The sequence below is a fragment of the Exobacillus caeni genome, assembly GCF_005747095.1.
Lineage (GTDB): Bacteria > Bacillota > Bacilli > Bacillales > Guptibacillaceae > Exobacillus > Exobacillus caeni.
This window is the reverse complement of the sequence record NZ_SWLG01000004.1, coordinates 285,604-343,274: the sequence shown is the minus strand read 5'-3', so window position 1 is coordinate 343,274 and position 57,671 is coordinate 285,604. Positions and strand designations below refer to the sequence as shown.

55 protein-coding genes and 2 riboswitches (2 of these 57 only partly in view) are annotated in these 57,671 nt (G+C 43.5%); of the genes, 12 read left to right on the top strand and 43 right to left on the bottom strand.

From position 1 onward, the window contains the following. The 3 genes from FCL54_RS07215 to FCL54_RS07205 all read right to left on the bottom strand — a co-directional run. Positions 1-364, bottom strand: partial view of a 2-hydroxy-3-keto-5-methylthiopentenyl-1-phosphate phosphatase gene (locus tag FCL54_RS07215; protein ID WP_138124803.1) — the 5' portion only. 305 nt of this gene lie to the left of the window's left edge; 364 of the gene's 669 nt are visible here — the first part of the coding sequence; its start codon is at positions 362-364; the stop codon falls past the left edge of the window. Further along, positions 361-1,605: a 2,3-diketo-5-methylthiopentyl-1-phosphate enolase gene (mtnW, locus tag FCL54_RS07210; protein ID WP_138124801.1), complete on the bottom strand. Its 1,245-nt coding sequence runs from the start codon at positions 1,603-1,605 to the stop codon at positions 361-363. The genes FCL54_RS07215 and mtnW overlap by 4 nt, the downstream gene beginning before the upstream one ends. 74 nt (positions 1,606-1,679) lie before the next feature. Beyond that, positions 1,680-1,790: riboswitch (SAM riboswitch) on the bottom strand. A 250-nt stretch (positions 1,791-2,040) separates the two neighbouring features. Beyond that, a complete protein-coding gene (locus FCL54_RS07205) occupies positions 2,041-3,228 on the bottom strand; it encodes a pyridoxal phosphate-dependent aminotransferase (protein ID WP_138124799.1) in 1,188 nt (395 codons plus the stop codon). A gap of 356 nt (positions 3,229-3,584) precedes the next feature. On the opposite strand from FCL54_RS07205, the gene FCL54_RS07200 reads away from it, so the two are divergent. The 6 genes from FCL54_RS07200 (at position 3,585) to FCL54_RS07175 (ending at position 10,763) form a co-directional block, all read left to right on the top strand. Continuing rightward, positions 3,585-4,367 carry a carbon-nitrogen family hydrolase gene (locus tag FCL54_RS07200; protein WP_138124797.1) on the top strand — a complete coding sequence of 261 codons (783 nt, stop codon included), beginning with the start codon at positions 3,585-3,587 and terminating at the stop codon, positions 4,365-4,367. Between the two features lie 130 nt (positions 4,368-4,497). Continuing rightward, a riboswitch (SAM riboswitch) is annotated at positions 4,498-4,644 on the top strand. An 83-nt stretch (positions 4,645-4,727) separates the two neighbouring features. Continuing rightward, the gene (gene mtnK, locus FCL54_RS07195; RefSeq protein WP_138124795.1) at positions 4,728-5,945 is read left to right on the top strand and encodes an S-methyl-5-thioribose kinase; all 1,218 of its coding nucleotides are present in this window, start codon (positions 4,728-4,730) and stop codon (positions 5,943-5,945) included. Continuing rightward, positions 5,942-6,988 (top strand): S-methyl-5-thioribose-1-phosphate isomerase, encoded by a 1,047-nt coding sequence (mtnA, locus tag FCL54_RS07190; RefSeq protein ID WP_138124793.1) that lies wholly within the window; start codon positions 5,942-5,944, stop codon positions 6,986-6,988. The genes mtnK and mtnA overlap by 4 nt, the downstream gene beginning before the upstream one ends. Positions 6,989-7,072: 84 nt before the next feature. After that, complete coding sequence (locus tag FCL54_RS07185; RefSeq protein ID WP_138124791.1) at positions 7,073-8,221, top strand: sugar ABC transporter substrate-binding protein; 1,149 nt, start codon at positions 7,073-7,075, stop codon at positions 8,219-8,221. A 2-nt stretch (positions 8,222-8,223) separates the two neighbouring features. Then, positions 8,224-9,720: a sugar ABC transporter ATP-binding protein gene (locus tag FCL54_RS07180; RefSeq protein WP_138124789.1), complete on the top strand. Its 1,497-nt coding sequence runs from the start codon at positions 8,224-8,226 to the stop codon at positions 9,718-9,720. 65 nt (positions 9,721-9,785) lie between these two features. After that, positions 9,786-10,763 carry an ABC transporter permease gene (locus FCL54_RS07175; protein WP_138124916.1) on the top strand — a complete coding sequence of 326 codons (978 nt, stop codon included), beginning with the start codon at positions 9,786-9,788 and terminating at the stop codon, positions 10,761-10,763. Between the two features lie 59 nt (positions 10,764-10,822). Here FCL54_RS07175 and FCL54_RS07170 read toward each other — a convergent pair whose 3' ends face one another. From FCL54_RS07170 to FCL54_RS07095, 16 genes are all read right to left on the bottom strand, one after another. Continuing rightward, positions 10,823-11,167 carry a YmaF family protein gene (locus FCL54_RS07170; protein WP_138124787.1) on the bottom strand — a complete coding sequence of 115 codons (345 nt, stop codon included), beginning with the start codon at positions 11,165-11,167 and terminating at the stop codon, positions 10,823-10,825. A gap of 514 nt (positions 11,168-11,681) precedes the next feature. Continuing rightward, on the bottom strand, positions 11,682-12,656 hold the full coding sequence (locus FCL54_RS07165; RefSeq protein WP_138124785.1) for a quinone oxidoreductase family protein: 975 nt from the start codon (positions 12,654-12,656) through the stop codon (positions 11,682-11,684). Between the two features lie 32 nt (positions 12,657-12,688). Beyond that, positions 12,689-14,419, bottom strand: coding sequence for an acyl-CoA dehydrogenase family protein (locus FCL54_RS07160; RefSeq protein ID WP_138124783.1), 1,731 nt, complete (start codon positions 14,417-14,419; stop codon positions 12,689-12,691). Beyond that, positions 14,416-15,174, bottom strand: coding sequence for a 2-phosphosulfolactate phosphatase (locus tag FCL54_RS07155; protein WP_138124781.1), 759 nt, complete (start codon positions 15,172-15,174; stop codon positions 14,416-14,418). The genes FCL54_RS07160 and FCL54_RS07155 overlap by 4 nt, the downstream gene beginning before the upstream one ends. Before the next feature lie 4 nt (positions 15,175-15,178). Beyond that, a complete protein-coding gene (locus FCL54_RS07150) occupies positions 15,179-16,231 on the bottom strand; it encodes a phosphotransferase family protein (RefSeq protein WP_138124914.1) in 1,053 nt (350 codons plus the stop codon). A gap of 20 nt (positions 16,232-16,251) precedes the next feature. Beyond that, positions 16,252-16,665 carry an acyl-CoA thioesterase gene (locus FCL54_RS07145; protein ID WP_138124779.1) on the bottom strand — a complete coding sequence of 138 codons (414 nt, stop codon included), beginning with the start codon at positions 16,663-16,665 and terminating at the stop codon, positions 16,252-16,254. An 11-nt stretch (positions 16,666-16,676) separates the two neighbouring features. Beyond that, positions 16,677-17,462 carry an enoyl-CoA hydratase/isomerase family protein gene (locus FCL54_RS07140; RefSeq protein ID WP_138124776.1) on the bottom strand — a complete coding sequence of 262 codons (786 nt, stop codon included), beginning with the start codon at positions 17,460-17,462 and terminating at the stop codon, positions 16,677-16,679. 12 nt (positions 17,463-17,474) lie between these two features. Further along, positions 17,475-18,251, bottom strand: coding sequence for an enoyl-CoA hydratase/isomerase family protein (locus FCL54_RS07135; RefSeq protein ID WP_138124774.1), 777 nt, complete (start codon positions 18,249-18,251; stop codon positions 17,475-17,477). After that, a complete protein-coding gene (locus tag FCL54_RS07130; protein ID WP_138124772.1) occupies positions 18,248-19,135 on the bottom strand; it encodes a 3-hydroxyacyl-CoA dehydrogenase family protein in 888 nt (295 codons plus the stop codon). Before FCL54_RS07130 ends, FCL54_RS07135 begins: the two co-directional genes overlap by 4 nt. A 23-nt stretch (positions 19,136-19,158) precedes the next feature. Continuing rightward, entirely contained in the window at positions 19,159-19,725 is a 567-nt protein-coding gene (locus tag FCL54_RS07125) for a TetR/AcrR family transcriptional regulator (RefSeq protein WP_138124770.1), read from the bottom strand. Between the two features lie 46 nt (positions 19,726-19,771). Further along, on the bottom strand, positions 19,772-20,545 hold the full coding sequence (locus FCL54_RS07120; protein WP_138124912.1) for an SDR family oxidoreductase: 774 nt from the start codon (positions 20,543-20,545) through the stop codon (positions 19,772-19,774). A gap of 18 nt (positions 20,546-20,563) precedes the next feature. Further along, positions 20,564-22,210 carry a long-chain-fatty-acid--CoA ligase gene (locus FCL54_RS07115; RefSeq protein ID WP_138124768.1) on the bottom strand — a complete coding sequence of 549 codons (1,647 nt, stop codon included), beginning with the start codon at positions 22,208-22,210 and terminating at the stop codon, positions 20,564-20,566. Between the two features lie 115 nt (positions 22,211-22,325). Continuing rightward, entirely contained in the window at positions 22,326-23,555 is a 1,230-nt protein-coding gene (locus FCL54_RS07110) for an acyl-CoA dehydrogenase family protein (RefSeq protein WP_138124766.1), read from the bottom strand. A 485-nt stretch (positions 23,556-24,040) separates the two neighbouring features. Next, positions 24,041-24,562, bottom strand: a complete 522-nt coding sequence (locus FCL54_RS07105; RefSeq protein WP_138124764.1) for a hypothetical protein — start codon at positions 24,560-24,562, stop codon at positions 24,041-24,043. A 94-nt stretch (positions 24,563-24,656) separates the two neighbouring features. After that, the gene (locus FCL54_RS07100; protein WP_138124762.1) at positions 24,657-26,822 is read right to left on the bottom strand and encodes an MMPL family transporter; all 2,166 of its coding nucleotides are present in this window, start codon (positions 26,820-26,822) and stop codon (positions 24,657-24,659) included. A gap of 51 nt (positions 26,823-26,873) precedes the next feature. Continuing rightward, positions 26,874-27,710, bottom strand: coding sequence for an STAS domain-containing protein (locus FCL54_RS07095; protein WP_138124760.1), 837 nt, complete (start codon positions 27,708-27,710; stop codon positions 26,874-26,876). Between the two features lie 166 nt (positions 27,711-27,876). On the opposite strand from FCL54_RS07095, the gene FCL54_RS07090 reads away from it, so the two are divergent. Together FCL54_RS07090 and FCL54_RS07085 are read left to right on the top strand one after the other, a co-directional pair. Continuing rightward, positions 27,877-28,617, top strand: coding sequence for a glycerophosphodiester phosphodiesterase (locus tag FCL54_RS07090; protein ID WP_138124757.1), 741 nt, complete (start codon positions 27,877-27,879; stop codon positions 28,615-28,617). A 101-nt stretch (positions 28,618-28,718) separates the two neighbouring features. Further along, a complete protein-coding gene (locus FCL54_RS07085; protein ID WP_138124754.1) occupies positions 28,719-29,549 on the top strand; it encodes an STAS domain-containing protein in 831 nt (276 codons plus the stop codon). 70 nt (positions 29,550-29,619) lie between these two features. Here the strand turns inward: FCL54_RS07085 and FCL54_RS23860 are convergent, their stop codons facing one another. The 4 genes from FCL54_RS23860 to FCL54_RS07065 form a co-directional block, all read right to left on the bottom strand. Beyond that, positions 29,620-29,796 carry a hypothetical protein gene (locus FCL54_RS23860; RefSeq protein WP_171016721.1) on the bottom strand — a complete coding sequence of 59 codons (177 nt, stop codon included), beginning with the start codon at positions 29,794-29,796 and terminating at the stop codon, positions 29,620-29,622. Between the two features lie 145 nt (positions 29,797-29,941). Further along, a complete protein-coding gene (locus FCL54_RS07075) occupies positions 29,942-30,592 on the bottom strand; it encodes a YtxH domain-containing protein (protein WP_181954881.1) in 651 nt (216 codons plus the stop codon). 109 nt (positions 30,593-30,701) lie between these two features. Continuing rightward, entirely contained in the window at positions 30,702-31,514 is an 813-nt protein-coding gene (locus tag FCL54_RS07070) for an AAC(3) family N-acetyltransferase (protein ID WP_138124749.1), read from the bottom strand. Positions 31,515-31,598: 84 nt separating this feature from the next. Then, positions 31,599-32,075, bottom strand: coding sequence for a VOC family protein (locus tag FCL54_RS07065; protein WP_138124746.1), 477 nt, complete (start codon positions 32,073-32,075; stop codon positions 31,599-31,601). 262 nt (positions 32,076-32,337) lie between these two features. Here FCL54_RS07065 and queF point away from each other — a divergent pair, with 262 nt between their 5' ends. Together queF and FCL54_RS07055 are read left to right on the top strand one after the other, a co-directional pair. After that, positions 32,338-32,757, top strand: coding sequence for a preQ(1) synthase (gene queF / locus FCL54_RS07060; protein WP_138124743.1), 420 nt, complete (start codon positions 32,338-32,340; stop codon positions 32,755-32,757). Continuing rightward, positions 32,750-33,403, top strand: coding sequence for a queuosine precursor transporter (locus FCL54_RS07055; protein ID WP_138124740.1), 654 nt, complete (start codon positions 32,750-32,752; stop codon positions 33,401-33,403). The genes queF and FCL54_RS07055 overlap by 8 nt, the downstream gene beginning before the upstream one ends. 652 nt (positions 33,404-34,055) lie before the next feature. Here the strand turns inward: FCL54_RS07055 and FCL54_RS07050 are convergent. Further along, complete coding sequence (locus FCL54_RS07050; RefSeq protein ID WP_138124737.1) at positions 34,056-35,237, bottom strand: S1C family serine protease; 1,182 nt, start codon at positions 35,235-35,237, stop codon at positions 34,056-34,058. 223 nt (positions 35,238-35,460) lie between these two features. Between FCL54_RS07050 and FCL54_RS07045 the strand changes: the two genes are divergently transcribed. Further along, positions 35,461-35,970 carry a hypothetical protein gene (locus FCL54_RS07045; protein WP_246055164.1) on the top strand — a complete coding sequence of 170 codons (510 nt, stop codon included), beginning with the start codon at positions 35,461-35,463 and terminating at the stop codon, positions 35,968-35,970. A gap of 32 nt (positions 35,971-36,002) precedes the next feature. On the opposite strand, the gene FCL54_RS07040 is transcribed toward FCL54_RS07045, so the two are convergent. From FCL54_RS07040 to FCL54_RS07035, 3 genes are all read right to left on the bottom strand, one after another. Beyond that, positions 36,003-36,488 carry a hypothetical protein gene (locus tag FCL54_RS07040; RefSeq protein WP_138124734.1) on the bottom strand — a complete coding sequence of 162 codons (486 nt, stop codon included), beginning with the start codon at positions 36,486-36,488 and terminating at the stop codon, positions 36,003-36,005. Positions 36,489-36,702: 214 nt separating this feature from the next. Then, positions 36,703-36,828: a hypothetical protein gene (locus tag FCL54_RS24570; protein WP_281281352.1), complete on the bottom strand. Its 126-nt coding sequence runs from the start codon at positions 36,826-36,828 to the stop codon at positions 36,703-36,705. Between the two features lie 195 nt (positions 36,829-37,023). Beyond that, positions 37,024-37,677 carry a toast rack family protein gene (locus FCL54_RS07035; RefSeq protein ID WP_138124731.1) on the bottom strand — a complete coding sequence of 218 codons (654 nt, stop codon included), beginning with the start codon at positions 37,675-37,677 and terminating at the stop codon, positions 37,024-37,026. A gap of 144 nt (positions 37,678-37,821) precedes the next feature. Here FCL54_RS07035 and FCL54_RS07030 point away from each other — a divergent pair, with 144 nt between their 5' ends. Continuing rightward, entirely contained in the window at positions 37,822-38,505 is a 684-nt protein-coding gene (locus FCL54_RS07030) for a class I SAM-dependent methyltransferase (protein WP_138124728.1), read from the top strand. A 25-nt stretch (positions 38,506-38,530) separates the two neighbouring features. Here FCL54_RS07030 and FCL54_RS07025 read toward each other — a convergent pair whose 3' ends face one another. The 16 genes from FCL54_RS07025 to FCL54_RS06950 form a co-directional block, all read right to left on the bottom strand. After that, positions 38,531-40,024 carry an acyl-CoA synthetase gene (locus tag FCL54_RS07025; protein ID WP_138124725.1) on the bottom strand — a complete coding sequence of 498 codons (1,494 nt, stop codon included), beginning with the start codon at positions 40,022-40,024 and terminating at the stop codon, positions 38,531-38,533. A gap of 191 nt (positions 40,025-40,215) precedes the next feature. Continuing rightward, positions 40,216-40,956, bottom strand: a complete 741-nt coding sequence (gene fabG, locus FCL54_RS07020; RefSeq protein WP_138124722.1) for a 3-oxoacyl-ACP reductase FabG — start codon at positions 40,954-40,956, stop codon at positions 40,216-40,218. A gap of 28 nt (positions 40,957-40,984) precedes the next feature. Then, positions 40,985-41,902: an intracellular short-chain-length polyhydroxyalkanoate depolymerase gene (phaZ, locus tag FCL54_RS07015; RefSeq protein WP_342773861.1), complete on the bottom strand. Its 918-nt coding sequence runs from the start codon at positions 41,900-41,902 to the stop codon at positions 40,985-40,987. 7 nt (positions 41,903-41,909) lie between these two features. Continuing rightward, positions 41,910-42,926 (bottom strand): 3-oxoacyl-ACP synthase, encoded by a 1,017-nt coding sequence (locus tag FCL54_RS07010; protein ID WP_138124719.1) that lies wholly within the window; start codon positions 42,924-42,926, stop codon positions 41,910-41,912. 7 nt (positions 42,927-42,933) lie between these two features. Further along, positions 42,934-43,113, bottom strand: a complete 180-nt coding sequence (locus FCL54_RS07005; RefSeq protein ID WP_138124716.1) for a hypothetical protein — start codon at positions 43,111-43,113, stop codon at positions 42,934-42,936. A gap of 23 nt (positions 43,114-43,136) precedes the next feature. Beyond that, on the bottom strand, positions 43,137-44,150 hold the full coding sequence (locus FCL54_RS07000; RefSeq protein ID WP_138124713.1) for a branched-chain amino acid ABC transporter permease: 1,014 nt from the start codon (positions 44,148-44,150) through the stop codon (positions 43,137-43,139). Further along, entirely contained in the window at positions 44,147-45,019 is an 873-nt protein-coding gene (locus tag FCL54_RS06995) for a branched-chain amino acid ABC transporter permease (RefSeq protein ID WP_138124710.1), read from the bottom strand. Before FCL54_RS06995 ends, FCL54_RS07000 begins: the two co-directional genes overlap by 4 nt. A 25-nt stretch (positions 45,020-45,044) precedes the next feature. Then, positions 45,045-45,749, bottom strand: coding sequence for an ABC transporter ATP-binding protein (locus FCL54_RS06990; protein WP_138124707.1), 705 nt, complete (start codon positions 45,747-45,749; stop codon positions 45,045-45,047). Further along, positions 45,736-46,500, bottom strand: a complete 765-nt coding sequence (locus FCL54_RS06985) for an ABC transporter ATP-binding protein (RefSeq protein ID WP_138124704.1) — start codon at positions 46,498-46,500, stop codon at positions 45,736-45,738. The genes FCL54_RS06990 and FCL54_RS06985 overlap by 14 nt, the downstream gene beginning before the upstream one ends. 85 nt (positions 46,501-46,585) lie before the next feature. Next, complete coding sequence (locus tag FCL54_RS06980; RefSeq protein WP_425467111.1) at positions 46,586-47,119, bottom strand: ABC transporter substrate-binding protein; 534 nt, start codon at positions 47,117-47,119, stop codon at positions 46,586-46,588. Positions 47,120-47,561: 442 nt separating this feature from the next. Continuing rightward, positions 47,562-50,819: a winged helix-turn-helix domain-containing protein gene (locus FCL54_RS06975; RefSeq protein WP_246055163.1), complete on the bottom strand. Its 3,258-nt coding sequence runs from the start codon at positions 50,817-50,819 to the stop codon at positions 47,562-47,564. Between the two features lie 155 nt (positions 50,820-50,974). After that, a complete protein-coding gene (locus FCL54_RS06970; RefSeq protein ID WP_138124701.1) occupies positions 50,975-52,162 on the bottom strand; it encodes a peptidase in 1,188 nt (395 codons plus the stop codon). 128 nt (positions 52,163-52,290) lie between these two features. Next, complete coding sequence (locus FCL54_RS06965; RefSeq protein ID WP_138124699.1) at positions 52,291-53,505, bottom strand: HD-GYP domain-containing protein; 1,215 nt, start codon at positions 53,503-53,505, stop codon at positions 52,291-52,293. Positions 53,506-53,958: 453 nt separating this feature from the next. Next, entirely contained in the window at positions 53,959-54,495 is a 537-nt protein-coding gene (locus FCL54_RS06960; protein ID WP_138124696.1) for a GNAT family N-acetyltransferase, read from the bottom strand. Positions 54,496-55,304: 809 nt separating this feature from the next. Further along, positions 55,305-56,909, bottom strand: a complete 1,605-nt coding sequence (locus FCL54_RS06955) for a Na+/H+ antiporter (protein ID WP_138124693.1) — start codon at positions 56,907-56,909, stop codon at positions 55,305-55,307. 253 nt (positions 56,910-57,162) lie between these two features. Continuing rightward, a protein-coding gene (locus tag FCL54_RS06950) for a M4 family metallopeptidase (protein WP_138124690.1) crosses the window boundary here: on the bottom strand, positions 57,163-57,671 show its 3' portion. 1,135 nt of this gene lie beyond the right edge of the window; the window shows 509 of its 1,644 coding nt (coding positions 1,136-1,644); the start codon falls outside the window, past its right edge; the stop codon is at positions 57,163-57,165.

Here is a 57,671-nt window from a genome sequence, read left to right as displayed (position 1 = left end):
TGCAAAAGATGTTCTCTTCCGGGATGTTATAAGGCTCGAGCAGGGGGTGAACGAAGAAATCGATTCCTCCGCTAACGATCAACAGCTTGATGTTATTGGCTGCCGTATAAGCGACAAACTCCTCAAAACCCGGCCGAATCTCAGCCTGGTCAAGCACGAACTCCGTAACCTCCTGCTTCTTTTCGGAAGGAAGCAGCGAGAACATTTTGCCAACCCCTTCTTTTATAGAAATCTCCTGGGCGAGCACCTGGTCCTTTAGCTGTTCCCAGCCGGGCGGGTTAAAGTTCTTCATGATCGCAATAATGTTGTCATTATTTGTTACCGTTCCGTCAAAGTCACAAAAGATAATCGGCTTTTTGCTCATGCTTTTACCTCCGGACGTCCCCAGAGGTTCAATGCCTTCTGAAGCGGGTCGCTCGTTTCCGCAGTCTCATCAAGGGATTTTCCATTCAATACACCATCGATCGCATCGCGGAATGCTTTGCCTCCGGCGACCGCTCCGTCAGGGTGCCCATGGATGCCTCCGCCTGCGTTGATGATGCTGTCATTTCCAAAATCGTTGATCAAGAGTTCTGTTAGGCCAGGATGGATTCCTGCAGAAGGAACCGGGAAAGCCTTGTTAAGCTGAGTGTCCTCTTTTGTTAACGCCTCGGCAATCGATAGTGTTTCCGCTTTATCTAGCGCTACGCTGCCATAAGGCGACGGGAACAATACGTAATCAGCTCCTGCAAGCCGAAGCAGTTTTCCGAGCAGCACTTTATTGGATACCCCGTAAAAAGAAGATGGTGTGATCGCACCGGAAAAGGCAGGATGCGCCATGATCGGAACAGAGATCTCAGGGTCTTCCGAAAGGGCCTGCAGAACATCCAACCCATAAGCGAAAACGTTAAACAATAAAGAGGTCGCGCCGAGTTCCACCGCTCTTCTCGCTTTGTCTCGAAGTTCATATGTACGGCCGGTTAAGTTCACGGCATAGAGTGTTCGATGCCCTGTTTCTTCGTATACCTCTCGAAGGGTTTGAAGGCCTGAAACGAGCCTCTTTTCAAACGGCGTTTTTTCATTTTCGAATAAAATCTCATCGTCTTTTACGATGTCTACCCCGCCGAGGGCTTGAGCACGCATCTGTTGGTCCAGGTCTCCAAGGTCTTTGCCGATCACCCCTTTAAAGATGCTCATTAAAAGCGGCCTATGAAATACGCCGAGCTTTTCGCGAATTCCTGAGATGCCGAACTGCGGTCCAGGGAACTGCGCTTTTAATTCCTCCGACAACTCGATGTCGATCAGCTTTATCTCCCCGTCCAGTGAAAGCTTTCCGAAAATGGTTGTTAAGATAGCTGGAATGTCACTGCTGAAATTTGCTGAAGGATAGGCAATTTTTACGATTCCTTTTATTCGCTTTTCCCCGAAATAAGCATTTGCCTTTTCATCTTCAGGCAGAGCCGACACTTCGACAACTCGGCCTTTATGTTTTTGCAGCTGTTTTTGTTCAAGTAAAGGAAGATTTGTCCAGGAACCTACTGTAAGGCCCAGGGCAATCGATTCTGCTTTTTTTACAAGATCTTCTTTTTTGTCATGCAGCAGGTAAGTCGCGATGATTTCACTCATGACAGCACATCCTTTCTAAAAATCAGACTAAAAAACCTCTCCCAAAGAGGAAGAGGTTGAAGTTATGGCTCTTCCTCTTATCTGTCAGCAATTATGCTGCGAGAATTAGCACCGTGTTTTTAACAGAGTTAAAAGTCGGTTGCCGGGCTTCATCGGGCTCGTCCCTCCGCCTCTCTTGATAAGAGTACTTGTCGTTTTCGTTTATTGGATTACAGGTTCATTGATTCGAATTATGCCACGGTTGATTTATTCTGTCAATTGTAAATTTTCAAATTGGCTATAACATTTTTGCTCTCCCGGCGATTCTTTTGTGCTAACAGTTTCTTACATGCGAGCATGACGAATCTGTTAGCACAACCTATCTTATCGCTTCGCTACTACAAAAAGATGTGGTCACCTTTTTGTGGGGAGAGCAAAGATACACAGCTTCTTGGCCTAATTAAGACCTTTTTTAAATAGATCTAGTTTCTTGATTCGTTCTACTGCTTCTTTTAGTCTTTCTTCGTTGGAGAGGAGGCCGACTCTTACGTATCCTTCTCCTGTTTCTCCGAAGCCGATGCCTGGTGCTACTGCAACGTGGGCTTTTTCGAGAAGTAAGTCTGCGAAGGATTCTGATGTGTATCCTTCTGGAACCGGGAGCCAGGAGAAGAAAGATCCTTTCGGCGCCTGTACGTTCCAGCCAATTTCTTTTAATCCGTTGATCAATACGTTTCTGCGAGATTCATAGGTTTTCACCAGTTCATCGACACAATCCTGCGGTCCGAGAAGAGCTTCTGCTGCCGCTTCCTGGATCGCTCCGAACAGGCTCACATAAAAGTGGTCCTGGATCAGGTTGATGCTTTCGATGACACTTGGATTTCCAAGGGCAAAACCTACGCGCCATCCCGCCATGTTGTATGTTTTTGACATCGTGTATATTTCGATTCCGTTCTCTTTTGCACCCGGAGTTTGAAGGTAACTGATCGGTTTTTTTCCGTCAAACCCGATTGCGCCATATGCAAAGTCGTGAATTACGCAGATGTCATTCTCCTCAGCGAGCTTTACGGTTTCTTCGAAAAACGATTTTGTTGCTACCCCTGCTGTCGGGTTGTTCGGATAGTTTAGAAACATCAGCTTTGCTTCCTTCAGCACTTTGTCAGGAATTGCTGTATAATCGGGCAAAAAGTCATTTTCACTCTCAAGCGGCATCATTTCCATTCTTGCCTGAACCATCGCGGTTCCAGATAAGTAATCCGGATACCCGGGATCTGGAACAAGCGCCACGTCCCCTTCGTTAAGCAGGCACTGGCTTATCTCAACAAGCCCGACTTTTCCGCCGAACAACACGGCTACTTCTGTTTTCGGATCTAGCTCAACATCATACTCACGCTTATAATATTCCGCGATCGCTTCTTTCAGGAAGTCATAACCCTGGAACGGGGAATACTTGTGATATTTCGGGTTTTCCACTGCTTTTTGCATTGTTTTCACGATATGCTCTGGGGTCGGCTGGTCAGGATTGCCCTGGCCAAGATTAATTATGTCATGCCCTTCTGCTTTAGCAGCGGCTACTCTTCCTGCTAACTTTGCAAAGAACTGGGTCGGCAGCCTTTTGAGCGCATCGGATTGCTCAAATTTTTTCACTATACATCACACCCTGTTAAAAATTTCGTGAAATTCTAGTAGATTATGTTATCTTGGAACTAATACGTTGTAAAGAAGTTTTTTAAAATTCTAACATGCCATGAATTTACACTATCAATCTTTAGCGGATTGTGAAAGGTAGTTTTTTTAAAAAGGTTTTTTCTGCAGGACTATTGTTGCACAGTAGAGATAAACTGCGAGGCAATTGCAGCATTGATTTCCACTCCGGGCAGTTCGCTTTCCGCAGCGGTCATCCATCCGTTATGTCGCAGTTCCCTCTCACCTGTGAAGTTTATACAGCAACAAAAGATGCCTAAGGAACCAAATGAACAGAAGATTTGATTGGAGGAAATGGAATGTCACTAAAGATCGCCCTTATCCAATACGATATAGTATTTGGAAACCCGGAGAAAAACTTCCGTAACATGGAATCAAAGATTGAAGAAACCCTGGAAAACAAGCCTGATATCATCGTCCTTCCCGAGCTCTGGACGACAGGCTATGATTTGACGAGGCTTGACGAGATCGCGGATAAGAACGGTGAAAAAACAAGAGGCTTTATTTCAGCGCTCGCAAAAAAACATAGGGTTAACATTGTCGCTGGCTCGATCGCTAAGCAAAAAGAAGATAAGGTAACGAACACGATGCTTGTCTTCAACCGGGACGGCGAGCTCGTACATGAATACAGCAAGGTTCACCTTTTCCGTTTGATGGATGAAGAAAAGTATTTGATTTCCGGAAATACCACTGGGGCGTTCACGCTCGAGGATGTTCCGTGTGCTGGTTTCATATGCTATGACATTCGCTTTCCGGAATGGATTCGCCTTCATGCAGTGGAAGGTGCTAAGGTCCTGTTTGTACCTGCCGAATGGCCGGAGCCGCGAACGGATCACTGGCGCTCACTTTTGATCAGCAGAGCGATCGAGAACCAATGCTATGTCGTTGCCTGCAACCGGGCTGGAAGAGACCTTGCCAATGAGTTCGCTGGCCACTCGATGATCATCGGCCCCTGGGGAGAGATTATCGCTGAATCCGGGCTGGAAGAGACGATTTTATATGGCGAAATAGAGCCGGAAGAAGTAGAAAAGATCCGTAAAAAAATTCCGGTCTTCGAGGATCGCCGAACAGATTTATACTAATTTCGCCCACTTCCGCCAATCGTCAAACTATCTTTTTTTTCAAAAAAGTTATTGACATGTGCCAGCCTTATTCTGTATGATTCACATCAAGCACTTTTTAACTTTTAAAAATTCAAAATTATATATCAATCTCTTATCAAGAGCAGGCTGAGGGAATTGGCCCTATGACGCCCAGCAACCGACCATCTTATCAAGACAATGCTGCATTGTTTTGAAGGCAACATGGATGGCACGGTGCTACTTCCAACAGAATGATTTTCATTCTGGAAGATAAGAGGTGCGAAGCTCAATTACGCCTTCAAGCCTCTTTCATTCGAAAGGGGCTTTTTATTTTGGATTTTTCAATCGGGAGGTTTAACAATGATTACAAAACAAACAGCTTATGAGCCATTCACTACAGACAGTGTGGTGGATTACTTGAAACAAAGAGAATTGATCAACCCGGAGAGTCCGGTTGTATGTGAAGAGATCGGGGACGGAAACCTCAACTATGTTTTCCGAGTAACAGCAACAGACAGCAATCGTTCACTGATTGTGAAGCAGGCTCTCCCGTACGCAAAGGTTGTCGGGGAATCCTGGCCGCTTACGCTTGACCGCGCAAGGATCGAAAGCGAATCGCTGCTGCAGGCAGCAAAAGTAGTGCCGGAGCTTGTCCCGGCGGTTTATGAAAATAATCCCGTACTTGCTTCAACTGTTATGGAAGACCTATCGTCCCACACGGTACTGCGAAAAGGATTGATCGAAGGCAAGCGTTATCCGGAGCTTGCGAAGCACATCGGTACATACCTGGCTTACACTCTTTTTTACAGCTCTGATTTCGGCCTTGAACCTGCAGCAAAAAAAGAACTGGCAACCAGATTCGTGAATCCTGACTTATGCAATATTACTGAAGACCTGGTGTTCACGGATCCATTTTTCGATCATGAAACAAATGATTTTCCGGAAGCGTTGCGGCCAGATGTGGAAGAAATCTGGGCTGATGATAATTTAAAGCTGGAAGCGGCGAAGCTGAAGCAGCTTTTCCTTACAAAAGGGGAAGCACTTATTCACGGAGACCTGCATACTGGAAGTGTTTTTGTTACGGAAGGATCAACAAAAGTGATCGATCCTGAATTTGCTTTCCTCGGGCCGATCGGCTTCGATGTTGGCGCCTTTATCGCAAACCTTATCCTGAATTATCTTTCGCAGGAAGCCAGGCTAACAGACACCTCTGAACGCAACGAATTCCAGGATTATTTATTAGCTGTGATCAAAGAAACATGGGAGGTATTCACTGAGACCTTCAGCGGGCTATGGAAACAGGATGGAAAAGGTGCATTCATTACAGTGCCGGGCTATCTTGATTATGTCCTTTCCCAGATCCTCCAGGAAACAGTGGGGTTTGCAGGATGCAAAATAATCAGAAGAACGATCGGCCTTTCCCACGTCGAGGACATCGACGGGATTGAAAACAGCGAAGCAAGGATCAATGTACAACGGGCTGCGCTTCAAGTTGGCAGAAAGTTAATTCTTAAAAGAGAGTCACAGGAGAAAATTGAAGATGTCATCGCACTTGTGAGAGGAGCAGGAAACGAATGATCACTACCGACTTCATCCAGTCAGTCAGATGGGAAAAGGATCATATCATTCTGTTAGACCAGCAAAAGCTTCCACACCAGACAGACTTTCTGAAGCTAACAACGATCGAGAGCGTCTGGGAAAGCATCCACTCTCTCCAAGTGAGAGGCGCACCGGCGATCGGCATCGCTGCAGCATTCGGGCTTGCATTATGGGCAACAAAGTTCCAGGGAGACTCTGTGGAGGACTTTAAAAAAGAATTAAAAAATCAAAAGGATTACCTTGCCACCTCCCGGCCGACAGCCGTTAATTTATTCTGGGCGATCGAGAGGGTCGAAAATGCTGCTGCTTCCGCTCAAACAGTGGAAGCAGCCAGGGACGCAGTTGTGAAAGAAGCGCTGCTGATCCAGAAGGAAGACGAAGAGGTTTGCAGGAGCATCGGAGAATACGGCCTGTCCCTCTTAAAAGACGGAGATACCGTCCTTACCCATTGCAATGCCGGCGGAATCGCAACGGCTCGCTACGGAACTGCTCTGGCTCCATTTTATATAGCAAAAGAAAAGGGCATGTCACTTTCCGCTTTCGCAACGGAAACGCGCCCTGTTTTACAGGGTTCCAGGCTTACTGCATGGGAGCTGGAACGAATTGGGATCGATGTAACTTTGATTACGGATAATATGGCAGCCCATGTTCTAAAAAATAAAAAAATCTCTGCGATCATCGTTGGAACAGACCGGATTGCCGCGAACGGCGACACGGCAAACAAGATTGGAACGCTTGGACTCGCAGTATTGGCGAAGACCTTTGATATTCCATTTTATGTGGCATCACCGCTTTCAACGATCGATCTAGCAGTGCCGACCGGAGACGATATCCCGATTGAAGAACGTTCACCTGATGAGGTTACACACTTGAACGGACAGCGTATCGCTGCTGAAAACATCAGCATATACAATCCCGCTTTTGATGTGACACCACATGAATATATAACAGGAATCATCACGGAAAAAGGAATCATTTCCGGTAATTTTGCCGAAGAGTTACAAAAGATCAAAACGAATTAAACAATCTCAGGCAGTGCATCATCGGCTGCCTCATCGCTTTAAACCGAGTAAGTTCATATTTTTACTAAATATTAGGAGGTAACCATGAAAAACTTTAAACTTTTAGCTATTTTACTTTTACTTTTATCCCTATTCTTAGGAGCATGCACGAATGAGCAGGATGCCGTTTCCCCCCAGCAGGACGGAAAAGCGTCTGATAAAACAACAGCTTCCAAAGAAGACAAAAACGAAGGCAAGAAAGGCGAGAATACAGCCTCTGCAGATATCCCGGAAGCCGTCCAGGAACCGCTAAAGATCGCAGCGATCATGCAGTTCTCTATCGGCACTTTCTCTTCTCAATACATACAGGGGGTCAAAGAGCAGGTCGAGGCCTTCGGAGGCGAAGTCCAGGTTTACAATGCCGACAATGACCTGGCTAAAATGGCTACTCACTTAGATACTGCCATCAACCAGAACGTTGATGGGATCCTGATCGACCATGGCCGTGCCGATGCGCTCGCGCCAGGTGTTAAAAAAGCACTTGAAAAAGGTATTCCCGTTGTTTCATTCGACAATGATTTGAACCTGCCAGGCGTTACAGTGATCGACCAGGATGACTACAGCCTTGCCTGGAACTCTCTAAAAACACTTGCTCAAGACTTAAACGGCGAAGGTGAAATCGTCTATGTATGGGTCGGAGGCTTCACTCCGATGGAAAGAAGAAACACGATCTATGAAGCGTTCAAAGAGCGTTATCCAAACATCAAGGAAGTGGCAAAGTTCGGAAATGCCAGTGCCAACACTGCTCTTGATACACAAACACAGATGGAAGCGATCCTGAAACAATACCCGAACAAAGGAGATATCGATGCTGTGTTCGCGCCGTGGGATGAATTCGCGAAAGGCGTAACCCGGGCGATCGAACAGGCTGGAAGAACGGAAATCAAGGTTTATGGAATCGATTTGAGTGATGAAGACCTTCAGTTAATTCAGAAGGAAAACAGCCCATGGGTCGCAACTGCGGCAACAGACCCTGCTGAAGTAGGGCGTGCACAGGTCCGTTTCCTTTACCAGAAAGTAGCCGGTGAAGAAACTCCTGCTATCTATTCGTTAGACCCGCATCTTGTAAAAAAATCAGATCTACCTGGGGAAACAATCTCCATGGATGAGATCGGCGACCATGTGAAAAGCTGGGGCACTTCTGATGCAGGTGTTTCCCCGTGGATGAATGCATTAACAGAAAAGGCTGAATAACGATGAGCAAACTTGAAATGAAGGATATTTGTAAAAGCTTTGATAAGACTGAGGTTCTAAAAAAGGTATCTTTGTCTGTAAATTCCGGCGAGGTTCATGCCCTTCTTGGCGTGAACGGCGCCGGTAAAAGTACACTGGTGAAAATTCTTGCGGGCGATTACGAAAAAAACAACGGAAAAATTTTACTATCCGGAAAAGAAATTTCTATCTCATCCCCTGCAGATGCGAAAAAGCATGGGATCGGCATCGTTGTCCAGGAAGTCGATACTGCCCTTTTCCCGACATTAACCGTAGCTGAAAACCTGGCGATCGACTCGTATACAAACGGATTTAAACTTTCCCGTTTATCCTGGAAACCGATAAAAAAGAGGGCAAAAGCACTTTTACAAGAAATGAACATTTCGATCGATGTTAATAAACCAGTTTCTGAATGCAGCCTTTCTGAAAAGCAAATGATCTTAATCGCACGCGCCGTAGCCGGCAATGTCCGTTATTTAATTCTTGATGAGCCGACAGCACCTTTAAGCAAAAAGGAAACACAAACATTATTCACGCTTATCCAGGATTTGAAAGACAAGGGTGTCGGCATTATTTACATTTCCCACAGAATGCCCGAGATCAAGTCGATCAGCGACCGTTTCACTGTCATGAGGGACGGAAATGTAATCGTAACCGAAGAAACGCAAAAAGCATCAACAGATCAAATCATCCAGCATATGTTGGGCCGCTCACTTAAAAATTCTGAACGAAAAACAAAAGATGTTTCATCAAAACCAGTCATGAAGGTTAGCGATCTAGCAGTCTCCGAAACTGGTAAAACGATCGATCTGACCGTACATGAAGGGGAGATCGTCGGAATCGCCGGATTGGTCGGAGCCGGAAAAAGTGAAACCGCGAGAGCCCTGTTTGGAGCCGATGAAGCAAAAGGAAAATGGTTCATCAATGGGAAAGAACAAAAGATCCGTTCCCCGCTTCACGCTATCCAGTCCGGCATCTGCCTGGTACCTGAAGAACGAAGAAAAGAGGGTGTTCTCGTGGACCGTAATGTAAGAGAAAACCTCTCCCTTCCTGCGATCCGTTCTTTTACCCGTTTAGGATGGCTGCTGGCTAAGAAGGAAGAACAATCTGCCAGAAAGGGAATTCAGCAACTCGGGGTTGTTACCTCCTCCCCTAACGCTTTAGTAAAACATTTGAGCGGAGGTAACCAGCAAAAAGTGGCGATCGGCAAATGGATATCACCTGATCGGCATGTGTACATGTTTGATGAACCAACAAAAGGAATCGATGTAAATGCAAAAAAAGAAGTTTTCCAGCTCATCCATTCACTTGCAGAACAGGGAAAAGGCGTCCTTTATTTTACAAGTGAAATAGATGAACTATTGGAAATTGCAGATCGTATTCTTGTGATGTACGACGGGGAAATCATAGCCACTTATTCGGCCAGGGAAGCAACACAGGAAAATATTATGCAAGCTGCAACCGGAGGGATTACAAAGTGAAACAAACTGCAGAAGTAAAACAAGCCTATTCTACTGGAACGAATTTCCCGCTGAAAGAAAAATTGATCAGCTTTTTGTTTAAATACGGAACGCTGCTAGTTATCGGGCTTCTCGTCCTATTTTTCAGCATCACAAACGAACAGTTCTTAACATACGGGAACTTCACAGATATCCTGCGTTCCATTTCCATTGTGACGCTTGTAGCAATCGGGGTAACTTTTACGCTTATCGTGGGAGGGTTCGATCTATCGGTCGGCTCTACAGTGAGCCTTGCTACAATCGGAAGTGCTGCTGCACTCGTCTGGTACCGGCAAGAACTTCTCGTCGCCTTATTGGTCCCTCTTGTGTTAGGGCTACTGGTTGGACTAGTTAATTCATTTATCGTCGTTAAAATTAAAATTCCTGACCTGCTCGGAACGCTTGCTGTGATGTATATCGTGAACGGCATCCAGTTATCATATACAAAGGGCTTTTCGATCTACAACAACATGCCGATGGCGGACGGAGGAACAGCTCCGGGTGCGTTCATTCCTTCTTTTCTTTTTATCGGCCAGGGGGAACTGTTCTCGATCCCTTTTCCGGCCATATTGATGATCTTTTTTGTCATTGTCGTTCATCTGTTCTTAACCTATACGAAAGCCGGAAGATTGTTGTATGTTACAGGGGCTAACCGTGAAGCAGCACGCCTTTCCGGTGTTCCGGTAGACCGCTATCGTATGTATGCCTACCTGTTGAGCGGCTTATTCGCCGCGATTGCCGGAATCGTCCTCGCATCACGAATAGGAACCGGCCAGGTTTCCGCAGGCGCTCCTCTTTTGATGGATGGCGTTGCTGCAGCACTGATCGGCTATTCTATTTTAGGAGCCGGCAAGCCGAATGTCATCGGGACCTTCGTAGGTTCGGTACTGATCGGGATTCTTCTTAACGGGCTTACGATGATGAACGTCCCGTATTATGCACAGGATATTGTGAAGGGAATCATCCTCATCGGTGCTCTGGCTTTCACGTTTTACCAGAAAAAAGCTGCTGATATTAAAATATGATCCTGGCGGGCTGAATCATTAGATGATTTTGCCCGCTTTTTTTCTTTACAGATTCCCTATTAAAACCCCTCCGGAAAATATCCCAGACCGTTACCTGTCCTACAATAAAAATAATGCCGGTGCTCGTCTTTTTCTCTGGTTTCACCGTAAAAGATGTGATAGTGGCCCCCAGTTGGGATAGGGATAGGTGGTCCTGTTCGTAGATTGAAAACATGCTGGTGATCCTTATCAATCGTAGTCAGTCCCTCGATTCGATGCGTGTGATCGTCGGTGTTGCTTCCGTTGTTTGGAAAGGAATACCCTTCAAGCACATGGATATGCCCATCGATCTCCTTTGCCCGCGTCCTGAAATAATGGGCATGGCTCGGCCTTTTCGACCAATCAACATCAGGTCTTTTCCGCATCTCGTCACTCTCCTTTTTCCCTTTATTGCTAGCATATGATTGTTAGAGAATGAGGAGAATTTTTATTTTTAGATAGTGGGATTCTCGTGAAATACCGGCTGAAAACAGAATAAAATTCGTTGAAGCTAGAATAAAATTCTCTGAAACTAGAATATTTTGCTCTGAAGCCAGAATAACTATCTACGAAACGAGATTAACCTCTGCTGAATCGCGAAAAATTGCCGATGAAGCTAGAATAAGTCATGCTGAAACAAGAATAATTATCCTGATCCCCGGCAGAATCGCTGAAACTCGATAAAGTTCACTGAAGTTTCTATAAACCTCTTCGAATCTCCTATAAATCTCCTCGAACCTCCTATAAACCTCTCCGAAACACCTCCACGAAACTCCAAATCTTCCCGCTGAACCCCTGAACCTCCCTCACGTCCCCCGAAACTCTCTCCCCTAAATTGCTGAAATATCCCACCCAAAAAGCTTCCCACACAACAAAAAGCCCCACAATCGGGGCTTTTCCTTACGGCTCCAGCACTAGCTTTCCTTTTGTAGCTCGTGATTGCAGGAGTTCATGTACTTTTGCAGCTTCTTCAAGCGGATAGGTTCCTCCGATGGTGAGCTTAACTCTGCCTTCCTGGATAAACTTGAGCAACTCACCAAGACTCCTGCTGTATAGGTCAGGCTTTCGCATGATTTGCGGCAGGAAAAAGCCTGTAACAGTATGGTTTTTACCCATCAGCATAACCGGGTTTAGGTTCGGTTGTTCATTCCCTGCTTTGCCATAGACTACGACTCTTCCAAACGGAGCCATCGCCGCAAGGGTCTTACTAAACACCTCGCCTCCTACCATTTCCAGCGCAACGTCGACGCCTTTACCGTCCGTTGCTTTGTCCAGTTCTTTCTCCCACCCTTCCTTCGTATAATCGATAACAACGTCGGCGCCCAGGTCTTTTGCAAATTGCCTTTTTTCTTCACTGCTGGCAGTTGCGATCACTTTTCCAGCACCAAAGATTTTAGCAAGCTGGATTGCGATTGAGCCAACGCCTCCAGCACCGGCATGGATAAGAACGGTTTCACCTTCTTGCAGCTGCCCGGAGGTTTTTAACACATGATAGGCTGTCAATCCCTGCAGGAGGATGGCTGCGCCATATGTAAAATCCACTTCTTCCGGCAGTGGTACAAGCGTCCGTTCATCAGCAAGGGCGTATTCCGCATAGCCATTTGAACTGATAAGCGTTACAACCCTGTCGCATTCTTTAACACTTTTAACGCCAGGACCGATTTCTTTTACAATACCAGCTATTTCTGCTCCCGGTATAAAAGGAAGCGGCGTCGGAACAACATATTGTCCTTCTCTTCTAGCTGTATCCGCATAGTTAACGCCTACCGCTTTCACTTCGATTAGAACCTGCCTGCCCGCTGGCTCAGGCTTTTCTGTATCGATAGCCTTCAGGACCTCAGGGCCACCGTATTCCTCAAATTGTATAGCTTTCAAATTATCTCCTCCTTTAACGAATCGCGGGTTGATTATTTTTTATTCTTGATCAGCTCGTCTGCAATCTCCCTTTTTCTATTAAAATCTGCTTCTCCCACCAACCGTGAAAACTCATTGAAAAGCAGCTCCCTCATGTGCACCGCTTTTTCTCCGCCGATGCCGTCTATCAGCTTCCTCGCGGTCAGCTCAAACGCCAGTCTCTCATTGCCCACAAAGTTTTCAGCCATTTTCACAGCAATCGATGATCCGGATTTAAGGGCTCTTATTACCGCAGATTCTGCAGCATATAGGGAAATGGCAAGGTCTGCAAGCTTAAGCATCGTTTCCTGTTCTTCTTCAAGGTTGCTTCCGAACTGTTCTGTCGCATAACCTGCTGCGATCAAAAACACCCGGCGCATCGCTTCTATTGTGTTTTCGAGCCCTGGAGCCCCTGTGTTTGTTCCAGATTGGCTTTCATAGAATGCTTGCTTAACGGATTTCTCCACGTTCAATGATCCACTGGCAGCCTTCTTCATCAAGAAGCCAGGAATAATAAGACGGTTGATCTCGTTTGTTCCTTCAAAGATTCGATTGATCCTTGAGTCGCGGTACATTTGCTCGATTCGATAGTCTTTCATAAATCCGTATCCGCCGTGTAGCTGAAGAACCTCGTCAACTGCCTGGTCCAGCGTTTCTGAACCGAACACCTTGCAGATGGCACATTCGATTGCAAACTCACTAAGAGCTTTTGCGGTAACTTTCGAATCGTCTTCAACGTACAAATCACCGAGCGCTTCTTCAAGCAAACCGGCTGTCCGATACTGAACCGCCTCTGCCGCAAAAATTCTGGAAGCAAGATCTGCAAGCTTTTCTTTCGTGGCATTGAAAGAAGCGATCGAGCGTCCGAACTGCATTCTCTCATCGGTATAAGCGACTCCCAGCTGAAGTGCATCGCGAGAACTACCGACACAGGCGGACCCGAGGTTGAACCTTCCTAAGTTTAAAACATTGAACGCAATCTGATGCCCTTTTCCGACTTCGCCCAGCACGTTTTCCACAGGCACAAGGCAGTCCTCTAAAATAACCGTTCGTGTGGAGGAACCCTTGATCCCCATCTTGTTTTCTTCAGGTCCCAGAGAAAGACCTGGAAAGTCCTTTTCCACAATAAACGCTGTAAACTTTTTTCCGTCCACTTTCGCATAGACGATAAATGTCTGGGAAAATGCCGCATTCGTTATCCATTGCTTCGAACCGTTCAATTTATAATGGGTGCCATCCTCGTTTAAAACTGCCGTGGTTTTTGCGCTTAGTGCATCTGAACCCGAAGAAGGTTCTGTAAGGCAATAGGCACCGATGTATTCACCAGAAGCAAGCTTAGGCAAATATTTTTCTTTTTGTTCCTTTGTTCCGAAATACGTGATCGGCAATGTTGCGATACAGGTATGGTTGGAATGCGCAACCCCATATGACCCGGATCGTCCGACCATCTCCCCGACGATTCCCTTTGTTACTTTATCGAGACCAAGACCGCCGTAAGCTTCAGGCACACTGTGGGCAAGCAGGCCGAGTTCCCCTGCCTTTTTTAAAAGGTTCACTACTACATCAAAATCCTGGTTTTCGATTCTTTCATTGTTCGGAAGTACTTCCCGTTCTACGAATTCTCGTGCCGTCCGCTGAATCATCTTCTGCTCTTCTGATAAATCCTCAGGCGTAAACACATCATCAGCGGAGGCCTTCTTGATCAAAAATTCGCCGCCGACCGCTTTTTTTCTTGTTTCTGTCATCCTTTATCCTCCTTTAAAGCAGCCTTTTTTGCCCCTGACGTAAGAGCGTTTCCTCTTAGTTCCGGAATTTCATCCATCACTCCCTGTTGTGCAACGAAGATCACTTCTTCTTCTAACCCTTGTCCAGCCATCATTTTTCCAACTCGGGAGTTTAAGAGAATCTTTTCTGCATCGGTTTGATTTGCCTCGTAAAAGATTTTTGCCGTGAGAGCCGCATCCGTCAGCTCCCATTGGCTCCCTGAAATTTTATCTAACAGGCTCACCAGATATCCTGCTCCATAAAAATCTTCCATGCAAAAGGAATCGGAAGACCCCGAACAAATAAGGATGATCGTCTCATTTGGATGTTCTTCGAAAAGATGCTGGATAAGCGCTTCCCCATTAAGCAATGCACCTATATAGACATGGCGTGCGCCGAGGGCTTTTCGAATCGCTACCGTTCCATTCGTCGTCGAAAGGATAACCGTTCTCCCTTCTGCTCTTTGTTTCAAATAGGTGGGCAGCGGATCAAGAAACCCTTCGATCGTCCTTCCTTTAAACTCTCCTGTAACAATCGGCCCTTCTTCTGCCCGCCTTTTCATCTCGTCTCTAGCTTCCTGCTCATTTTTCACCGGGATGACCTGGCTTGCACCTGCATTCAAGCTGCTTATGATAGTCGATGTTGCGAGCAGCACATCGAGCACAACCGCGACCTTCCCTTCAAGCTTCCTTGGATCTATCATTTCTTTTTGCATCAATACATGAAGTTTAGCCATTCTCTTAAACTCTTTCCTGAGACTGATAGGATGCGAATGTAATAAGCCCTTTTACGAACTCGCCCATGCGTTCGAAGCGAGAATCGTTCGTTTGTCCCTTTTTATACCGATAGTATATTTGCTGGCAGATGACAGCGAGCTTGAAGTAAGCAAACGTTAAATAAAACGGCATGTCCGAAACATCCCTGCCGCTTTTTGCTGCATATGCTTCTATAAACTCCTGCCTCGTAAAGAATCCTTTATTTACGGTCAAAGAAGGTTTGCCCATACCATATTTTAGAAAGTCAGGATCGTCCTCCTGTGTCCAATAGCCCATCGCACAGCCAAGGTCTGCAAGGGGATCTCCTACCGTCGACATTTCCCAATCGAAAATGCCCACTATTTCCTCAAGTTCGTGGTCAAACATCATGTTGTTCAACTTGTAATCATAGTGGATCACGGCCGCCTCTCCCGATTGTGGAAGGTTGTTCTTCAACCAGTTCGTCAACTGTTCCACGCCCTCCACCTCATCGGTTTTAGCTTTCTCATACCTCTTGATCCATCCGTATACCTGGCGCTCAAGAAAGCCTTCCGGACGGGTCATTTCTTCAAGCCCAGCCTCTTTATAATCAACAGCATGGAGCGCCGCAAGTGTCTCTACCATTTTGGTACTGATCCTTTTTCCTAACTCTTCCGTTACAAGCATATCTTCAGGCAGCTCGGTGTCTAACACGACTCCTCTTCTACGTTCCATAATAAAAAAAGGGCTTCCGATAATGGACTCGTCCTTCGAGAACAGATAGGGCTTCGGTGCAAGCGGAAAGACCGGATGAAGCTTGTTCAAAAAGTTAGATTCTCTTTCCATATCATGCGCCTTTGCTGCTACAGGCCCGAGCGGGGGACGGCGCAATACAGCCTCCCAGTCTCCTTTTGTAAGAAGGTAAGTTAAATTTGAATGCCCGGAAGGAAACTGAGAGATCAATAGATCACCGTCTATTCCAAGCCGCTCGCCAATAAACTGTTCTAGCTTCTGTTCATTAAGCTCTTCTCCCTGCCGAACTGGAATTGTCTCTTTCATCGCCATCTCATCCACTCCTTTTAGGCATCTGCTTTCACCAACAGATATGCTTCCAGCTTATTTTTTAACTCATCAGGAATCGGTTTGCTTTTTTGCTCCTTAAAGTCAAAATAAATCATCGCCGAGTCTGACTTCGCTATGGGAGTCCTGGTATCTTTATCATAAATCGTGTGGGTCAAGCCGAAGCTTTTGTTTCCGATTCTGGATACAGAGGTCTCCGCACTTAAAATCTGATTGAAATAACCCTGATTCAGAAAGTCGCAGCTGATCGATGCGAGGATAAACTTCCATTCCTCCATGTTCATATTGCAGCCAAGGTGTTCGAGGAACTCAATCCTTGCCTGTTCAAAATAAATAAAATAACTGGAGTTGTTCACGTGTCCAAGTGCATCTGTTTCCGCAAACCGCACTTTAATTTCTGATGTAAAAACCATCTATCTCACCTCTATCTTCCTGTAAATGCTGGTTTTCTCCGTTCGAAAAACGCGCTTACACCTTCTCTGTGATCCTCTGTTTTTCCAAGCTCGCCCTGTCCGTCGGCTTCGGCTTCAAGCGATTCGGCAAGTGTGTGCTCAAAGCTCGCATTCATCGTCCTCTTCATCTTCCCAAATGCTTTTGTCGGAAGGCCCGCTACCCGCTTCGCAAACTGGTCCGTCTCCGTTTCCAGCTCTTCTTTTTTTACAACTCTGTTGATAAGCCCATACTGGCTGGCGGTCTCTACACCGATCGTGTCACCTAACGCCGCAAGCTCTAACGCCCTGCTTAACCCGATGATCCTCGGCAGGTAAAAATGGGTTCCGGCGTCTGGCATCAATCCTACTTTTATAAAAGCGAGGCAGAACGACGAATCCTCGGACGCGATCCTGAAGTCACAGGCAAGTGCGATTCCGAGTCCCGCCCCAAACGCTGCACCATGGATGCTTGCGATCACCGGCTTTTCGATTTCACTCATATAAAGGACCGTCCGATTATACGTTTTTCTTAAATACTCGCCGATGTCCAATGACTCTCCAGAAGCCTGGTGTACAACACTCAAATCTGCTCCGGCACTAAATCCTTTTCCATTCGCATTAATAATTATCGCTGTTATTTCTTCATCTTCGTTCGCTCGTACTAAACAGTTGTAAAAGTCTTCATGCATCTGCAAATCAAAGGAATTCATCACTTTTGGCCTGTTTAGCGTAAGCGTTGCGATTTTATCTGACACACTGTAAGTAACGGTAGTTTCCAATCTATTTTCCTCCTATCGATTGCTGTATTGGGGTTTTCTTTTTTCGATAAAGGCGGCAATTCCTTCTTTTACATCTTCTGTCTTAAAAATCTCTTCAAATAATAATGCTTCATACTGGATGCCTTCAATAAACGGCAGCTGCACTCCCCGGTTGACCGCACTCTTGATTCTGGATGTTGATTGCAGGGAATTGCCCGCGATTCTTTTCGCCAGTGCCAGACCTGCTTCCATCCCTTTTCCAGACTCAACAACATCATTCACCAGTCCGATTCGCTCTGCTTTTTCCGATCCGATCGGGTCGCCGGTAAACATCAGTTCTTTTGCTCTGGATGTTCCGATCAATCGCGGCAAACGCTGTGTTCCTCCTCCGCCTGGAAAAATGCCGAGTTTAACTTCCGGCAGTCCAATCTGCACATGCTCCTCGGCGATACGAATATCACACGTAAGCGCCAGCTCGCAGCCTCCGCCAAAGGCCATTCCGTTCAGGACGGCGATCGTCGGCTTTGGAAAGTCTTCTATCTGGTTAAGAACAGCATGGGTGTCCATGACGACTTTATTCATATCAGAATTACCGATCAATTGCGGGAACTCCTTAATATCAGCTCCTGCTACAAAAGCTTTTGACCCTTTACCTGTCAGGATAACAACCAGCACTTCCTCATCTTCAGCGAGGTTTTTAAATGCTTCTCCCAGCTCCTGAAAAACAAAACTGCCCAAAACGTTTAAAGGCGGGTTATCAATCGTGACAATTCCAATGTGATCCTGTTTCGTTACTTTGACTGCATTCATATCTGCACCTTCTTTTCAGTTTGATAGTCGTACCAGCCCTTACCCGTTTTTCTGCCCAGGTTTCCTTCCTTCACTTTTTCCTCCACACACTTCGGCGGCTTATCTTCTGGGTCGCCTGTTTCAGCATATCGCTGCTGCATGACATAATAAGCGACGTCGATACCGGAAAGATCCATCAATGCGAACGGGCCGATCGGATGTTTAAGGGCTTTTGTGACAACAAGGTCAATATCCTTGTAATCTGCGATCCCCTGCTCATACAGGTTCAATGCTTCTTTCGTGAGCGACCCAAGAATCCTGTTTGCAACAAACCCCGAAATCTCTTTTCGAAGCAAGATGCCTGTCCGATTAATTTTTTTGCATACTTCCATCGCCAGTTGTGCGGTTTCTTCAGATGTATGGTCACTCATCACGACTTCCACACAATCCATCACTAATGGCGGGAAAAAGAAATGCATGTTGCATACTTTGTCAGGCCTTGACGTTGCATCGGCGATCAAGGAATTTACGATCGTCGAACTGTTCGTTGCAAGTATGGCATGAAGAGGCGCTATCTGATCAAGCTGCTTGAACACGCTTCTCTTCACTTCAAGCTTTTCTACAACTGCTTCAACGATAAAGTCCGCATCGAAAGCAGCTTTCTCAAGGCTTGTTTCAAATGCAAGATGGCTAAAAGCGGTCTCCTTCCTCTCATGAGAAATCTTCTCTTTCGCCACCCATTTCTCCATGATCGCTTCTAGTTTGCTTTTCGCGTTTTCCAGTGATTCTTCACTTATATCCTGAATCGTCGTCTGGTAACCCGCCAGTGCAAACAGCATCCCGATCTGGTGTCCCATCGAACCGCTTCCGACTACACAAACTTTTTTAATATCTTCGGCTTTCATTTTTTATCACTCCTACTGACCAGTTAGTATGGTAAAAGTCCTTTTAAAGTCATCTCAACATACGTTAAGATGACATCTTCCTCCGATGCTGGACCTTCCGGGTTGAACCAGGAATAGCTCCAATTACACATTCCAAGTATTCCAAACGTGATGATATCAGGTTTCAGGTCCGAGCGAAGTTCACCCGAATCAATCCCGTCTTCTATAACTTTTTGCAAATTATATCGAACCTTATCACGTTTCTCGATAATTTCCGGGAGAGACTTTTCATCAAGGTGGCGAAGCTCCCTGAAAAAGACTCTTGCACTCGGGCCATGTGTACGGATGCTCTTGACCAAAATACTTACGATTCCCTTTATTTTCTCTTTTGCATCTTTTTCGCTATTATTCATTATCTCCGTTTGCATCTTCAGGAGTTCACTGATATACATCGTATGAATATCCATTAAAAGCTGCTTTTTAGACTTGAAATAGTAATAGAAGGTTCCTTTGGTTACACCCATTTCATCCACAATGTCCTGGATCGATGTTTCGCTGAACCCTTTTGTTTCGAACAGTTGCAAGCTCTTTTCAATGATTTTCCCTTTCATGATGACTCCTTTCGCCTCACAGCCGCTATCATTTTGGCTAGCAACGCTACATCGCAGACATCCCGCCGTCTACGGTCAGAATATGCCCTGTCACATAATCAGACGCTTTCGCGGCAAGAAACAACGCAGCCCCCTTCAATTCATGTTCAGCGCCAAACCTGTTAAGCGGTGTCCGTTTAAGAATCTGCTCCCCGTTATACTCGATTAATCCTTTTGACATTTTCGTTGGGAAGAACCCCGGTGCAATGGCATTAACGTTAATATTATAAGGAGCCAGCTTTACAGCGAGATCTTTAGTAAAGGTAATAACAGCCCCTTTGCTTGCAGAATAGCCGATCGCATCCATCACTTTCGGATCTGCTCCTCCAAGGCCGGCTACAGATGCGAGATTAATAATCTTTCCCGACCTTTGCTTCGCCATTACCTTTCCGACAGCCTGCGCCATCAAAAATGTTCCGGTTACATTAACATCGATCACTTTCTTCCAGGCTTCAAGCGGCATTTCAAGTGCAGGCGCTCCCCATGTGGCACCGCTGTTGTTAAAGAGAATATCGATTGTTCCAAATCGTTCTACTGTTTGGCGGACAACTGATTCTATATCTTCTTGTTTCGTAACATCACATGCTAACGGCAGCGTTTCCACACCGTATTCCTTTAGCTTTTCCGCTGTTTCTTCGCATGCTTCCACTTTTCTGGAACATATCACAATATTAGCTCCGGATTCGGCGAGGGCAAGGGAGATCTGCTCTCCCAGCCCCCTTCCGCCGCCTGTGACGATCGCCGTTTTTCCTTTCAGGTCAAAAAGTTCGTTTATATGCACCATTGTTCCCTCCGTTTGTTACTTGGACATTTTTGTCTTTTTCGCTACTTCTTCATCTCTTAACTTCCGTTTCAACAGCTTTCCGACTGCTGATTTCGGCAATACTTCTCGAAACTCGATCTCTGTTGGAACTTTATATGCAGCAAGATATTTCCTTGCAAATGTCATGAGTTCATCTTCTGTAACCTGTTCTCCCTCTTTTAACGTGATGTAGGCTTTGACCGTTTCCCCCCGGTACTCGTCTGGTATACCGAGGACAATCAGTTCCTGCACTGCAGGGTGTTGATATAGAACTTCTTCGATCTCACGAGGATAAATGTTATAGCCGCTCGCAATGATCATGTCTTTCTTGCGGTCGACAATCGAGAAGTACCCATCCTCATCCATGCGGGCGAGGTCACCTGTCAGGAGCCAGTCTCCTTTAAGTACTGCTTCTGTTTCTTCCGGCTTATCCCAGTATCCTTTCATCACCTGAGGCCCATTGATCGCAAGCTCCCCGACCTCTCCCTGCGGAACATCTTCAAGACTGCCGCCATCGGAAGGGATAACAACCCTTGCTACTGTCCCAGGCATCGGAATACCGATACTTCCGATTCTTCTTTCAGCAAACGGCGGATTAAAATGGGTGACAGGTGAGGCTTCTGAAAGTCCGTATCCTTCACAGAGCTTTTTCCCGGTCCTTTCTTCAAACTTTTTCAGCTGTTCGACCGGCATCGCTGCGCCGCCGCTGTTGTAGTGTTCGATTTGATCGAAGCCATACTCTTCAAGGTCCGGACGGCTGTTTAATGCAATGTACATTGTTGGAACCCCTGACATCTGGAACGGCTTTTCACGCTTAACCGTCTCAAGCACTTCCTGAAGTTCGAATCTAGGAAGAATGATCTGGTTGCCTCCGGTCCGGAATCCCTGGAAAGCATTACAGGTCAACCCATAAATATGGAACATCGGCAATACCGACATGACCTTAGGATTGTCAGGAACCTCCAGCGCTTTGAACATGAACTCATATACCTGTTCTACATTTGAAAGCAGGTTGTAATGGGTGAGCATAACCCCTTTCGATACTCCGGTCGTCCCTCCCGTATATTGAAGAACGGCTACGTCCTGCTTCGAATCTATTTCCACTTCAGGCGCTTTTTCAGCAGAAGTCTTCAGGAAATCCTCGAATAAAAGATCGCCATCCTGCAAATCTACTTGTTGCTGTCCAAGCGAAACAACAATCACTTTTTCAAGAGAGGTATTTTTCTGTACGCTCTTCACTTTCGGATAAAGCGCATCAAGCACCACCATGAACCTGGCGCCTGAGTCGTTCAGGGTGTATTCGATTTCTCTCTCTACATACATAGGATTAACCTGGACAGCAGCGCCGCCAAGCCTTACGGAAACAAACAATGAAAAGATATAATGGGGTGTATTCGGCAGCATGATCGCAAGCCTGTCTCCTTTTTGAAAACCGGCTTTGTGAAGGCATGCCGCAAATTGTTCTACGATGCCATAAACTTCTTTGAAGGTAAATGTCTTGTGGTAAAAGGTTAACGCGGTTTTGTCCCCGTATTTCTTAACGGAATCGGTGAGCAATGACGTGAGGGGACGTTCTTCTAATTGTAAATGTTCGCTTACGTCCTGATGATAATACTTTAGCCATGGTTTTTCGGAATATGCCATTTTACATTCCTCCAGTTAGGTGATATTTAAAACTTACTCAACTCTCAGGACAGGGTTCAGGTTATTTAATTGGCTCTGTAAAACAGAGCCAATTGGAAATCTTCGCTTAATAGTCTTAATGGCTTTGTTTCACCGGCACTTTTGTATACGCTTTCAATTCTTGCTTAGCTATAGCGTTACGGTGGACTTCATCTGGCCCGTCAGCAAGCCTCAGGGTCCTGGAATTCGCCCAGTGGGCAGCCAGCGGAAAATCTTCGCTCACCCCGGCTGCTCCCAGTGACTGAATAGCGCGGTCAAGTACGTTCAGGGCAACATTCGGAGCTACAACCTTAATCATTGCGATTTCTTTTTTCGCCACCTTATTACCGGCTGTATCCATCATATAAGCTGCATTTAAGGTCAAAAGCCTTGCCTGGTCTATTTCGATGCGGGAGTTTGCGATCCATTCGCGAATCACCCCCTGGTCGGAAAGCGGCTTATGAAAAGCAACTCTGTTCGTTACCCTGCTGCACATTGTTTCAAGCGCCCTTTCCGCAACACCGATAAGTCTCATGCAATGGTGTATCCTTCCTGGGCCAAGCCTTCCCTGTGCAATTTCAAATCCTCTTCCTTCCCCGAGAATCATGTTCTCCGCGGGTACCCTGACATCCGTAAAATCTATCTCCGCATGTCCATGCGGTGCATGGTCATAGCCAAAGACAGGGAGCATCCTTAATACCTTTACTCCAGGTGTATCGAGCGGAACAATGATCATGGAATGCTGCATATGCTTCGGAGCGTCCCTGTTAGATCTTCCCATCACGATCGCAAATCGGCATCTCGGATCGCCGGCACCTGAAGACCACCACTTTCTTCCGTTAATCACATACTCGTCTCCATCTCTTTCGATGGTTGTCTCCATGTTCGTTGCATCGGATGAAGCTACATCAGGTTCCGTCATGCTAAAACAAGAACGGATTTCCCCATCAAGAAGCGGCGTTAACCATCGCTCCTTCTGGCTTTCTGTTCCATACCGCTCAAGCACTTCCATATTGCCTGTATCTGGAGCAGCGCAGTTAAATACTTCAGGAGCAATCATTGATCGTCCCATCATCTCGCAAAGCGGGGCATATTCCAGATTGGACAGACCCGCTCCAAGCTCGCTATCAGGAAGGAACAGGTTCCAGAGCCCTGCTTGCTTTGCTTTTTGTTTCATCTCTTCCATCACAGGCGGAACAGTCCACCGGTCAGAAGCTTCCCTTAACTGATTTTCATATACTGTTTCATTCGGATAAACCACCTCATCCATAAAATCAGCCAGCTGTGACCTCAACTGTTTTACTTTATCTGTGTACTCAAAATTCATAGGACACCTCCCTGTAAAATACTAACCAGTTGGTATGTAATGATAAGTCTATTGTATTCTAACTTTTTAGAATATTCAACACTAAAGTGATCGCTTTTCGACCTTCTTGCGGGAGGAACAAGCACTGAATTAAATTATAGTAAGCAAACCGAATCTTAAAAGCTTCACATTTGAGATGAACTGCGACGTAATTGCGGCATTGATTTCCACTCCGGGCATTTCGCTTTCCGCGGGCCCGCGGAAAGCGTAGTGTATTTCCGTAGCGACCAGCGTTTGCTATGTCGCAGTTTATCGCTTTTGTGCAAAAACAACAATCTTTTAGAAAAGAGCTTTTATATAAAAGACCCTGGTTCCTTTATTTACTGCCAAAAAGCGCCACTTTGATACGATTTTGAGCAAATAGAGAAACATACGTCCGCTAAATTGCAAAAGCGCTGTAATTTAGCTTGTTGCCAACGTTTACCTGAGCCACAATCCACCTTTAGTTAACTCGCCCCACCGGCCGCACCGCCGCCTGATGCCGAGCGCTTTCTTTTTTGAATCGCGTTCACTCCCATTACAACAGCAACCAGTTCTTCCGTAGAAAGTTTCGTCGAACGATTGGTAAGTTTAAATGCAGGCGAGGCAAAAAAAACGCTGATTTTTTCAAACTTTGCAACCTGTTCTTTTCTTTCATCCAGTATAGTGTATTCCAGCGAAAATGCCGGTGATTCGATATAATAGACATCACCAGACTCTTTTTTGTATTCATAGGTTTTTTGAAAAAAGGAAATTGTTTCTTTAAGCAGTCCCAATTGCTCGCTGTTCTCGTTTGTAACTTCCCATTTACGTGATAAAAACGGGAATTTCCCTGCAACAACCATTTTGTTATTTTCATCAAGAACTTCTACCCCGGATGAAAACATGCTTTTCAAATCTAGCTCTCCCGTTTTGGCTTTATCCTCTGTATAGATTTCAGTCGTACCTGAAGAAAAAAAGTTATCATTAAAGTATACGATGTTATCCACTTAAATCGCCCTTTCCTTCATTCATTCGTCTATTACATTTACGAATCATAATAGAAAAAGTTTCATAGAAAAAGACGGAGCCTCTAACTCCGCCTTAATGGGAATACACATTCTTTTTCCTGGATTTCAGCCCTTTCGGCGCCCACCAGTTCCAGTCTCCAAGCAACTTCATTAAGGATGGAACAAGCACCATCCGGACGAGCGTCGCATCGATAAATATCGCGAGTGCAATCGATACTCCCATTTGTTTTACCGGTGTAACACCAGTAAATGCAAACGCTCCGGTCACAACGATCATGATAAGCGCCGCCGATGTGATAATTTTACTTGTGGAAATAAGGCCTTCCAGTGTAGCACTATCGTTATCCCCTGACTCAAGATACATTTCGTGCATACGTGAAATCAAGAACACTTCATAGTCCATACTCAAGCCAAATACAATACCGAATGTAAACACCGGAATCATAAGTCCGATACTGGATTCCGGAAGTCCTAAATGTCCTCCCTGGAAAAGCCATACGAGTATACCAAAGGTAGCGCTGAGGCTTATGACGTTCATAATAATCGCTTTAAGCGGGATCAACACAGAACGGAACGCAAGGAAAAGGATCACATAGGTGGACAACAGAATTAACGCCAATCCATATGGCATCTTTTCATATATCTCATCAAATATTTCTTGATTAAACTTCGGCTGTCCGCCAAGAAGAATCTCAAGTTCCGTATCTTTATCTTGCCACTCTCGAACCCAGTCCTTCGCTTTTTCTGAATTGCCGTCTGCATTTAATTTTACGGTGAGAAGCGTTTGATCATCACCGGTCAATCGCTCCAGTACCGGTTTCAGTTTTTCCTTCGTTTCTGGACTATCCATCATTTGGGCAAACTGTTCAGCATTCAAGTCCCCCGAAGCGGAAAAGATAGATTCTACGTTCTCCACGATCTTGTCTTTTTCCATCTTATCGATCATATCCGATAATTTTTCAAGTTCTCCCCGGTCAGAAACTCCTTCATTCAGTTGGACGACAACCGGGACTTCAGAGGTATCTTCTTCCCTGAAAGTATCCTGAAACGTTTCATAAGCCACTCTTGTTTCATAATGGGGCGGCAGAGAATCTGCTTCCGGAATAATTAAATTCATGTTAGGGATAGGAAGGATGCCGATGATCAGTACAACAAATGCGATGGTAGACATTACGATCGGATGCTTCATTACAAAGGTTGCAAAAACTCTCCAACCGCCCTGTCCTTCTTTTTTCTTCTTTAAAATCATCAGTTTATTTACTCCTGGTCCAAGAACGCCAAGCAGCGCAGGCAAGAAGGTGTTCGCTGCCAGTACTGAAAGGACAACGACTCCCATGCCACCGATTGCAACCGTTTGGAACAGATCGATCTGGATAAGGAGCATTCCTGCCATGCCGAGGATTACGCATAAGCCGGAGAAGATGATCGCTCTTCCTGATGTCGCAACTGTAGTTACCACCGCGTCCTTAACCGAGTTGTTTTCCAGTTCTTCCCTGAACCGATTAACAAACAACAATGCAAAATCTATGCCGAGCGCGATACCGATCATCGGGACCACATTCAATAGAAAGATCGACATTCCGAGATCTTTTCCAAAAATGTAAAGCAGCCCCATTGTGCTCAGTACACTGACAAAGCCGGTGATCAGCGGAATTGCGGCTGCGACCAGACCTCCAAAAGCAAACAATAAAATGACCAGGGCTATCGGAAGCCCTATCATTTCAGCACGCTTTAAGTCTTCCTGGCTTGCCTTGTTCATATCTTCAACAATGACAGGCACACCGGTAAGACCGACTATCATTTCATCACTGTCCTTCAGTTCCTTCCTCGCTTCATCGATCGTCCTCTTCATACCGTCTAAATCCCGGTCGAACGAAACAATCGCATAAGCTTTATCACCTTTTACCATCTCTTTGTTTTCGAGAGGGGAAGAAATGCTGGCCAGATTGTCCATGTCTTTAAATTCATTCAAAGTATCCCCGATAAAACTTGTAAATGTATTCTTGCTAACTTCCTCATTTCGTTTTTCAAATACGAGGATTAACGAAGACTCAGGAATATCAAAGTCCTCCTGGAGAATCTTTTCTACATCTGAAAAAGAACCTTCTGTTTCAAAACCGCTTCCGCTTAAAATACCTGGCAGTTTAAAAGCGGCGAACCCTAAGCCGACTACTATAAGTACCCATAGTACAAGAATATATTTTCGGTATCGGTATGTAAATTCACCAAAACTTCTCATAGCTTAACCCTCACTCTATGTCGTTTGCTTCCCTTACTTTCTGGTTTCATTTTATTCCTTCTCAAAGCTGCGGAGATATTCTATTGCTCTTCCTAATGAAGAAAAGGTTAAGACATCCAGCTGCTCATCGACGTTGTATTTCACCATTGTTTGGACAATTTCCGGGCGGAAGCCACAAACGATCGGTTGAACTCCGAGCAGCTTAAGCATACTGACCAACTGAAGAATACTGGTTGAAACCACCTCTTTTAAATTATAGAGCCCTGATAAATCAAGAATAAGGTAAGAAGAATTTAACTCTGTAACCTTCTGGATCAGTTTTTCTTGAATGATTTCTGCACGTTCTTCATCAATTTTTCCAATCAGGGGAACAATCGCCACCTGGTCGCTTAAGGGCATGACGGGTGAACTCAAATCATAGATTATCTTTCTCTGGTAATTAAGTTTTTGATCTGTAATTTGTTGAAAATGTTTAATAAACATACTGATTACTTCATCAAACTTTTGATGGAAGGATTGATGCCAGCTTAAGACCTTTTTTATCTCTATTTTATTATCGATCGCATATTCATCGACAAAAGAAATAAATATCCCTCTGAATCTCTTGAATTGTCCCAGAACGTTTTGCAGTGGTGTATTTTCTTTCACCCGGTGTCCTGCCACATTCTTTATCCACTCTCTTAGCGTATCGCTTTCAGCATCCAGCAGTGTTTCAGCCATCCCTTTAATAAAAGTTCCGTTTTGCTGACGCAATACTTTAACATCACAATCTTCTTGAGAGGAATAGATCGTATCATCGGTGTTATCTCTTGTGCAGATCCATTTTTCTGTAATATCATAGGCATTTTCCAGCAAATAGTCATATAACCCTTTATCCTTATGATTCATATGATCCTCCTCAATCTAGTAAATCCGTTCATTCTATTTTCAATTATAAACTAACCATTCAAACATCAAAAGAAAAAGCATATTCTCTAAGGTGATTTTACTTTCCGTAAGTTAGAAAATTCTGTCATAATAAAGTTAACTAATCTATTACTTATGGAGGTAGATGATGGGCAGTAATAAAACACTGATATTCGGACATCGAGGTGCAGCGGGAACTGCTCCTGAAAATACAATGGTTTCGTTCCAGGCTGCTCTTGGGTCGGGAGCTGAAGGTATTGAGCTTGACGTTCAATTAACAAAAGACGGGGTACCGGTTGTTGTTCACGATGAAAAATTAAATCGGACAACAGATGGACACGGCTGGGTAAAAGATTTCGCTCTTGCGGAAATCAAGACGCTTGATGCAGGCAGCTGGTTTTCTGAAGGGTTCAGTGGAGAAAGAATTCCAACACTAAAAGAAACGGTGCACTGGGCGAAAGCCACTAACCTTCTGCTAAACATAGAGTTTAAAACAGCTTACATTCCCTATAAAGGAATAGAAAAAGCGGTGATCGATTGCATAAAAGCCTTTGATATGGAGAATCGAGTTATTTTATCTTCGTTTAACCATTATTCACTCATAAGGGCACACGAATATGCCCCGAATATCGAGACAGCTGTGCTCTTCATGGAAAAGCTAGTTTCGCCTGGAAGCTACGCTTCAAAAATCAACGCCCGGTCACTTCATCCTTATTGGCCTATTGTTGATGAGGTTTTGTTAGATGAAACGAATAAACTCAAAATGGCTGTGAGACCGTTTACCGTTAATGAAGAAGCAGCGATCAAACAGTTGATAGAAAAAGGCTGTTCTGCAATTATCACGGACTTTCCCGCGAAAGCGGTTCAAATTAGAGAAAATATCGAATGATTTTAGTACAAAATCTTTATCTTCATTCTTTTTAATATCCTTCATTTGGGTACTTCGAGTATAATAGTATTTAAGTTATCGTTTGAAGAGAGGACAAACATATGGAGAAATATTTGGTTTCAATGGGAGAAAAAATTTCAGAATCGAGATTTGAGCTCTCAAAACGTATGTCAAAAATGCTTAACTTAGAATATCAACGTTCCGGTATAGATTCCATCATAGAAGAGGAATCCTTAGAGTTGCGCGCTTCCCTTATCAAATTAATCGGAGAGATGCTGCAAACGAACGACCCTGGGATCGAGGAACAAATTATCAACTGGTCAACAGATACTGCAAGAAAAGCTATCGATGTGTCGATCCCTCTTGAGAAAGCAACAAAAGCAGTTCCGATTTACCGTAAAGTAATCTGGGATGCTATCAAAGAAGAAGCGGTTAAAAATAGTTATCCTTTAGAGGCAGTCTTTGACTTCAACTGTGTCATCGATCCTCTTCTTGATCGAATTGTATATGCCTTCAGCCATGTCTATATTGAGGATTTCAAAGAAACGATCAATACGGCTAAGCAAGAACTGGACGAGCTTTCAATTCCTGTTGTTCCCCTCACAAAAGACATTGCTGTTCTTCCGGTGGTGGGAACAATCGATACCCACCGTGCCAGGTTAATGAACGATCGTGTATTAAAAAGATGTACAGAATTAAAGCTCTCAAACCTAATCATCGATCTCTCCGGTGTTCATATAATCGATACACTTGTAGCGCATCACTTGTTCAATGTCATAAAAGCTTTAAGTTTACTGGGGATTCGCACCATCATTTCCGGGCTGCGTCCGGAGCTTGCTCAAACCATCGTATCTTTAGGTATCGATTTTTCTGAAATATCAACATTTGCGAGTTTAAGACAGGCTTTAAACACAATGGATATAAACTATTAAAAGAATTGCCGATCAGGTATCTTTTGCAACATAAACAAGGAGCAGGTTGATCCCGCTCCTTGTTTTCTATTTATAAAATCACTCTATTTTCTCCATGCGCTCCTCTGATCGTCTCTTCTTCCCTGTCGAGCTTTTTGATAAAAGTTTCTACCGGATTAAAGTTCCTTCCATTTTTTATCATAGTTTTATCCAGACCGGCAAAGGATTTCCGTTCTTTCCAGGTCAACAGCTTCTCACTCGTGATCATGCTCTCATCCCCTTTGAAAGTATTGGTTTTTCCTACCCCTGCCCCAAAGCCATCAAACCATAATGAATGAATCTTAACCCGTTTGTAATTTAATGTAATTAGTGAAACATAAAAAAAGCCTGCCTGGTTGGGCAGACTTTTGATATTAAAGTTCATATTTTCGATAGTCGCGCTTAGGAAGTTCTGGGTCTTTTTCTGACATTTTATAAGCTTTATTTTCATTTTCCTCGTTATAAGCTCCTGCCATAGCATTTACCATACCTTCTGAATCATCTTTCTTATATTGATTGTTTTTGTTGCTGGTACCATTGCTGCTATTGCTGTTACTGTTACTGTTACTACTGTTATGTGGCTTTACTTCCTCTCCAGCTTCTTTTACTTTGTCGCCTACACCTTTTAGATCATCCTTAGCATCTTTGGCAGTAGAAAGAATGTCTTTTGATTCATCCTTCACTTCTGTTGCCTGGTCTTTCATTTCAGTAACCTGTTCCTTTACATCTTCAAACTGGTCCTTCATGTCTGTGCTTACTTTGTCATAGACATTTTGGGCGTCAGTCATTGCTTCCTTAAGTGTACTTTGAGCGGACTTCATACGGTCCATCAACTCATCCTTCGTACCTTTCGGATCTTCTTTTACTTGCTGGAACATATCTACTGACTTGTCCTTCGCGGTTCCTGCTCTGTTCATTATTTTCTGTCTTGTTGTTTTATCAAACATAGCAGCTGCTCCGCCAACGACTGCTCCAATTAGCATACCTGTCATAAACTTACTGTTCTTTTCTTTAGTCGCTTGCATATTCATCCTCCTTTAATTTTATCATCTAAGCTTAGTATTCTATTTCCCACATTTACTTTTTTAAAAACAAAAAACTGCCTTTTGACAGTTTTTGCATGAAACGAGACTATTAATTTTTTTGGATGTTTCGCTTTGTAAACCATGATTCGGAAAAATCTACAGCCTCTTTTTGAGAAAAAAATTTTGAGGGTGCAGACCCGATCATTCCCGTTAAAACACTATGCTGCCGCTCGAATTGCCTGCCCATTTCTTCAAATAACTCATCTTCGAATTGGATCTCACTGTATGTTACCCATTCTCTTTTGCCCTCTTTCATAACCGGGGCTCCTTTTTGAATCTTTTTGTGCCCCGGGGCCCTATATTCTCCTAAATGAAAAGAAGTATTTGTGCCATACCCGGTTCCGAGGAATAACACGTGTACTCCCATATCGTATAATCTCCTTAGAGGGGAATCCTCACCTAATCCGTTTTCAATGGGATGCGGAAAAAGAATTTCTTCTTTTTTAGGACCCCATGCTGCAAATGACACTGCGGGATGGTCACTGCGAACTACTCCGGGATAATTTCTAAAAAGCTCAGGAATTTTTCCCATCCCCATTGTTGGTGTAACTTCCGGGTTATAGGCAGGCATATGGTTTCGAATCGTACTCCACCATTCTTTTGGTACAGGGGGATTTTCCCACTCCGACGGATCTGATAGATCTGGGGACTGGGTAGGCATTACGATATTCCCCGTTTCTGTAACTGTATCCATCAGCGCTTCTATAACCGCAACCGCTCCGCCACAGACCCATCCGATCGATTGCATCGAAGAATGAACGATGACAGTCATTCCGGCTTTAACACCCAGCTTCCGAAGGTCTTCTGCCAGACTTTCCCTCGTTCTTGGCATGTCTGTTTTTTCAATAATACGTTTTCCCATTTTCTTCGCTCTCCTGACACTGAAATATTCTATTTCTACTATAGCATCTACCGAAAGAAATGGGATGATAAGAGCTAGAATTTTCTAACCTTTCAATACTTCTGTTGTTCCATTTGCCTTCAACGTTTTCCATTCGCTCAAATAAGGCACATAGTCCATATTTTCCGGTTCATCTTCCAGCACACTAATGAATTCTAATGAGTTTCCATCAGGGTCATTAAAATTAATAAAAGCTGCGGGCATCCAGGTATGGACGAGTGGTTCCAGCGGCTGGCGCCCGAATGACTCTCTCGGTGAAATCTCTCTATCCAGCAGCCACTCTATTGCCGTAAGGATCTCATCATATGTTACACCAAAAGCAAAATGGCGCCTTTCCCATTGTTTTTCTGATACTTCCCACAGCCCCAGCATCTGTTCCTTCTCCTCTTGAAACCAGAAAAAAGCGACTCTCCTTTTTTCAATCTTATGAGCAAACTTCAGTCCGAGCTTTTTATAAAATTCTATCGAATCTTCTAAATTTCGAACAAGTAAATGGGTTTCATACAATCTTCCAGGAAACATTGAATCCCTCCTTTGTATTTCCAAATCTATTGTATTCTTTTCAATGGAATAAATGCTTCAGTCTATAGGTGGAAAAATAAAGGGTTATTCTAAGACGATAGACCGAGCGGAAATTTTTTTATGCTCATACATCTGCTTTTAAAGAAGTATTGTATTTCAAGCCATTTTTGCTATAATAAAACAGTTGCCGGTCGCTCTGGCGGTCAGGCAATAAGCAGTTCGTAACCATCCTGCTTTATCAAAACTAGGGAGGAATTTAATTATGGAAAATACATCATGGTTGCCTTCATCAGGACCGATGCCCCGTCCGAAAAGTGTAAAAGAAGGTCGCGAAGTTTTAAAAAACGAAGCTTTTGACAGCCCGAATGTTCAAAAGGTTACTTTTAAAGCATTAGAATTTACAGCAGTTTGCCCTAAAACAGGCCAGCCAGACTTTGGCCAGGTAGAAATTTCATATGTACCAGACCAAAAGTGCATCGAGTCCAAAGCACTTAAGTTTTATCTCTGGTCCTATCGTGATGAGGGAAGCTTTTGTGAAACCCTCGCAGCCAATATTGCAGATGATGTTGTCTTTGCCATCGATCCAAAGAGTGTCGAAGTTACTGTTTACCAATCTGCCCGCGGAGGCATTGAACTAACAACCACTGCTGTGCGAGAAAAAGGCACTGATAGCAATGAATAACCAGGCGATAAATCGTGATCTTATCTGGTTCAATGTATTGTTTGCCGTTTCCATCGTGGTGGCGAACATCATGGCCGGGAAGATCATCATGATCGGGAGTTTCGTGCTTCCAGCCGCTGTAGTCATGTATGCATTTTCATTTTTGTTTACGGATGTCATCCATGAGCGATACGGTAAAAAAGAAGCGCAAAGAACGATCCTATTCGGGTTTGGAGCCCAGGTTTTTGCAAGTGCGATGATTTTTATCGGAATGCTGCTTCCGGTCGCTCCGTTTGCAGCAGACACCCAAACAGCCTACGAAACGCTTCTGGGACAAAATTATCGCTTCGTATTGGCGAGCTTAGCAGCTTATCTAGTATCCCAGAATGTCGATATATATGTTTTTTCGTTCTTTAAAAAACTGACCAACGAAAAGCATAAATGGCTGCGAAATAATTTGAGTACTTTTACATCACAGTTTCTCGATACTGCGATTTTTATCACGATCGCTTTCATCGGGACGGTCCCCAATATATGGGTGATGATACTATCGCAATATGTAGTAAAACTTGGTCTGGCTCTTATTGATACACCGCTTTTCTACTTATTCACAAAGAACAAAAAAAACAGCGAAGTTCCGGTCGGCAGCGAGGAACCTGCTGTATAAAAAGAGAGGCTGGGACAAAAGTATTTTAGCCAAAGGAAAATCCGAACTATGATTCAAAATTCTTTCATCAGAATTTAAATCAGTTCGGATTTTTCTTTTGGCCGTTTAAGTAATTTTTCCTGTTCATTATATATCGGCTACATATTATCTTTTAATACGATACTGGGGGTACCTCAACCCGCTACGAAAATACACTTCGCTTTCCACGGGCGGCTGGTGAGCCTCCTCATGCTAACGCACTCCGGGGTCTCACCGATGCCATTGCTCCCGTAGGAGTCTTCGTGTATTTTCTCCGCTAGAGGAGGAGTAAAAAAATTCTTTTAGTAGGAAACACTTCCAGCGTAGGCAGAATACGTAGACTCCTCGAAAATGAACTGCCCATTTTCTTCGTGCGATGTCTTGCTGCCGTAGCCTTCCTTATCCTGCGGGAACAGCACGAGTCCGAAGACCCCGCAGCGATGGTTTTTCCGCGAGGAGGCTGAGGCCGTGCCCGCGGAAAGCGAAGTATTCTGCTGAAGCGGTTTGCATCACTCCTACTAGCTACAAAAGAAGATAAATCTATTGAAAATTAACATTTTATACTTGTTGATTCTGAATCATTCGTTTTTTCACTTGAACGTTTTATTTATGTCCCAACCTCTTATTCTTTCACTTAAAACTGATGGCTGCTCAACGTTAACGTTGTTTCTTTCACCTGGCCGTCACGGTAATATTTTACTTTAATCTTGTCTCCGACCTTAACATCTGTATACAAGAATTTCCTTAGTTCTGCTGCATCCTTAATACCTTTGCCATTTAAAGCTACAATAACATCTTTATCTTGCAGTCCGGCCTCAGCAGCAGGTGTACCAGGGGAAGTTCCCATAATGACAACACCGCCGTCTACATCCTCAGGCAAGTGAAGTGCTGCACTCCGTTGGGCTTCTGGCACTTCCGATAATGAATATGGCCTGATTCCAAGATATGGCCGTTCCACTTTGCCGGTTGTTTCAAGCTGCTCAATAATCGGCGCTGCAACATTGACCGGAATTGCAAATCCGATTCCTTCTACGTTGGTCTGCGCAATCTTAGAGGAGTTTATGCCGATCAACTGCCCGGCAATATTGATTAACGCTCCTCCACTGTTACCAGGGTTGATGGAAGCATCGGTTTGAATAACTTCCGCTTCCCAGTCAGGCTGGCCATTTTGGTCAATGTCTGTTGGAATAGTTCTCTTAGGATTGCTGATTATCCCCTGTGTAACTGAACCTTCCAAAAAGCCGAGCGGGTTGCCGAGTGCAATCGCCGGTTCCCCTGCCTTCAATTGGTCAGAGTTTCCGAACTCTACTGTTGCTTCTACATTACTGCCATCGATTTGCAGTACTGCAAGATCCATCAAAGGATCTGTACCTAGTAGCTTCGCCTTAACTTTTTCTTCGTTCTTAAGTGTAACTTCAAGCTCTGCAGCTCCTTCTACCACATGGTTATTTGTTACGATAAACGCTTTCCCGTTTTCCTTTTTATAAATTACACCAGAACCGGATCCTACTTTTCCGACATCACCAAAGTTACTCTGCTGGAGATTCGAAACACTGACGATCGCATCGTCCACTTTATCTACCGCTTTTGTAACATCAGTCGTCACGTTATAAGAAACCTGTTCTGTTTTGACCTCGCTGTTTGCTTCAACTTGCTTATCACCCAACGTTCCATTTATATCCCCGTTTATCATCGGTGCTGCGATAAGCATTACAGATGCTCCGATTGCAGCTCCAAGCCCCCCCGGCATCAACCATCTGTTTTTGCTTTTTTTAGACTGTCTGTTATTTATATGATCATCCTTGTAATAACCCATCATTGGATCATCCTTTCAAATGTTGTGTTTCGGTTACATTTGTATTGTATCGAATTACACGGGTAACTCTGGGATTTTGGGATTATTTTGACAATCTTTGATAATTGTTTCATATTTTTTGTTATTTATCCGGGAAATATAAGGGGTTCTTTTTCCCCGGGATAAAAGGATTAGATGATGCTAATGAAGAATATTTAGTAAACAATAAAGAGGGTGGGAAATTATGAGTAAAGAGTTTATTAATCAAAAAATACCGGGGGTTAAATACGGAGGAATGATTATTTATGGAGAAAGAAAGATACCTCTTCCCGAAGACGCCATTATTTCCATTACGCTTGGGGCCCGTTTCAACATCTGGCGCACGATCGTCAACGGATTTCTCACCCGGTTTGTGATGAAACAAATGATGAATAACCCCGGTTTGTTGTATGCAGAATTAGTCGGGAATATGGAAGAAGGATATGGGCAAACGATGACTGTCTGGGAGAGTAAAGCGATGGTTCCTTTTCGCGACTCCGGATCACATAAATTTTCGATGAAGTTTTTCAGCTGGGTATTCTATAGTGGGAAAGTCCATGCTTATTTTTCAACATACAAAGCCAACGGCTACATTCCTACCTTTGAAGAAGCAAACCAAATCGCCAGGGAATACGGGAGGTTTTTTGAAGGAGGAAAGTTAATCAGAAAAGCCCAGAAACCGGATATTAGTAAATTATTAAAGAAGAAAGCATAACACCGGGTTGAATAGGAAATTGATACTGTTTCTTATTCCACTTTTACAATAAATCCGTAATAAGCATCACCTGCTATAACATTCTCTTCCTTAAGCCATCTCGCAAATATTTCATAATAATAAACACCTTCTTCTTCGGGAGTGGAAAATACATTTCCGATGAGCTTTTCCTGTTTTGCGTCTTGTTCCTTCACTCTAACAATCGTAAGATTATCTGGCCGGGATAAATTTTTAAAGGAGACTTTAATTTTACCTGTTTTGTTTATTACTGCGAACTCCCCATCAAGAACTTCTGGAACTCCTGCTGTATCGACACACACTCCCTGATTAGAGCTATCTTCAGTCCAACAGTAAGACCCCAGTTTCACATTTAATGATTCATTATTAAATTTGACTTCCGGCAACGGAGGTTGCTTTCCTGCCAAACGGCTTTTTCCTTCTCCCATGGAATGGATCCCAAAACAAAGGAAAAGAACGACGGAGGAAACACAAAGAAAGCGAAGCATTATTCTTTTCATCCTCTAACCCCTTTTTACAAATACGACGTCCGATTTTATATCGAGGTTTCATAAAAGAGCAAAATAAAAACACCTATTTCTTTAACCGTAGAAAAAGGTGTTTCAGTCTTCCTTATCAACAGGGCATGTGTCCATTTTCTTTCTCCTTTTGTGTTTGTATGATGATTCTTTGATCACTTGCTAACACAATCAAATAACCCCGGGAGGCATGTTCTCAAAAATATTTCCCATGTGTATTGTGCTTACTATAGGCTTCCTCATATAGCCTTTTTACCTGTTGTAGATGGAGAACCTGTGATTCCTGGCGCTGTTTTCGATCCTGTTTGTTCATCTTTTTCACTTTTTACCATCCTTTCCTTTTATCCAGATTTAGGATTCCCTGAATATTCCTGTTTATACTTCCCATATAAAACAATGCAATCAGTCTCTACCAAGCGGGTTGAGGTACCCCAGTATTGTTTAAAAAGATAATGTGGAGCCTATATAAAGCGTGCCAAAAAAAAAACAGAAAAGCCAGATGGCTTTTCAGTCGGGTTTAATTTCCCAGTTCCAATTCTACCTTTCCAACTCCGAGGTTCAAGTGGATTTCGATCGGATCTCCTGATTCTTCATACAGTTCATTCACAAGTGTCCCGCCAATTTTCATAAGATCTGTACTGTCTATTTTCCCTAAACCTTTATCTGTTTTTAGCTTGAATCCAATATTACGCGGTACGATGATTTTTGTTTTTCCAACACCGCAATTGAGCTTTGCCTGGAAACCCCGCTTCCAATCGCCGCTAAGATCGATCGTTGTTCCCCCAACTCCCATGTCCATATGCAAGCTGGAAATATTCATCCCTTTTAAATCGATGCTGGCTTTTGCTGCACCGCTCTGCACTTTTAATTCTAACGGGATCTCTTTATTAAGTTTTACTCTCCACTCATTAACATGCTTCTTAAAACTGATCGAAGATGAGTTTTCCGGCTTTACAATCAACATGCCTGTTTGTTGATTTTCAGTATAGTTCACTTCGGGCCTTAATTTTTCTTTTGAAAAAGAAAAATCCCCCTCCATTATCTGGTCTCCGGACAATGGTGTAACGTTAAGGTCCCCTATTGGTATCTGCAGGCTCGCTGTTAGTTTTTCTGCATTTTCTTTTGTGACTGTTCTTGAAAATTGTTCTACTTTTGTTTTTCCGAAAATCATCCACCAGCCCCCTTTTCTGTTTATTTATTTCCTCTACTGTTTTTATTCCCCTGGTTTACGTCATTCTCCTTCTTTTTTAAATGGCGGAAAATGAATACTCTTATTTCGTTACTGGTGATACGATTTTAAAAAGGAGGTAAATGGATGGACTGGAATTTAATGAGCACAGAGCTATGGGATGATGAGGCAAAGAATTGGGGGAAACGGGAAAACAAAGCAAAGGCATGGGAAAGAGGCCCGAGAAAAGCCATGATCGATTTTTTATTCGATTATATAGGACAGCCCCCTGGAACGGTTCTGGATTTCGGTTGCGGAACAGGGGAAAGCACGAAGATTATGATGGAAAGAGGATATGATAGCATCGGGACTGACCAGTCCACAAAGATGGTTAAAACGGCAATGCAAAAAGGCGTGCAGGCAAAGGACATGAAAAATAACACACTGCCATTCAGCAACGAATCGTTCGACAGTATATTTGCCTGTACCTCGCTTGAATGGACCAACAGACCTTCAGAGTTGATAAGTGAAGTCTCAAGAGTCTTAAAGCAGGGGGGAAAGATTGTCGCAGTAACACTCGGCCCTTCTGCTAGACCAAGATGGTCGGCTTATAAGCGTTTGTATGGCGAGCAGGTGATCCACAACATGATGATGCCGTGGGAGCTTAAGGCACTTCTTGAAGATCATGGATTGGAGTGCACACGGATGGCAGGCGCCCAGTCAGGGAATAAGCCACTAGTTGATCAGGAAACGTACGAACTTCTTTCCGAAAACTGGATCGCTCAGGCCAGCATTTCGTTTCTCTGGGGAATTGGAGCCGTTAAGAAATAGCAAAGAAAGGCACTGGACATTTAGTTCAGGCCTTTTCTACATTTGATCGGAGGGCTTTCTTATCGATTTTGCCAACATCTGTTTTTGGCAGTTCTTCTAAAAAGATTATCTTCTTAGGAACCTTATACTTCCCAAGCTTTTTCTGGCAAAACGTTGTGATTTCTTCCTCAAGGACTGTTCCCTGCTGCTTTCTCACAATAAAAGCTGTAACGACTTCACCCCATTTTTCGTCAGGAAGCCCAACTACGGCTACTTCGTCGACAAGATCATGTTCTGCTATCACATGCTCGACTTCAAGCGGATAAACGTTTTCTCCTCCGGTTATGATCATGTCCTTTTTCCTTCCTACAATATAATAATATCCTTCGCTATCCTTTTTACTTAAGTCCCCTGTATGGAGCCATTCATCCACGATCGTCTTTTTTGTTACCTCTTCGTTATTCCAATAGTAGCTAAATACGTGATTCCCTTTGATCAGCAGCTCTCCTACTTCATCTTCAGCAGCTTCGGTTCCGTTTTCTTTCATAATCGCTACTTGATTATAGAGCATTGGTTTCCCAACTGACCCTCGCTTACTCAACACGCTGTCAGGATTCAGGAAAAAGTTGTTTGGCCCTGCCTCTGTCAGTCCGTATCCCTCTTTGAATAAAAGCCCTTTTTTATTGAACGCTTGATAAATCGTATAAGAGCATGGAGCTCCTCCGGATAAAAAGGTGTGCATAGTTGGAAAGGCAGACTGCTGAAAAGCTTCTGAATTGATTAACGAATGGTACATTGTCGGGACGAGCAAGATAACCGTACACTTCTCGTTATTTATTCGTTGTATCGCTTCTTCCGGATTAAACTTCCTACCAATAATGACCTTCCCTCCGACATGCAGGACTGGCATAGAAAGCGCATTGAGGCCCCCAGTATGAAACATTGGCAAATACGTTAGTGTTGCATCTGAGGAAGTTAAGCTCCAGCTGGTGATCGTATTGATCATGTTGTAAAAAATATTTTGATGTGTAAGAACAACTCCCTTTGGCTTTCCAGTTGTTCCTCCCGTGTAAAGAATCGCAACAGGGTCATTCTCCCCTACCCATTGTTCCTCGTAATTTTGAAAACCGATTTTCATAATCGTTTTATATTCATTTCCAGTTACTTCAACAAGAGATCTTCGCTTAAGCCCCATAATAATGTTCCTTACTTCTTTATGGTAAAAAAGAACTCTCGGTTCGCAATCAGACAAAATGTATTCGAGTTCCTCCCCGGCAAGCCTCCAATTCATAGGCACAAAGATAGCCCCTAATTTCCCGCAAGCAAAAAACAGATCAAAGTAACTCACATCATTTGGAGATAATAACGCAACACGATCGCCTTTGGAAACCCCTATGCTTTGCAGATATACAGCCAGTTTATTCGCACGGCTATTCATCTCTTGAAAGGTCCATCGCTCCCCTGTATCAGGATCCGATATAGCGATGGAATTCGGAGTCATTCTTGCCCTGCTATATATCCAATCTGTTTGCCAACTCACAACGCATCTCTCTCCTTCTCTTTTCTCCCCCTTACCATAAAAAAAGAGAGTTACAGCACGGTTACAGATGAACCAGTAGTGTTGATAGAGGAGATCGATGAAAAAAGGAACTGTCCGTTGACAGGTCCCACATTGTACAGACCCCAGTAATAAATGAAATACAAAACAAAAAGAAGCCGTTTTGCCGGCTTCTACATGATGATTCCCCCGTCTACGTGGAGAACGGTTCCGTTTACGTAGTTGGATTCTTCTGAGGCAAGGTATAAATAGGCGTTCGCGATATCTGATGGTTTTCCTAAACGCTGTAAAGGTACCTGTTCTTTCATTTTTGCAATGACTTTTTCAGGAACTTTCGCGACCATTCCTGTTTCAATAAAACCCGGTGCTACGGCATTTACGTTTATTCCTTTTCGGCCGAGTTCTTTCGCCCAGGTTTTCGTTAATCCGACTACCCCGGCTTTTGTAGCAGCATAATTAGATTGACCAACATTACCGTATACGCCGGATACTGAAGAAGTATTTATGATCTTTCCTTTTCCCTGTTCGATCATCACTGGGATAACCGACTGGGCACAATAAAAAACGCCTGTCAGGTTAACATCGATGACCTTCTGCCATTCCTCTGCCGCTAATTTTGCAAGAAAGCCGTCGCTAGTAACACCTGCATTGTTGATTAAAATATCAATTTTGCCATAAGCTTTCATCGAAGCATCCACCATTTGCTTTACGCTTTCTTGATCTGCTACATTAACCTGAACAAATATCCCTTCGTGCCCTTTTTCTTTTAAAGATGCCAGGACTTTTTCTCCTGAATCTCTATCATAATCCGCAACTACAACTCTTGCTCCTTCTTCCGCGAACCTGAATGCTGTTTCTCGGCCTATACCGTTGCCTCCGCCTGTAATAACAGCCACTTTTTCGTATAATCTCATCGTTCTCCTCCTATTAAACTGCCAACCTCTATTTTGCAAAACTCGGTTCCAAAAACTGTACGACTACATTTAAGAACTGGCCAAGGTCATCGATCAGCGGTGAATGTCCGCAGTTTTCAAGGATAACCATATTTGCATTTTCACCAATGTCAGTGATGATTTGGTCGGTCATTTCTCTTGTAACGACACGTTCATTCTCTCCCCACAGGACGAGTGTCGGGGCAGTTATCTTAGCTGCTTCTCCCGTTCCTTCTGTTAAGCCGTTGGGCTCGTTGCTTATGTTGAATGTGTTTGTTATATAATACGTATCGATTAAGTTTCGCTGGGTCATCATGTCTTCCAGATATTCTTGATATCTCGTTTCTTCCGGTTCATTATGTGTATAGATCGTTTGCTTCCACATCTGCCTCAGCGGCTCCGATTCCCTGTTCTTATAGGCAGAGGATACCGGGATATACCGAAGCTTATCCTCTTTCATTTCTTCTCTTGTTGCGAGGCGTTCCCATGAACCGTCAGGCTGTGGAGACATGAACGGAAAACCTCTGGTAGAGATTGATTCCAGTAAAACAAGCTTTTTGATGTAGTCCGGGTAATCTGCGGCAAACTGCATCGCTACTCCTCCGCCCAACGACCAGCCGATCACATGAAATTGTTTTAAACCAAGTTCATCTGCAAACAGTTTTATATCTTCTGAAAAATCTTTCATAGAATCGATTCTCTGGTGATACGTTGAGACGCCGAACCCCCTTAGATCAACAGCATAAATGGTATAACCTTCATCAAGGTTTTCCAGCACAAGGTCCCAGTGTTTGGAGGATGTCATGTTTCCGTGGATCAATAGGATCGTTTCATTGCCTCCTGGCCTAAACCGATAACCGAGCGTCTCGCCGTTCGATAGTTTTACAGACTCGAGTTCGATAGCTTCCATCGTTTTCTTTCCCTTCAATAGTTTTTTACCCCCATCTGATGGTCGTTGCTCCCCATGCATAGCCGATTCCGGCACTCACAAGAACTACAATGTCCCCGGGTTTAATCTTCCCTTCCTTTTCTGCCAGCTCCAGTGAAAGAATTTGGTCGATTTGCCCTATATGCCCATATTCACTTAAATAAATGCTTTGTTCCTCTGACAAACCAAGTTCTTTTAACACATACTCATGAGCGGATTTTTTCATATGTAAGATTGCAAGATAGTCGATATCATTAGTGGAATAACCGCTCTTTTCCAGCGACTTTTCGATGACTTCGATAAAGTTCTTCATCGACTTTTCTTCCAGGCGACTTTTCATTCCCTCTGGATCCGTAACGTCAAGGTAGTGTAGCTGTTGCTCGATCGTTTCTTTACTAGCTGGAAGTTTCGTGCCTCCTGCCCTTACGACGACATCTTCTGAAAAGGAGCCATCGGTTATCAAATGGGATTCAAGGACTTCATTCTTTCCCGCCCCTTTTTGTAACAAAAGCGCTCCCCCGCCCGCGGCAAGGTTAAACATAAAGCGAGTCCGGGGATTCTCATAGTTTATGAAATCGACATTTCTGTATCCGCCTGCAAGCAGAACGGTTTGGATCGAGTCATCTGCAACCATCATATCCTTCGCAAGCTTAACAGCCATGACAGTGGTACCGCATCTGAGTGCTACATCGAAGGACCATGCATTGGTGGCTCCTACTTCCTCCTGTAGTTTAATCCCGGCTGTCCAGAGGGGATATTCTTTATGTTCCTCACCAATATAAATAACAAGGTCGATTTCTTCAGGCTTGATTCCCGCGAGATCAATCGCCTTTTGGGCCGCCTTTATTCCCATTCCACAGGTGTGATCATCCTTTTCTGGAACCACCTTTTCTTTAATTCCCATTTTCTTTTCTACTACTTCTTCGGGAAGTCCGGCAGCTGCTGCAATTTCTTTGCCGGACAATCTCCCAGCAGGTAAATATATGCCTGTGCTAAGAATTCCTATCCCGTGTGCTGTATTCATTCTTCACTCACTCTCCAAGCACCTTCTTCATAAATTGCATCGCTTCTTCCATTGAATGGACAGCTATTTCTTTACTATCCTGTACATGGGTTATTTTAATCCGCCACTTGTTTTCATCACTCAACATATCATCGCTGATTTTATGGCATCGAATCACAAAGGAAGAAATAGACGGCTTCGTGTTCATTCTTCTTTCATCCCCCTGTCAGGTTAATGTGTCGCCGCTTTTGAACGCTCTTTTTTATCAAGCGTTGCTTTCTGAGAGTTCTTTCTCTTAAACTGCCATTGTAAAGCAGAACCAACGATCCCTTTAGGGAAAAACATCACCACAAGAATAAAGATTGTTCCAAATAAAATGACCCATCTCTCAAAAATCCAGTGAACCTTTGCAAGGTCCATCAATCCGTGCTGGGCTATTTCGATGAGGGCTGCTCCAAGGATTGGTCCGAAAAGTGTTCCAACTCCCCCGATAATGGTCATAAGCAGCGCATCCAGCGTAACTTCGGTTGCGAAGACACTAGTATTCACAAACCGGAGGCTAACCGCGTACAGAATACCGCTGAACCCGGCAATAGTACCCGCCACAACATTCGCGATTATTTTATAATTCAGCACCCGGTATCCTAGAGATTCAACGCGCTGTTCATTTTCCCTTATCGCCACAAGCACTTTTCCAACAGGAGAAAAGGTGAAACGCCTCATCAACAGGTAAGTGAGAACCATGAAAACAAGTGCGATAAAGTATAAAGATATCCTATCTTTTAGCAAGTCAGGGACTCGAAACGTAAAGCCGTCATTTCCCATCGTCAAAGAACGCCACTTTTCAGCAGTCACCATCAAAAGGCCGGCAACAGCGAGCGTAAGCATTGCAAAGAAATGGCTTTTTAGCCTCAAAGTTAATATGCCTACCAGAAAGCTTAGGACAGCACATAATGCAACCGTTATAAGAACAGCAAGCAATACTCCGTTCCAGCCAGGCTCAAGTTTTTTCATGCAAATTCCGATCGCGTAAGCACCAAGCCCAAAGAACATCGCATGGCCAAACGACACAATCCCTGTATAGCCAAGCAAAAGGTTATAACTCATTGCAAAGATAGAAAAGATAAAAATCTGCGTAAACAAAATCAACATCGTTCTTGAATCGTTCACAAACGGAAACACAGCCAAAAATAATCCCAGAACGATCAACAAAATCGTAAAAGGAGAAAACCTTGTTTTACTCATTGCTTAGCCGCCTCCTTCATACCAAGCAGTCCCTGCGGCCTGAAGATCAAAATGATCAACATCAAGAGCATGTTAACCGCCATCGCGATATCAGGAACATAGTAAGCGGCAAAAGCGCCAAGTACTCCTACTAAAATTGCCGCGATCGCCGATCCGGTCACACTTCCCATTCCACCGATGATTACCACAATGAATGCGAGTATTCCGTATTCCAGGCCGATCTCGGCGTATAGTACACCAGAATAAGGCCCGAGCAATATTCCCGAAAGTCCCGCCATCGCAGCGCCAAGCAAAAAGACAAACAAAAATACCCTTTTAATATTGATGCCAAGCGCTTCCACCATTTCTTTGTTCATCACTCCTGCCCTTACAGTCATTCCAAGCCTCGTTTTATTTAATAAGAATAAGAGTCCGGCAAATACTACTGTTCCTACTGCAATGATGAACAATCGGTATTTGATTAAAATTAATCCTCCGAATTCCCAGCTTCCCTTTAACCACTCCGGCGGCTGGGCTTGAATCAAGTTAGGACCCCAAACTACTTTTACAAGCTCCCCCAGCACGAGCATCGCACCAAGCGTGATCAAAATTTGCCGAACATGATTTCCATAAACCGGCGTTATGATAAACTTTTCAAGCAGCGCCCCGATAATTGCCCCCGCAGCGATCGCAGCAAGAATTCCAAGAATGAAGCTTTCGGTTTGCCCGTACAGCCAGATCCCTGCGTATGCTCCCCAGAGGAAAAGTGCACCGTGGGCAAAGTTAAGTACATCCATCAATCCAAATATCAAAGTCAACCCTGCAGCGAGCAAAAAGATCAGCATGCCGGTTGCAAGTCCGTTGATCAGAATACCCAGAATAACATCCATGTTAAGGCCTCCTTGCCAATAATCGTTAAGCAATGCCGAGGTACTGTTTTTTCAGCTGCTCATCTTCTTTCAATTCCTTCATATCGCCTGAATGGACGGTTTTCCCATCATCGATAATATAGAACCGGTCGCCGATCATGCTTGCCATCATAAAATTTTGCTCCACGAGAATGACAGTTGTTTTCTCCTTCATTTCTTGGATGGATCGCATCACTTTTTCAACAATGATCGGTGCAAGTCCTTTGGAAGGTTCGTCAATTAAGAGAAGATCGTTGCTGTTGATGTATGATCTTGCGATGGAAAGCATCTGCTTTTGCCCCCCGCTTAAGTACCCGCCCTTTTTATGCCAGAAGGTTTTTAAATCAGGGAACAACTTCAGTATCCATTCAAGCCTCTCCATTGTTACGTCGTCTTTCTTTTTCATCGCGACCTTCATGTTCTCTTCGACGGTCAGGTCATTAAAGATCCCCTGGTCTTCTGGGACAAAGCCGATTCCTTTATTCGAGATCTTATAGGTAGGAAGCTTATGAATCGGTTTATTGTTATACGTGATTACGCCATCTGAAATCGGCGCAAGCCCCATCACAGACCTGAGCGTTGTGGTTTTCCCCGCCCCGTTCCTGCCAAGAAGTACCGTTACTTCGCCTTTCTTCGCTTCAAAAGACACCCCCTGCAGGATGTGATATTGTCCGAGGTATGTTTCAATTGCATCTACTTTAAGAAGCGTCATCGTAAAGACCTCCTAAATAGGCGGACTGAACCTGGTCATTGTTCATAATTTCTTCCGGATCTCCATCAGCAAGGAGTTTACCGTTAAACAAAACCATAATACTGTCCGATAAATCGAGCACCATATCCATTTTGTGCTCGATCAGCAGAATCGTGCGGTTCCCGTCTTCCTTAATCTTTTTGATCACATCCAGGATTTTAGGGACTTCTTCTAATGACATGCCTGCAGTCGGTTCATCCAGTAACAGCAGTTCTGTTTCAAGTGCTAACAGCATTGCGATTTCCAGCTTCCTTTTCTCACCGTGTGCAAGATTAATCGCAAGCTCCATCGCTTTTTCGCCAAGGTAAACGAGCTCTAACAATTCATAGGCTTTTCTTTCCATATCTTTATATTTTTTAAAATGGGACAGCATACGATATCGAACCCCGGCCTGAGACTGAACGGCAAGCCTGACGTTCTCAAAGCATGTCAGGTTAGGAAATACGTTCGTGATCTGGAATGAGCGGCCGATTCCTTTTCTTGTTCGATAAGTTGGGTTCATCCTTGTGACATCTTCCCCTTTAAAAAATATTTTTCCATTTGTCGGTTTAAGCTGCCCGCTTAGAAGGTTAAAAAAGGTAGTCTTGCCCGCCCCGTTTGGCCCGATGATAGACTTTAGCTTATTCTTTTCAATTTCTACGCTTACACTATTCACAGCAGTATGTCCGCCAAACGTTATACTAAGGTCCTTCGTTTCTAAAATTGATTCCACTTATTCTTCACCCCGTTTACTGGTTGCGTATTTTGAAAAAGGACAAACTTCGGCGAAAAGCACCTTCGCCGAAGTCAATAAAGCTTTAATTTTGGACAGGAGGAGCAGTATCTTCAGGTGAAAGTTCTTTTAACAGGACAGGGACTGGATAATCGAACCCTTCCTTCTTCTCAAGCTTGATCGCATACATCGTTTGCAGAGCCTGATGGTCCTCTTCTCTAAATGTCATCGTTCCTTTCGGGGTTTCAAATGACATGCCTTCCATCGCTTCGATCAAAGCATCAGCACTCGCATCGCCATCTGTTTTTTTCAACGCATCTACAATTGCGATGGGGCTCGTCGCTTTTTGAACGGCAGTATCTGGTTTTGTTTCTGTGTCTTCAAATACAAACTCAATTTTTTTGCCGCCCACTTCCATTGTTCCGTCGGTCGCATAATCCAGGCCGAGTTCAAATCCTTTTTGCGTTTGCTTACCATAAGACTCAAGTGCGCCGGTCAATGAAGCTAGCACCCCGATCTTGACTACTTCTTTTCCATCTGATCCTCCGTCATCACTAGACCCTGCATTTCCGGAATTGTTACTTGCCGAATTCGAAGAACATCCAGCTGTAAAAATCATAATAAAAACCATAACAATTCCGAACATCCGTAAAAATGCTTTTTCCTTCGTCACAAACATCCCCCTCATACAGAGAAATTTTAAGATTTGATTGGTTTTATTATGAAAAACAGAAGTTACAAACGAGTTACAGTACTTAAGAAATGTTTCATCTATCAAAAAACGACATAAAGAAAAAGGCATGGAACGAAGAGCTAAACAAATGGTTTGGTGGGGTGAGAATCCAGCTTAATTATTCTTGAAGTTAACCCAAAAGCTATTCTCCTGATGAATGAAGGGGAAGTTACTCCACAACCACATGAGCGCTATCACAATTCCCGGAAACTAACAAAGTCAGGGTGACTTTTATTTTTTAAAACATGCCCATTGCTATAGGACAAAAAACATAGCCTCCAAGTTCACTTCGCCCTCAAAAAAAGAGAGGGAAAAATCTCCCTCTGCTTTACAGCAACTCCAACTCCGCTGCTTCCTGTATCATATAGGCCATTCGTTTTGTTGTATCAAGCGGTTCCACACCCATTTCTTCCATCAACTTATTCATACACTTCTCATATACCTTCAACGCATATGGGCGGTTATTTTTGCGATAATAACAATACATCAGCAACCTGTATGCTTCTTCCCAGCAGGCATCCCTCGCAAGTATCTCGTTGCACCAGTGGATCGCTTCGTCAAATTTTTCCTCTTTGACTTTTAGTTGGGCAAGATACTCGGCACCGCGAAGGAAAAGCACCATCAATCGTTCTCGCTCTTCGATGCACCAATCTTCATACCTTCGATTCGGCAAATAATCTCCTTTATATAGTTCAAGGCCGATCGTTAATTTTTTTATCGATCGATGCGTTTCCGGTTCTGAGAGTCCTTCCTCAATCAATTGCTCAAACCTGCGTGCATCAACCTCGATACCAGCGCTTCTATTTAACCCGTAGGTCGAACCCTGGCGTTCAATAAAGAAAGGGGCGGTTCTTGCCTTGCGTTCTGGTTCCAGCACTTTGTTTAAGGCGTTTAAGGCTACTTTAAAATCCCTTGTTGCCGTTTCTTCGTCAAGATCTTTCCAGAGGAGGTTGAGCAACTCGCTTTTAGGAATCCACTTTTTGAAGCGGGTAATAAAAACCTGAAACAGTTCTTTCGCTTTTTCTCGCTTCCAATCGCCCTGTTCAACCTCCTTATTGCCGAGCCATACCCTGAATTCCCCGAGCGTGTTCACTCTAAGTGTATATCCTGGATGGAAAGTGAGATCTTCTACACCCATTTGTTCAAGCAAGGGCTGAACCCTTTTAATATTTATTCCCTGTTTTTTAGCTTCAAGAAGTACAGGTATGAGACTTTGGATATCAGTAGGGCCGAACGCCGTACGTTTTGTCACGAAAAACTCGTATTTTCCTTTATAAGCGTTTTCGAGAAAATCGCTTATATATTTTTGAAAAGTTTCTACTTCTCCCTTCTCATAACAAACCAGTGCCAGCCAAAAGTTAGTGACTGTGATCCCATAAGAGCAGCTGCAACTTTTGAAGTTTTCAAGACTATCAGTAAAAAGAGTTTCCGCTTCCTCATGCAGCCCTTCATAATATGAAGCGATCCCCATCGAAAGCCTGATATAAGAAGACAGCCAGACATCCTTCACTTTTTCTGTTTCTTCCAGAGCTTGATTTCCATTTTCAATAGCGAGCTCGTAATCGCCTGTCCTGCCGTATAAAAGGCAGAGTCCCATGAGCGGTTCAGCTTTTCCGCGGTTCATTTTCAATTCTTCCATCATGCCGAGCGCTGTTTGATAGCATTCGATCGCTAACTGCCTGTTATAGCGTTCAATAAGCTGAACTGAATGGCCGATCCTAATCCAGCCGCACGCTTCTACAAAAGGCGCTTTTCTCTTACTTCCCTGAAGAATCCCGGCTTCAGCGAGTTTCTTCGCGCTTTCCGCTTCTCCCATATACGCATTGATGATCGACAACAGGAGATCTGTCTCCCGATGTGAACGGGACAGATGATTCTCACTTAAACTCCTGTTCCTGCTTTGCTCCAATACTTCTTTTGCTTTTTGAAGGCGCCCGGTCCTTAAGTACAGGCGTGCCTCCAGCTCTATTTTTTGGAATTCCTCGATTGATTGGTCTGTGGCAAATATTTTCTTGCTCTTTTTATACCATTCCTCTGCAGCTTCCATCTGTCCGAGGTTCACCATATTTTCAGCCATCAAGGTATACATTTGTATTTTTTTCGATAACTCGGCATTTTTGCTCTGTTCCATTAATTCGATTGCTTTAGAAAGGTACGGAGCAGCATTGCCAGGCTGAATCGTGTCCAGATACACCTTTGCTATCCCCTCATAGCCCGCACTTTCCCCCAGCGGGTTACGCATGCGTTCTGCCTGTTTTATCGTCCGTTCGAAACAGTATGTTGCCGTTTTATAATGGCATCTATACCTGCTTATCTCGCCTTCATAAAACCAGAGCATAAAGTTTCGGTCTTTCATTTGTTCAGGGATAAGCTGTAAAAGTTCAAGCAAAGATTCTATCTTGCCGCTTTCCAGCATTTCTTTTCCGTAAAAGTGAAGCATTCTTCCCAGTTGTTCATAGTCCTGGAGTGCGATCAAATGTGTTATGGCCCTTTCATTATCCTGCTGTTCCATAAAGTATTTAGCAGCATGCTTTTGCACCATCTTATACTCCTCTGGCTTTTGCTTTAATTGCGTTTGCAGGAAATCTCTGAATAGTGCATGATACCGGTAATGTCCGTCTCCGATAGGCACAATGAACAAATTTTGTTGAATAAGCTTTTCCAGCATCTTTCCTGATCCTTCAATCTGTAACAGTTCATTACATAAGTGTTCTGAAAGTTCTTCCAGTATGCTCGTTTGTTCCAAAAAGCTCTGGATCAGTTTTGGCTGTTTTGAAAATACTTCCATCGCTATAAACCGAAACAATTCTTCCATCGAGGAAGGATTTTTAAACAAAAAGGAATCGATCGTCCCGTTATTCTTTAGCTGCTGCCATATCATTTGGATCGCTATAATCCAGCCTTCCGTTAACTGAAAAATCGCATGAATTTGTCTATCATCCAGCGGCATCTCATAATAATCCGAAAACAACACATCGATTTCTTCCGGTGAAAAAGCAAGATCCTGCTCCGTAACCTCGAGCAGTTCCCCCTTTACCTGAAGCGGAACAAGAATTTCCCAGTCAGGTCTGACACGCCCTGATAGGACAAGATGAACATGAGGCGGTAAATGCTGTATAAACGTCATCATCCACTTCTTGATTGAATCGGTTTGCTCGATCACATGAAAATCATCCAGCACCAAAATAATTGACCCCTGGAGTCCGGCCAGTTCATTGATAAATTCCGTACAAATGAACTGAATATCTTCATCATAGGTATATGGTTCTTCCGTCATCATATAATCCAGCAACTCCTGCGCAAAGGAAGGTTCCTGCTTACGAAAAGCATAGAGTAGGTGAATCACAAACGGCAAAAAGTCGTCATCCTGTTTTGACAGGCTATACCAGCAAAAGGAATAATGACTGTCCTTTAAAAAAGAAGACAATGTTGTACTTTTTCCGTACCCGGGCCCTGAATGTATGATTGATAACGGGTGGCTTGTTATTTGACTTATCTTTTTTACTAAAGTGGGGCGTCTTACATTGGTGTCCTTTACTAACGGCGGGATTAGCCTGGTTGTCATCACTGGAAATTTCCGGTTCACTTCAATCCCTCATTTTTAAGAATTTTCTTACTTTAATCTATTCGTTTTTTAATGGGATAATCCTCCTATCACAATTGCCTTCACGAAGAAAACGGCAACAGTTGTACCTCCTATACGGCAAAAAAAATACAGGCATCCTGGCCTGTAATGTTTTATTAACTATGTGCTCTTTGTTTATATTTTCTTGTCCAGGAATATAAAAGCAGACTGAGAACGATGAGTATCTGGAAAAGGACGGCAAACGAATCCCAGAAATAAGGATCTGAGACCGGCCTCAACAGGTTAGGCAGAAGTTGTGAGTAAGCGTACACCATCTGTGGAATGCCATACCCTATAAAGACCCCTAAGGTGAGAAGAACTCCGGTAAGATAGAAAATACTATACAGCCGGACTATCTTAACCTCCCCTTCAAACATCTCAGTATGCTTTTCTGCCGGGAGAAAAGGAAGCCACTTTCGCAAATACACCTTACTGTTTTCCATCAAATTATAGCAGCCGGTAGTATTTTCAAAAACATAATATAAATCTGTTTTCATATAGAAGCAACACTGGTAGATCATTTTTATCACAATGTCTAAAACCGCAATCGCTAGAATACCCGGGAAGAGGGAAGAAGCCTCCGGAAAAGCGATCTGGGCGATTAGAGCAACAAATAATACTACGTTGTCAAAACACATCCCGGCAAGATATAACACATTTCTCTCTCTTGCAGGCAATCGCCAGGCATGGGTCATGTCCGTTTCAAACACTACTAAAAACAACCGATGGCTGATGCCGAGCGAGGTCGGTAATCCATATGATCGTACTGCCAGCACATGGCCTAATTCATGCACCACTATCAAAAGCAAAGAGAGTCCCATCATCAGCAGGATATTCAACATAAGTGAATCAAACAAAAAGATATCTTTATAATTCGGGAATAATTCAGGTTTGATTGAAAAAATAATGATATTGAAAAAGAACAACAGCATGTAAACTCTGGTAGAAATCCTGTTAAAGAAAAACTTCCCGGCCCGGGCTGGAAGCCAGCTGAACTTATCAGAAGAACCGGAAACAGCTCTATCAGCCACTTCTACTCCATCCACTTCGCTGACAAGGCCGAGTTCCAGCAACTGGTCAATAAAATCAAGCAAATCAATGTCTTCTTCAGGAAACCTCTTCTTTAAACTCGCTTCAAGTTCTTTAAGATCCATATTACTCTGCAATCCCTCGATAGCAATAATGCCAGGTTCCGGGATTTCAAAGTATTCGCCGGTATCGCTGTTTTCGACGATACTATTTTTCTTATCTATGTGAATGGCAATCTGTGATAACTTTATTTGGCTGTCATAGCTGATTTCCATGATTATCATTCCTTAATTATGAAATAGGGATGCCTATATTGGCATCCCTCTTCTACTTTAAGTTCTCCATCTATCCCACATACACCACCAGCAAGTTGTTTTAATTTTCTTTAGCTTTCTGATTTTCATTATTTCACCTCCCCTAATTCCTTAATATCAGCACCAAAATTTGGATAATCAATTTGTTTTGCGTTTTTATGGTAGTCTACTGAATAATCTATAAAAGAGTTTGAGACCTTTTTAAAAACTTTTACCAGATTAGGGTCAAACTGTGTGCCTTCTCCTTCAACGATTCGTTTGTATGCTTCTTCATGGGACATCGCGGAACGATAAGACCTTGAAGACGTCATCGCATCATAGGCATCGGCTATAGCTGTCACTCTTGCCAGCAAAGGAATATTTGTCTTGCTTAATCCATTTGGATAACCCTTGCCATCCCAGCGTTCATGATGATATTTAATGACATCAAGGCAACTCTCAAGCCCTTCGATACCTGTAACTGCTTGTGCTCCAACAACCGGATGAGTTTTAATAACTTCGAACTCTTCATCAGTCAAACGTGAAGGTTTCATTAATATCTGATCTGGAATATGAACCTTGCCTACATCATGTAATAGACAAGCATAGTTGTAGGTTTTAAGTTCATCGTTTGATAAACCATTCATCTCTTTTGCTAATATTTGAGAATACCCAGCTACTCTCTCACTATGGCCTCTGGTATATGGATCTTTTAACTCGAGGGTAGCTACAACACCTCTGACAATTCCTTCAAGCTGTTGATCATAGGATTGTTCGATCGCACTCATATAACCTTTAAAACGATTTAAAAGAACAAATGCGATTAATGCAAATATAACAGTTAGCCCGATCGGAATTATGACAATAGGCTCTAAAAGTATGCCTCCTAACAACAAATACTTAACTATTGTCCCAAGGGAAACAAGCCAGAAGAAACGGTAGTTGACAAATATAGGTGAAAATAAGACTAAAAATATTTCTACTGCATTCCCTGTCTTGTATTCTAAGCCGGAATCATAGTAGATTAATAACTCATTTGCTATGTTCATTAATGTAAAGGCAATGAAATATACGTATTTTACTTGATGTACTCTGTTATGTTTAATAAGGTAAAGAGCCACGAACAGCAATCCGGAAAGCAAAACATAAAACCAGAAGCCTAAGCCCCCTTTATATGGGATACCCATCTGCCCCTCAACATATGGAATAATAAGATAAAACACTAAGTCATAACTTAACGTAACGATATAGAAGAAATATAAAAATAGCTTTGTTGTTCTTAGCTCTTCGTTTAAAAGAGTGGAAATCATCATCCTTTTTTGCATAAAGTAACCCTCGCTGCTTTTTTATTTGTGCTGTTAAAGCATAATTTTAAATATAATCTTTCCTTACTATCGCTCTCTAGTCCCAGGATGCTAACTATAAATTTATAGAATCATAGGTTACCATCAAAGTTAACTTTGCAATTTTTTCGACAAATAAATACAAAGCCTCTACTCAAAGTGTATAAAAAACTTAGTGCCCCGTCTAGATAGTTTGTCATATTCTTTTTTTTATCATCATTTATCCCAAGGAGGTCCTTTCTCCCAAACTCACTGCTAAATATGAGAAAAAAACTTAAATCACAGGCTAATAAAAAGGCATTATGTACTATCTGCATTCAAATCGAAAGGCCTATTGCGTGTTTTTTATTGGAAAAATTGGTTATATTATCCCACCCATCTTTACCATGAACGGCGGTTTTCCACTAAAAAACCTCACCAACAATCTGGTGAGGTTTAAACATATCCGTTAATTTCTTTATATTTTTGTTGATCCAGTAAACCCGAAATTAGCGAACAATCTATTTTCAACCGGGATAATCCCTTTTTTTCAAAAAATAAATCTGTTTTTTCCTGGCTTTTTGAATTAGCGCCTTTCTCTATATGCTCACTTTCGGTGCTGTAACATGCCCAGGTACCGAAAGCCTTTGCCATCTCAAACACATAACCTTTGTTACGGTACTCTGAAATGATCGTATATCCGATTTCCACTTCTCCGTTTTGGTCTGGTTCCTTAAGAAAGCCCATTGCTCCGATGACTTTTTGGTCTCTCGTATGGATTAATGGCCCCTCCAGCTTGCATTTTAACGGTTCAAGCTCTTCATTGCTAACTTTTAGGGATAATGTTTCATCATATTCATCTACTGAAAAGTTTTCCGGCACCTCAACAGAAAGAATGTCTCCCAGTTGATTTTTTTCTTTCAACTTCATGGCTCTAAGTAAATCGATTGAAAGAGGAATCATTGTCAGACGTTCGGTTTGGATATAAGGCATTTAAAAACTGTCCTCCTTAACAGTTTTACCTGTGCACAGATGTCAAACTTTTTTGACTATTTCGTATACGATATGTTATTATAGGTGTTTCCCGTATTTCGACATAATAAACGGAATCTTCGATCATTTTTCATATAAGGATCTTTTCGCAGACTTTGTTGCTTAATAAGCTTCACATAAGAGATGAACTGCGACGCAATTACAGCATTGATTTTCGCTCCGGGCAGTTCACTTTCCGCGGGCAATGCTTCAGCTTAAGCAAAAACCGCCTGTCTAGTTCCGGCTCACAGAGACTAGTGGATTTCCCCCCCCTCCTTGCGATACGGCAATATCGACTCTCTTTCGTTCGGCGTTGTTTCTTATCTCCATGCGGTTCAGTCCAATCCATTCGTTTCTTGGCGTTCGCCTCCACCTTTCAACACTGCGGGATCTTCAGCTTTTGCTTTTCCTGCAGGACAAGGAAGGCTTCGACAGCTGGACATCGCACGAAGGAAATGCGAATACATTTTCGAGGAGTCTACTGCCCTCTGCTCCAATCAATTGGCGTTTTTCAAAAATGTAGAACGTCAAAGCACAGCTCAGCGAAGGAAATACACGTAGACTCCTGCGGGACAGCGAAGACGACTGAGACCCCGCAAGGAGCGTTCTTTGCGAGTGAGGAGGCTCAGCGCGAGCCCGCGGAAAGCGTAGTGTATTTCCGTAGCGACCAGCCGTTCGCTATGTCGCAGTTTATCGCTTTTATGCAGAAACAACAGTCTTTTAGAAAAGAGCCTATATTAAAACTGCTGCCCGGTGAGGCAGCAGTTTTCTTACGGATGGGTTTTTGTTTCTTTAAGCAGTTCTTTTCCTTCTTCATTTACAAGCAGATCATTGATCAGTTCTTTTTCTTTTTCGGCAATTTCGCCTGAAATAATTTCTTCGCTTTCCAGTTCAGAAACCTTTTCATACTGGGCGTAAAGCGCATGCTTCCAGAGGGTGTTCATTTGATTCCTCTTAAGGTCTGGGTTTCGAACAAGAAGCTGGTCGAGCGCTCGGTGGTCCTTTTCGATTTCGGCTTCATATGATTCTATAAGATCTTTATAAACTGGTTCCGGAATAAACAATCGATTTTTAATTTTATGGATCTGTTTAATTCCTGCTTCATACCGGTGCAATCGAACAATAATTTGCTGATATTCTACTGCACCGCTTTCTTCAGCCCGTAAACCGAAGAATGATATCAACGGCTTAATTGTGATTCCCTGAACGACTAGAGAGAACAGGACGATGCTAAAGGCCAGAATTAAAACGGTTTCTCTTCCAGCAAAGTCATATGGCAGGCTTAAAGCCAATGCGATTGATAGGGAACCTTTCAATCCTCCCCAATTTAACACATGCTTCCATGCGAACGGTATCTTCCGAATGAAGGACGTGCTCCCATACACAGCTATACTGCGACCGATCAGAACAATGAGCAAAGCGGTTAAGATCATCCCCCATTTATCCGTAAAGTCAATTCGGGTAATTTCTAATCCAACCATCAAAAAGACAATGGAATTTGCAAAGAGGGCCGCAACATCCCAGAAGTTATTGATATTAAGTTTAGTGGTAGGACTCATTCCTACTCTAGCTCCATAGTTGCCAAACGTAAGGGCAGCTACTACGACCGCAATAACACCTGAAACATGGATACTTTCAGCAAGGAGGTACGATCCATAGAAAAGGATGATGCTAAATATTATCTCGAGCGGATAATCATCAAAAAACTTTGTAATCGTTGAAAACACGTATCCAAGCGCTCCTCCGATCAACAACCCACCGGAGACTACTTTTATAAACTCAAGGGTACCACTCGCAGCTCCGCCCCATCCCTGATCGATATAAGCCAGGAGCGAAAAGGCGGAAATTTTGAACAGGACTACTGCAAGTCCATCGTTAAACAAACTTTCTCCTTCGATTATTGTTGACAGTCTTTTATTGACCCCCATACTTTTAAAGATGGACAACACGCTGACCGGGTCAGTTGCACTCATCAGAGCTGCAAACACAAACGCGACTGAAATAGGCAAATCAAGAAAAAAGTAGGTTGAAAAACCGATCACAAGAAAAGAAACAAGGGTCCCGCCGAAAGCCAGCGCAAGGATTGGCCTTCGGTTTTCGTTAAGATGAGAGAAAGGAAGCTTAAGGGCGGCTTCACCTAACAGGGCAGGAAGAAAAATTGTCAGAATAACAAAGTTAAAAACTTCTCCTTCTGTTATAAACATTTTAAGCGGCTCTAAAACAGGTATGTTTAGAAGTCCGATCAGCGTTCCGATGATTACAAGTGCGATTGGGTATGGCTGCTTTAGCTTCTTGGCCACGGCAGTGATTCCTGCTGCGATCATAAGCAGGATTAACCCGAGTTCAACTATATGATGCAAATCTAGTTCTTCCATACGTAAGGATCCTCCGTCTCTTTGGCATTCTCCATTCCATAATCATTAGTCATTTCAAAATTAACGGGCATAACTGATAAAATCTACTCCTCCTATAGTTTACCTGTTTATCGTACCAAAAAAACGAAATATTGGAAATTGAAGCCGTTTTTCTTTTAATCGCCATCCTCAGTTTTTCAACACACGGAAAATACGGATTAAAACATAAAAACAGGACTGCTTGATAGCAGCCCCGTTCCTATTAAATATTTTATTAATAAACCCCAACCTGATTCCATGCATTTGCAACAGCATTATAAGTCGAGCTTCCTGAGCCGTAATAATCAGCGGCAGATTGAAGCAGTGCAGCACGAGCATCGCTAAAGTCACTTGTCGGCGTTAAATAGACTGTTAAAGCACGATAGTAAATTTTCTCTGCAGCACTTTTACCGATCGAAGAAATAGTTAAATAACCCGCTTTGTTCGGAATCCCGCTGTTCGTATGAACTCCACCGTTATCACTCGAGGTATTCACATAATCATTCATATGAGACGGCTGGCCATACGCTTCTGGGTTTGAAAGGCTTCGCAGAGCATCTCCTCCAACTCCAGGAGTATATACATCCTCACCCATCAACCAGTCACCAGAATCAAGGAAATAGCCGAACACATCGGACATCGATTCATTTAGAGCTCCTGACTGATATTGATACTGAAGCCCGGCAGTCCGCTCTGTTACTGCATGTGTCAGTTCGTGTGCCACTACATCAAGTGCACCTGAAA

Excerpts from the sequence above, each read along its gene's own strand:
- mtnW (WP_138124801.1), bottom strand. The coding sequence starts at position 1,605 with ATGAGTGAAATCATCGCGACTTACCTGCTGCATGACAAAAAAGAAGAT.
- FCL54_RS07200 (WP_138124797.1), top strand. The coding sequence starts at position 3,585 with ATGTCACTAAAGATCGCCCTTATCCAATACGATATAGTATTTGGAAAC.
- mtnK (WP_138124795.1), top strand. The coding sequence starts at position 4,728 with ATGATTACAAAACAAACAGCTTATGAGCCATTCACTACAGACAGTGTG.
- mtnA (WP_138124793.1), top strand. The coding sequence starts at position 5,942 with ATGATCACTACCGACTTCATCCAGTCAGTCAGATGGGAAAAGGATCAT.
- FCL54_RS07185 (WP_138124791.1), top strand. The coding sequence starts at position 7,073 with ATGAAAAACTTTAAACTTTTAGCTATTTTACTTTTACTTTTATCCCTA.
- FCL54_RS07180 (WP_138124789.1), top strand. The coding sequence starts at position 8,224 with ATGAGCAAACTTGAAATGAAGGATATTTGTAAAAGCTTTGATAAGACT.
- FCL54_RS07170 (WP_138124787.1), bottom strand. The coding sequence starts at position 11,167 with ATGCGGAAAAGACCTGATGTTGATTGGTCGAAAAGGCCGAGCCATGCC.
- FCL54_RS07160 (WP_138124783.1), bottom strand. The coding sequence starts at position 14,419 with ATGACAGAAACAAGAAAAAAAGCGGTCGGCGGCGAATTTTTGATCAAG.
- FCL54_RS07155 (WP_138124781.1), bottom strand. The coding sequence starts at position 15,174 with ATGGCTAAACTTCATGTATTGATGCAAAAAGAAATGATAGATCCAAGG.
- FCL54_RS07150 (WP_138124914.1), bottom strand. The coding sequence starts at position 16,231 with ATGAAAGAGACAATTCCAGTTCGGCAGGGAGAAGAGCTTAATGAACAG.
- FCL54_RS07145 (WP_138124779.1), bottom strand. The coding sequence starts at position 16,665 with ATGGTTTTTACATCAGAAATTAAAGTGCGGTTTGCGGAAACAGATGCA.
- FCL54_RS07135 (WP_138124774.1), bottom strand. The coding sequence starts at position 18,251 with ATGAATGCAGTCAAAGTAACGAAACAGGATCACATTGGAATTGTCACG.
- FCL54_RS07130 (WP_138124772.1), bottom strand. The coding sequence starts at position 19,135 with ATGAAAGCCGAAGATATTAAAAAAGTTTGTGTAGTCGGAAGCGGTTCG.
- FCL54_RS07125 (WP_138124770.1), bottom strand. The coding sequence starts at position 19,725 with ATGAAAGGGAAAATCATTGAAAAGAGCTTGCAACTGTTCGAAACAAAA.
- FCL54_RS07115 (WP_138124768.1), bottom strand. The coding sequence starts at position 22,210 with ATGGCATATTCCGAAAAACCATGGCTAAAGTATTATCATCAGGACGTA.
- FCL54_RS07110 (WP_138124766.1), bottom strand. The coding sequence starts at position 23,555 with ATGAATTTTGAGTACACAGATAAAGTAAAACAGTTGAGGTCACAGCTG.
- FCL54_RS07100 (WP_138124762.1), bottom strand. The coding sequence starts at position 26,822 with ATGAGAAGTTTTGGTGAATTTACATACCGATACCGAAAATATATTCTT.
- FCL54_RS07095 (WP_138124760.1), bottom strand. The coding sequence starts at position 27,710 with ATGAATCATAAGGATAAAGGGTTATATGACTATTTGCTGGAAAATGCC.
- FCL54_RS07090 (WP_138124757.1), top strand. The coding sequence starts at position 27,877 with ATGGGCAGTAATAAAACACTGATATTCGGACATCGAGGTGCAGCGGGA.
- FCL54_RS07085 (WP_138124754.1), top strand. The coding sequence starts at position 28,719 with ATGGAGAAATATTTGGTTTCAATGGGAGAAAAAATTTCAGAATCGAGA.
- FCL54_RS23860 (WP_171016721.1), bottom strand. The coding sequence starts at position 29,796 with ATGATCACGAGTGAGAAGCTGTTGACCTGGAAAGAACGGAAATCCTTT.
- FCL54_RS07075 (WP_181954881.1), bottom strand. The coding sequence starts at position 30,592 with ATGCAAGCGACTAAAGAAAAGAACAGTAAGTTTATGACAGGTATGCTA.
- FCL54_RS07070 (WP_138124749.1), bottom strand. The coding sequence starts at position 31,514 with ATGGGAAAACGTATTATTGAAAAAACAGACATGCCAAGAACGAGGGAA.
- FCL54_RS07065 (WP_138124746.1), bottom strand. The coding sequence starts at position 32,075 with ATGTTTCCTGGAAGATTGTATGAAACCCATTTACTTGTTCGAAATTTA.
- queF (WP_138124743.1), top strand. The coding sequence starts at position 32,338 with ATGGAAAATACATCATGGTTGCCTTCATCAGGACCGATGCCCCGTCCG.
- FCL54_RS07055 (WP_138124740.1), top strand. The coding sequence starts at position 32,750 with ATGAATAACCAGGCGATAAATCGTGATCTTATCTGGTTCAATGTATTG.
- FCL54_RS07050 (WP_138124737.1), bottom strand. The coding sequence starts at position 35,237 with ATGGGTTATTACAAGGATGATCATATAAATAACAGACAGTCTAAAAAA.
- FCL54_RS07045 (WP_246055164.1), top strand. The coding sequence starts at position 35,461 with ATGAGTAAAGAGTTTATTAATCAAAAAATACCGGGGGTTAAATACGGA.
- FCL54_RS07040 (WP_138124734.1), bottom strand. The coding sequence starts at position 36,488 with ATGAAAAGAATAATGCTTCGCTTTCTTTGTGTTTCCTCCGTCGTTCTT.
- FCL54_RS07035 (WP_138124731.1), bottom strand. The coding sequence starts at position 37,677 with ATGATTTTCGGAAAAACAAAAGTAGAACAATTTTCAAGAACAGTCACA.
- FCL54_RS07030 (WP_138124728.1), top strand. The coding sequence starts at position 37,822 with ATGGACTGGAATTTAATGAGCACAGAGCTATGGGATGATGAGGCAAAG.
- fabG (WP_138124722.1), bottom strand. The coding sequence starts at position 40,956 with ATGAGATTATACGAAAAAGTGGCTGTTATTACAGGCGGAGGCAACGGT.
- FCL54_RS07010 (WP_138124719.1), bottom strand. The coding sequence starts at position 42,926 with ATGAATACAGCACACGGGATAGGAATTCTTAGCACAGGCATATATTTA.
- FCL54_RS07005 (WP_138124716.1), bottom strand. The coding sequence starts at position 43,113 with ATGAACACGAAGCCGTCTATTTCTTCCTTTGTGATTCGATGCCATAAA.
- FCL54_RS07000 (WP_138124713.1), bottom strand. The coding sequence starts at position 44,150 with ATGAGTAAAACAAGGTTTTCTCCTTTTACGATTTTGTTGATCGTTCTG.
- FCL54_RS06995 (WP_138124710.1), bottom strand. The coding sequence starts at position 45,019 with ATGGATGTTATTCTGGGTATTCTGATCAACGGACTTGCAACCGGCATG.
- FCL54_RS06990 (WP_138124707.1), bottom strand. The coding sequence starts at position 45,749 with ATGACGCTTCTTAAAGTAGATGCAATTGAAACATACCTCGGACAATAT.
- FCL54_RS06980 (WP_425467111.1), bottom strand. The coding sequence starts at position 47,119 with ATGATTTTTACAGCTGGATGTTCTTCGAATTCGGCAAGTAACAATTCC.
- FCL54_RS06970 (WP_138124701.1), bottom strand. The coding sequence starts at position 52,162 with ATGGAAATCAGCTATGACAGCCAAATAAAGTTATCACAGATTGCCATT.
- FCL54_RS06965 (WP_138124699.1), bottom strand. The coding sequence starts at position 53,505 with ATGCAAAAAAGGATGATGATTTCCACTCTTTTAAACGAAGAGCTAAGA.
- FCL54_RS06960 (WP_138124696.1), bottom strand. The coding sequence starts at position 54,495 with ATGCCTTATATCCAAACCGAACGTCTGACAATGATTCCTCTTTCAATC.
- FCL54_RS06955 (WP_138124693.1), bottom strand. The coding sequence starts at position 56,909 with ATGGAAGAACTAGATTTGCATCATATAGTTGAACTCGGGTTAATCCTG.